Raw genomic sequence first — 56,277 nt, forward strand, 5'->3', positions numbered from 1 at the left:
CAGCATCGTGCGGCGGGAGACCGGCATTCCATTCGAAGGCTATCCGGCCACGCAGACGCTCGTCCTTGGCGATGTGGTGCTCGGCGAGCTCTTGCCAAGACCGGTCATCTCGTCGGTCAATGCGCGTGGCTGCGCCATGATCGCGCCGCTCGGTGACGGGATCCATCACCGCATCGTCCTTCTCGACCCAGACAGAAGCGCGGTCGCGCAGAACGAGCCGCTGACTCTGGGCGAATTGCAGGCATCAACCCGCAAGATTCTGGGAAGCGATTTTGGCGCGGCCGATGCGATCTGGCTTTCCCGCTTCACCGACGAGACGCGACTTGCACGGACCTACCGCAAGGGCAGGGTGCTGCTGGCCGGCGATGCTGCTCACATTCACATGCCCGCAGGCGGCCAGGGCATGAATGTCGGCATCCAGGATGCCATGAATCTGGGCTGGAAGCTTGCGGCCGTCGTGAAGGGTTCGGCGCCCGAAAGCCTGCTCGACAGCTATGAGGGCGAACGGCGCCCGGTCGGCGAACGGCTTTACGCCAATACCCTCTCCCAGACAGCCCTGGTGAGCGCCTTCGGTCCTTCCGGTCAGGCACTGCGCGCCACCATGGAAACGCTGCTCAAGATACCGGCGGTGAACAGGTTCCTTGCCGGAGAGCTTTCCGGCTTCGACGTCGCCTATGATGAGGCTGCCGGATACGGCGGGGCCGACGGTAGGCTGCGTCCCGGGAGCCGCGTTCCCGATATCGACCTGACGACGAAGGAAGGAGAGCTGGCCGGACTGCACAGCTTCTTGACCGACGGCAAGTGGCTGTCCCTGTCGTTGGCAGACGGGGCGGTCGCACCGCGTCCCGACTGGCTGGGCGACCGGGATGTCCGTGGTCTTCGCGCGTCCGCCAAGGATGAGCTGTTCACGGGATACTCGGCCCTGCTGGTCCGTCCCGACGGCTATCTCGCCTCGGCGACCTGAAGCGAGCAGTCCCAAGGGAAGTCTCAAAGGGAAAGGAACCCCCATGCAGCGTCTCAATCCTTCCACCATGGCACCGCCCGTCATGGACCTCTACTCCCAGATCACCGTGTCGCCTGCCGGAGCACGTTTCGCGGCAATCTCCGGCCAGGTTGCGATCGACGGCGAAGGCGCCCTCGTCGGTCAGGGCAGCCATGCAGGGCAGGCGCGCCAGTGTTTCTTCAACATACGCCGCGCATTGGAAGCGATCGGAGCGACGCCTGCGGATATATTGCAGATGCGGATACATGTCGTGGACCACTCGCCGGCACGGATCGAGGACATTTTCGGCGCCGGCCGTGAGATTTTCGGTGAGGACTGGCCGCTCTGTGCGAGTACCTATATCGGGGTGGCGTGTCTTGGTCTGCCCGATTGGCTGGTTGAGATCGATGCCATCGTCGCACTGTCGCAATAGCGTTCTGTCAGGAGGCTGACCCACGCCGGTACCATAGGCATTGACGGCCCCGCCGACCGGCCCAAATTCGATGCGGTTGCACCGGAAGGAGGCCACGATGCTCGACGACAGCCCGAAACCGACTATTGCCCGCATCTGGCGAGGCCGCACCAGGCGCGAGATCGCCGAGGCCTATGAGCCCTATCTCCACGAGGCCGGCATCAGGCCGTTGATGGAGAAGGCGCTCGGCGTCCAGAACTTCCGCGAGGATCGCGCCGATGAGAGCGAGTTCATCACGATTTCCTACTGGGAAAGCGTCGAAGCCATGGCGCGATTCACCGGCGGCGACCCGACACAAATCCATCATCTGCCGCGAGACGCCGAGTTCCTGATCGAGCTCCCGAAGGAGGTCCAGATCCTGCGCATCCTGACCAGTCACGGCCAGACCGGGCAATAGAGCGCCGCGCGTCCATCTGGACGCGCAAGGGACAGTTTATCTCTTTGAATCTGCGCACCGTGCTTTCCGAAGATCGTGCTCGATTTTCGGATCGATGCGGTAGGCGCAGCCCCGGCACACCGCTTGTCAGCCGGTGGCGGACTTCGTACTCTTTGCCGGCCGGACATCGATCCGGCGATCGAATTGCAGGGAGGATCGAATGGATACCCCACGCAATCGTGACGACGCCGAAGCCTTCGCGGCCCATCCCAAGACGACCGGCCGCCTCCAGGGCCTCCCGCCGATGAGCGGGGCGGAGTATCTCGAAGAACTGCGTGACGGCCGCGAAGTCTATATCTATGGCGAGCGGGTCAAGGACGTCACCACGCATCCGGCGTTCCGCAACACGGCGCGCATGGTGGCCAGGCTCTATGACGCGCTTGGCGACGAGAAGGTGAAGGACAAGATCCTGCTGCCGACCGATACCGGCAATGGCGGCATGACCCATGCCTATTTCAAGGCGCCGAAGACGGCAGCGGAGCTGCTGCAGGGGCGCAGCGCCATCGCCGAATGGGCGAAGCTCACCTATGGCTGGCTCGGCCGCGCGCCCGACTACAAGGCCTCGTTCCTCGCCACGCTCGGCGCCAATGCCGAATTCTACGATCCCTATCAGGACAATGCCCGCAACTGGTACCGCTTCTGCCAGGAGCGGGTGCCATATATCAATCACGCCATCATCCATCCGCCCGTCGACCGCGACCGGCCGCCCAACGAGGTGGCCGATGTCTGCGCGCATGTGGAGAACGAGACCGACGCCGGCATCATCGTCTCCGGCGCGAAGGTCGTGGCGACCAACTCGGTGCTTTCCAACTACACCTTCGTGGCCCATCACGGGCTGATCCCGCTGCAGGATAAGGACTACGCGCTGGTCTTCATGGTGCCGACCAATGCGCCGGGGGTGAAATTCATCTGCCGGACCTCGTACGAGATGACATCCACGGTGATGGGCAGCCCGTTCGACTACCCTCTGTCCAGCCGGCTCGACGAGAACGATGCCGTGTTCATCATGGACAAGGTGCTGGTCCCCTGGGAGAACGTCTTCGTTTTCGGCGACATCGAGAAGGCCAACAATTTCTTCCCGAGAACCGGCTTCCTGCCGCGCTTCGTGGTGCATGGCTGCACCCGGCTGGCCGTCAAGCTCGACTTCATCTCCGGCCTGCTGCTCAAGGCGGTCGAGGCGGCCGGCACCAAGGACTATCGCGGCGTCCAGGCCAATGTCGGCGAGGTGATCGCCTGGCGCAATCTGTTCTGGTCGCTCTCGGACGCGATGGTGCGCGATCCCAGACCCTGGATCGGCGACTATATCCTGCCAAACATGGACGCCGGCAACGCCTATCAGGTCATCGCGACGATCGTCTATTCGAAGATAAAGTACATCATCGAGCAGACGGTCGCTTCCGGGCTGATCTATCTCAACAGCCATGCGCTCGATTTCAAGAACCCGGAGCTTCGACCCTATCTCGACCGCTACCTGCGCGGCTCGAACGGCTACAAGGCCGAAGATCGGGTGAAGCTGATGAAGCTCCTGTGGGACACGCTGTCGACGGAATTCGGCGGCCGCCACGAGCTCTACGAGATCAACTACAGCGGCTCGACCGAGGAGATCCGCCGCTATTGCCTCTTCGGGGCCCAGGCGTCTGGCAATGCCGACAGGTTCCGGGGCTTCGCCGAGCAATGCATGGCCGAATACGACCTCGACGGCTGGCGCGTTCCCGATCTCACCGATCCCGGTGAACTGAGCTATCACGTCCGCAAGGGCGCCAAGTGACGATGAGCGTCGAGGGCGACGAACCCCAGCAGGTTCCGGTCCACATCGACCCGCTCGAATTCCGACGGGTCATGGGCCAGTTCGCCACCGGCGTTGCCGTCATATCGACGATCCACGCCGGCGAGATGCGCGGCATGACGGCCAACGCCTTCATGTCCGGCTCGCTCGAGCCGCCGCTCTGTGTCGTCTCCATCGCCAAGCGCGCCCGCATGCATGGGCTCATCAGCGAAACGCGACGCTTCGTGGTCAATGTGCTGGCCCATCACCAGAGCGAGGTGGCCATCCATTTCTCGGGCCGTCCCAGCCCGAGGGCCATCATCGATCTGGGCTGGATCCACGGCCTGCCCATGCTGCGGGACGCGCTGGCGCATATGGCCGCCGATGTGGTGGCCGAGCACGAATGCGGCGATCACACGCTCTTCGTCGGCCAACTCTTCCACATCGACGCCGGCAAGTTCGGCCAGCCCTTGCTTTATCACCAGAGCCGGTTCGCCTCGCTGTTGCACAGCAAGCAGGACCAGGCGATCACGGTGCCGGAGTTTTGGTGAAACCAAGCGATTAGCGAGTAGCCGATAGCGAACAGGGGAAGAGACCGTCAGCTTTGCTGTGCGCCGCTCGTTTCCTCGATCCTCTTCCGCAGGAAGCGTCGTTCCGGTTCCTGGGTCGCGAGCGACAAGGCCCGCTCATAGGCCGTTCGTGCTTCATCATTGCGGCCGAGGCGCCTCAAGAGGTCGGCTCTCGCGGAATGGGCCAGGTGGTACCGATCGAGATCGCCGCGCGCCAGGATGGCGTCGATGAGGGCGATGCCGACCTCTGGCCCGTCGCGCATGGCGACCGCCACGGCACGGTTGAGCTCGACGACCGGCGACGGTTCGGCCTTGAGCAAAAGGTCGTAGAGGCTTGCGATCGCGTGCCAGTCGGTCGCATCTGCATGGATCGCGCTGGCGTGCTTTGCGGCGATCGCCGCCTGGATGCAGTAGGGACCGAAACGTCCCAAGGACAGCGTCCGCTCCGCCAGCCGTGTGCCTTCGGCGATCTGGCCCTTGTTCCAGAGCGAGCGGTCCTGGTCGGCGAAGAGAACGATCTCACCGGACGGCGACGTGCGGGCTGCGCGCCGCGATTCGTGAAGCAGCATCAGGGCGAGCAGTCCGATCGCCTCCGGTTCGGGCAGAACCTCCACGACAAGCCGCCCGAGGCGGATCGCCTCGTCGCTGAGGTCATGGCGGGTCAGGATTTCGCCCGACGACGCCGAATAGCCTTCGTTGAAGACGAGATAGACGACGTGCAGCACGGTCTCCAGCCGGCCTGGCAGCTCGTTGCGATCCGGCACCTCATAGGGAATGCGGGCGTCGCGGATCTTGGTCTTCGCCCGCACGATGCGCTGGGCGATCGCCGGGGGCGTGGCGAGGAACGCCCGGGCGATCTCTTCGGTCGTGAGGCCGCAGATTTCGCGCAGCGTCAGCGCGACCTGGGCGTCCGGCCCGATCGCGGGGTGGCAGCAGGTGAAGATCAGCCTCAGCCGGTCGTCCTCGATGTCTTCCTGCTCGTCCGGAGACGCGGCCATGTCCTGTTCCAGGCGCAGGGCGAGTTCGGTCAGCGAGGCGTCGAAACGGCTGCGCCGGCGCAGGCGGTCGATCGCGCCGAACCTGCCCGCCGAGATCAGCCAGCTGCGCGGATTGCCGGGAAGGCCGTCGCGCGGCCATTGCCTTGCCGCCGCAACGAAGGCGTCATGCAGGGCCTCCTCGGCGAGATCGAAATCGCCGAGGAGACGGATCAAGGTCGCGAGCACGCGCCGTGATTCCGAGCGATACACGGCCTCGATGGTCTCGCGCATCGGTTCGGCGGGGGGCTCCATCGCGCCCTCAGAGATCCATGATTGGCCGTACCTCGATGCTGCCGAGCTTGGCCAGCGGTATTCCGGCGGCGATGTGGATTGCCTGGTCGAGGTCTTTCGCTTCGATCAGGATGAAGCCGCCCAGGATCTCCTTGGTTTCGGCGAAGGGGCCGTCCGTCGTCGACATCCTGCCGTCGCGGACCCGCACCGTGGTCGCCGTGGAGACCGGCTCGAGCGCATGGGCGAGGATGAGGTGGCCGGCCTTGTCGAGTTCCTGGTCATAGGCCAGCGAGTCGCGCGTGAGCGTGGCATCCTCGCTCGGGCTTAGCGCCTGAAGATCCTTCGCTTCGAAATAGACAAGGCAGAGATATTTCATTTCGGCGCTCCTATGGCTACGCGGGATTGTCGACGCTGATGGTCGTGCGTGGAAGCCCGGATTCGACAAGCGCCGGGAAAAAATTCCCGACGAGAGAGCGCGACGAAAATTCCGTCGCCCTGATGTCGATTGCCTGGCTGCCGGATCGACCAAGGCACGAAACAACTCGTCCACGGGAGAGTGCAATGGACATGCTGGTATTGGCGGCTCATCTGAGCGGCAATGGTTTTCGGTTGCAGCAGGCCGGGCAGAGCGCCTCGTTGCTGGTCCTTGCATTGCTGTTGATCGCCTTTGTGGTCGCTGCCCTGGAGGCAGCCTCGGCTTAGGGCGCTCCATCCATTATGAGGCGTCCTGCGATTTTGGGGCGCTCAGGACCTTTGACGAGGATTGCATTTCCCCAGAACCTGCCGAGGCGCAGCCTATCTGCGCGATAGCGGTTCCCCGAGCTACGGTCCGGCGGGGCCATCGGTCGGCGCCGGCCTTCACCAAGGCTTGATTGGATGGGTGAGGCGAGGGCTCTAACTTTCCGGTCTTCAAGTGCGGAAAGGGAACGCCATGCCAATCATCACCCAGGCGATGATCGACGCCTATGACGAATTCACCCATGTGACGCTCGACCGCCGCCGTTTCATGGAAACGCTGACCAAGCTTGCCGGCTCCGCCGCGGCGGCGGCAGCAATCGCGCCGCTGCTCGCCGCAGATCCGGCGCATGCGGCCATGGTGGCGGAGGACGACAATCGTCTCAAAGGCGAAGACGTCACCTATCCCGGTAGTTCCGGCGAGATGAAAGGCTATCTGGTGCGGCAGGCCGATGCGGCCGGAAAGCTGCCCGCCGTCATCGTGGTGCATGAGAATCGCGGCCTCAATCCCCACATTCGCGACGTCGCGCGACGCATGGCGCTGGAAGGGTTCCTCGTGCTCGCGCCCGACTTCATGTCGCCGCTGGGCGGCACGCCCGCCGACGACGACAAGGCGCGCGACCTCTTCAATCAGCTCGATATGGCCCGGGTCGTCGCGGACGGCGTCGCCACCGTCGCTTTCCTGAAGGGCGATGCCGCCTCGAACGGCAAGGTCGGCGCGGTCGGCTTCTGCTGGGGCGGGGGCACGGTCAATGCGCTGGCCGTTGCAGCCCCCGATCTCGATGCTGCCGTCGCCTATTACGGCATGCAGCCGAAAGACGCTGCCGAGATCGCCAGGATCGGCGCGCCTCTTCTCCTGCACTATGCCGGGCTGGACGAGCGCATCAATGCCGGCATACCCGACTTCCGGAAGGAACTGGATGCCGAAGGCAAGGAGTATCAGATCTTCATGTATGAGGGCGTCCAGCACGCCTTCAACAACGAGACATCCGAAGCGCGCTACAATGAAGAGGCGGCCGATCTCGCCTGGAGCCGCACGATCGCCTTCTTCAAGGAGAAGCTGGCATAGATGGCGCCATCGTTGATACGTGTGTTCGAAGCGGACGGCATACCGAACAGCGCGTTGCCGCTTGTGATATGGAAGGACCGCCTGCCCGGCGCGGCGCGCGAAGGGGGGCCGGCATGCGCCCTCTACCGCCGCAACGGCTGGAGCGGCACATGGGTCTATACGGTCTACCCCTTCTGGCATTTCCATACGCACGGCCATGAAGTGCTGGGCTGTGTCGGCGGTCGGGCGCGGATCGGTTTTGGCGGCGATGCAGGGATCGTGATCGACGTCGAGCGGGGCGATGTGGCGGTGGTTCCCGCCGGGGTCGGCCACAGGAAGATCCAGGCCACGGACGATTTCCTGATGGCGGGTGGTTATCCGCCGGGACAGCAGGGCAACATCGTAAGGTCCGGAGAACTGGACGACAAGCGGATCGCCGCCGAGATCGGGAGGGTCGGCCTGCCCGAGAGCGATCCGGTCACCGGCCTCGCGGACGGCGTCGTGACCGTCTGGCGGAGAGCAACAAGCTGAGTCTCGCGACTTGATCATGCCGGCTGCGCCGCGTCTCGCGACGGCCCGTTGCTTCAGCCGGGCGGGTCGGGCGGCGGCCTGTGCAGGGCAACGCCCGAGACCACCAGCGCAATGCCGAGCACGTCGCGCATGTCGGGAAACTGCCGCAGGACAATGATGCCGATCAATGTGGCGCTGAGCGGCAACAGCGCCAGCATCAGCGCAAAACTCGCACGCGGCAGCCGGGCCATGGCCATCTGGTCGCAGATGTAGGGGATGACCGACGAGCAGATGCCGACGCCGATCGCCGCACCGAGCAGGATCGGCGAGGTGAGGGCGGTGGTCGCCTCGCGCAGGCCGAAAGGCAGGACGAACAGCAAGGCGATGGCCATCGCCGCCCCGAGCCCGGCAATGCCGCCGCCCGCGCCCCGGTGGGCAAGGCGGTGGCCGAGCACGACATAACCCACGAACAGCACGCCGTTCAGCAATGCCCAGAACAAGCCGGCCGGATCGCTCGCCCATTGCGGGTCCAACAGGCAGAAGGTGCCGACAACGGCCATGACGAGCGCAAGGACGTTGCGCCCTGTGCGCAGCCCGGCCAAGGCCAGCGCGATCGTGCCGACGAATTCGATCGCCGCGACCAGGGACATCGGCAGGCGTTCGAGGGCGAGATAGAAGGAGCAGTTCATCAGGGCAAGGCAGGCGCCGAAGGCGACGAGCAGCAGTCGCGTCTCAATGTCGGCCACGGCGAATGTCCGCCACGGCCGGGTGAGGGGGGCGAAGGCGGCAGCTGCCGTCGCGATGCGCAGCCAGGCGACGCCCAGCACGCCGATGGACGGGACGAGAAGCACCGCGAAGGCGGGGCCCAGATAGTGGAAGACGGCGCTGATGCCGAACCAGAGCTGCGGCGGAACGGATTGCGCCAGGCGCGAAGCGGTGCCGGTTGCTGCCTGCATGGGAGCCTCCACGAGGCAGTGTCCGCGGCGGAGCGGATTGCCAACTGCCTGCTGTTCGAGAAACGGGCATTCCTGTTGTATTCCTGAACCCAAATATCGCAGGCTGTTTGCTCGAATTATATGGATAATGCTATGGTGACAAACTGATGTTGGCGTCGATACGGAGGTAGAAATGGCAAATCGCCTTCGAAGCGAAAATTCCGGTCACGACGGGGTCGATACGCGTATCCTGCGAATCCTGGCCGACGATGCCCGAACGAGCGTCGCCGAGATCGCGCGGGCCGTGGGCATGTCGGCCCCGAGCGTTTCCGAGCGGATCAGGCGGCTCCAGGACAACGGAACGATCGAGGGCTACACGATCCGGATCGACCCGGCGGCCTTCGGCCTGCCGCTGTCGGCATGGCTTAGGATCCGGCCGGTCCCTGGCGAGTTGGCCCGGGTGAGCGAGATCATCAAGGCCATTCCGCAGGTGGTAAGCTGCGATCGCGTGACCGGCGAGGACTGTTTCGTCGCCCGCGTCCATGTGCGTTCCGTCGGCGATCTGGAAGCGGTGATCGACCGGATCATCCCTTATGCGATGACCAACACGGCCATCGTGCAATCGTCACCCGTCCCGCCGCGCCTGCCAGATATCGGGGAGGACCCCGATCGATGAGATCACGCCCGGCGCCTTCGAATCACATTCCCAGGCGCTTCGATCGGGCGTGCTTGACGACACGGCGCCAGCGCAGGATGTCGATGGGGATCGGTTTCCTGACGGAGACGATACGCGAGATCTCGCCATCGATGTTCTGCAGCGTGTGCCGCAGGTCATCGTCGGTCAGTCGAGGATCCGCGGCCAGCTTCTCGGCGGTCGCATGAATGTCTGTCGTCGTCACGGTTCCTCACCCCGGCGCCCCGATGCCCGCAGTGAACTGATGGTCCGATCTTGTCCCGCGATCGCTGTCACGATCAAGTAGCCGCGTGGCGTGGCCGCTCCACCCTTTGCTTGAGGGCAGATACCCGCAGAGTGTCGCGCGAAGAGGGATTCACGCGAAGGTCGTAGGTCCTGGCTTGGCGCATCTCTTTTTTGCCCGGAACCGCTAAACACTTTCGGGGGACGTGCCTAGGCGGTCCTGCGCTTGATCGCGATCGAGCGGCCGGCCCGTTCCGGCATCGGCAGCCCGGCATGGGCCGCGCGCATCGCCTCGACCCTCTGCCTGACGTCGGCGGGGAAGGGCGCGACATTGGGTCCCGCCATGTCGATGTGCAACGAGAGGGCTTCGGAGGTTGCCGCGAGCCAGCCGTCGACATGGCGGATTTCCTGGTAGGCACGCAGCCTTTTCTCGTCATGGTCGAGCAATTGCCAGGTGACGGTCACCCTGTCGGCCAGATGCAGTTCCTGAACGTAGCAGACATGGATCTCGGCCGTGTAGATGGTCAGCTTGCGGTCCCGCGCATAGTCCGCGCCGAGGCCCATCGCGTCGAAGGCCTCGTCCGAGCAACGGTCGAACAGCACATTGTAATAGGCCATGTTCATATGGCCGTTGTAGTCGATCCAGTCCTTCTCGACCTCCATGACACGGGAAACGAAAGGGGCGGGCTGGGTCATGAAATTCCTCTCGGCATGGTGCAGATGAACTTGAGCGGGCTACAGAGTGCCGCGCGATTCCTGAAGCGCAAAACACGCTCTAGCACACCTGGAGCGCAGCGCGTCCTTTCGGACGCACGAAGGACGCTCCATCAAAATCTGCACATCGCGCTTTCGGAAAATCGAGTACGATCTTCCGGCGGATGCGCTACGCCTCGAACCCGGCGAAAATCGATTCCGATTCCCGGGCCGATGCGGTAACCGGGTCAATACAGCTTCATAAGGACCGCCACTGGTCCAAACGCGGAGGAAACCATGGCTCTCAGCGACCTCAGGGCTGTCGCGCGCAACGAGGAGGGCATTGCGGCCGTGCTCGGTATCCTCAAGCAGCGGCTCGGCGAGCGCTTCCAGACCGGGCAGGCCATGCGCGAGCAGCATGGCCACACGACGACCTACATACCGACGCAGGCGCCTGACGGGGTCGCCTTCGCGCAATCGGCCGGCGAGGTGCAGGAGGTCGTCCGCATCTGCGCCGCCCACCGCGTGCCGGTGATCCCGTTCGGCGTCGGCACCTCGCTCGAAGGACATGTCAACGCACCGGGCGGCGGCATCTCGATCGACTTGTCGGGGCTGAACCGTATCCTGTCGGTCAATGCCGAGGATCTCGACTGCACGGTCGAGGCAGGTGTGACACGCGAGGCGCTGAACCAGCATCTGCGCGACACCGGCCTGTTCTTCCCGATCGATCCCGGCGCGAATGCTACGCTTGGCGGCATGGCGGCCACGCGGGCCTCGGGCACCAATGCGGTACGCTATGGGACGATGCGCGAAAACGTGCTGGCCCTGACCGCTGTTATGGCCGGCGGCAGCGAGATCGCCACGGGCCGGCGTGCCCGCAAATCCTCGGCCGGCTACGATCTGACGCGCCTTCTGGTCGGTTCGGAAGGCACGCTCGGCGTCATCACCACGCTGACCTTGAAGCTCTACGGCATTCCGCAGGCGATCTCCGGCGGCGTCTGTCCCTTTCCCAGCGTCGAGGCCGCCTGCAATGCGGTGATCATGACCATCCAGATGGGCATACCGGTGGCGCGCATCGAACTGGTCAATGCCTTGCAGATGAGGGCGATGAAGACCTATTCCAAGCTCGACTATCCCGAGAGCCCCTGCCTGTTCGTGGAGTTCCACGGCAGCGAGGCCGGGGTGAAGGAGCAGGCCGAGAGTTTCGGCGAGATCGCCGCCGAGCATGGCGGCGGCCCGTTCCTGTGGACGACGGTGGCGGAAGAGAGGGCAAAACTGTGGAAAGCGCGGCACGACGCCTATTGGGCGTCGCAGACATTGCGGCCGGGCGCCAAGGGCCTGTCGACCGATGTCTGCGTTCCGATCTCGCGGCTTGCCGAGTGCATCGCCGAGACGGAAGCCGACATCGCCGCCACGGGCCTGGTCGCCCCGATCGTCGGTCATGTCGGCGACGGCAACTTCCACGTGCTCGTGCTCATGGACGTCAATGATCCGCGCGAGATCGCGCGGGCCGAGGAGTTCGTGGCGCGGCTCAACCTGCGTGCGATCGGCATGGATGGAACCTGCACCGGCGAGCACGGGATCGGCCAGGGCAAGATGGCCTTTCTCGAGCGCGAGCATGGCGCGGCCGTCGAGGTCATGCGCGCCGTCAAGCTGGCCCTCGATCCCGACGGCATCATGAACCCGGGGAAGATCCTGCCCATGCCGGCATAGTGGTGGAAACCCGATGCCTGGTTCGCGCAGCCAGGGTCCGCCCCGTCGCGGGACCGGAGAGGAGAATTTGAAAGGATGCGCTGGCGCGAAACAAGCGCGCAGGGTCACGGTTGACCGCTTTGCGCCTCCCCGCACAGCCACACGCGATACCATCCGATGTGATACAGATGCGCTGCGGAGCTATCTGTTACAGCCAAGCCGGGCTGTATCTGTAGGGCTCCGGCCATCTCACTGCAGTAGGATCGCGCCATGACGACACTCCGATCCCGAACTGCTTCAAGTCGGTCCTGGATCGCTGAAGGGCAGATGTGACATGGTGGATTCCAATCGGATCGACAACCTGATCGCAGCGGTGCCCTCCGCTTTGGCGCTTCGCGCCGGGGTGGACCTTGGCATCTTCACCCGGATCGGCGGCAGCACAGTGACTGCGGACAGCCTTGGGGCCGCGCTCAAAGTCGAGCCCGATCGTCTGTCGCGACTCCTCTACGCGCTCGCCAGCATCGGTCTCCTCGAAGTCAAGGATGGTCAATTTCGCAACGGAGCCGAAGCGTCGGCCTTCCTCGACGCGTCCAAGCCGACCTATCGCGGCGGCGATCATGCGCTCCTGCGCGAGCTCTGGGGAGCCGATCTGCTGACCGCTGAGTCGCTGCGACAGAACCGGCCGGCTGCGCTGCACGACTTTTCCGAGGCGGGGCCCGAGTCCGCGGCGGCCTTCAGCCGCATGCTCGCACCGGGCGGGGTGACTTTCGGCCGACATCTGGCCCGGGAGATAGACCTCTCGGCGATCGGTTCGGTGATCGACATCGGTGGGGGCCCCGGGACCATTCTCGTCGGACTTCGCGAACGGCGGCCGCAGATCGCGGCGACGCTGATGGAACTCCCGGCGGTCGCAGCGGTCGCGCCAGCTATCCTGTCAGAATACGGTGCCGACGACGTGGTTGTCGAAGAGGGGGACATAACTGTCGCGCCATCGATCGGTCGGCACGATCTGGCGATCCTGAAGGCCGTCGTCCAGGTCCTTTCGCCGGATCAGGCGCGCAGGTCGATCTTGAACGCGGCGCGTTGCCTCACACCCGGAGGCGAGATCGCAATTGCGGGATCGGGTGTCGTCGATGACGATCGCCTGGGCCCGCCTGAGGGTGTCTTTCTGAATCTCACCTTCTTGAACCTCTATCGCCACGGCGAGTCGTACACTGAAGGTCAATATCGCGCGTGGATGACCCAGGCTGGATTCCGGGATATCATCAGGTCGCGCCTGGACGGCTGCACGTTGTTTCGTGCACGCCTCACGGGCTGATCGTGGCTGAGTGGTTGGTTTCGGACGAAGGGTTCTCCGAGGCGCCCCGGCCCTGTCCGGGCAGCCTTGCAACCTTCAGCGCCGAGAGCGTTCGCTTGTCCGGTCAACGCGGAGCGAGCCATATCTATGAGCTCGTATCGGCGAGCAACATTCTTTCCCGACGAATGGTTGAGGCGTGCGGTCTTCGATTGGAGCCGACCCTGACATGCCGATTTGCGAACGCGCTGGTCAGCTTTCAAGCCGATCCAACTTGAACGCTGACCATCCGCTTGGCCCAACACTTCATTCGGCGATCGGTAGGGCAGCCACCACGCGTGGCGCTCCATGGTAGTTCCCATGGATGAGACGAAGAGCAGCTTCCCGCCAAATGCAGGAGTCTGACCGTCACCAGGCGCCACGTTTTCACCACTGGCCCGTCGCGGCCCTGGGCCGGGCGCCGCCGCCTTGACCCAGGCTTTTTTTGGCCTGAGAGTCGCGCGCGACTGCCAGGTCGGGTGGGCTGGAGGAGGAAACGACATGGCGATGTCCCGCAAGGAGGAGGCCCGCGCGCTGGATGCGGGAGAGCGAGAGCTGGTCGATAAGTCGCATCAGCCGGCAGTCCAGGCGCTTTCGGACGCCGAACTTGCCGATCTGGTGAAGCTGGTGCGCGAACGGCGCGACAAGGCGCAGTCGGAGGCGCATCGGCGCCGGCGCGAAATGCGCGGCAAGAGCGGGCCGAAGGGCGCGGCGGCTTCCAGGTCGGATGCGGGCTCGCAAGCGAAGCTCTCCGTTCTTGCCATGGCCGTGCGGCGCCTCAACGCAGAGGCCGGGCGGCGGCGCCAGCTCGCCGCGAGCATGGCGCTGGTCGACAATGCGCACAAGGCGCTCGCCGTCAAGGCCAAGGCGCTGCAGCGTGGCCCGGAGTTCAACACCCGTCATGCCCATCGGGGCATGCGGGCGGCCGCCAACGAAAAAGCCGCCAGCCTGATCCGGCCGATGGAGCGGGGTCGGCAACGCAAGGCCGCGCAGGTGGCTCAGGCGAAACGCGACGCCCGCTGATGGCTTAGGCGGTGTCGAATCGTTTCGACCGTAGAGCTGGCGTAGGAGGTGCGGTGCTGCCCCTCACTGTCCTGCCGGACATCTCTCCCCGCACGCGGGGAGAGAGAGGCCGGCCGCTCTGATTTCGCCAATCGGAAAACCTCGGCGATTGGCGAATGTGGCGCTTGAACTCTGCCGCAGACCCGATTGGCTATCTCCCCGCTTACGGAGGTGAGGAGCCGGTTCGCGGAGCGGATTCATCGTTCCTGTGGCACGATCAAAGGCCAGCGAAAGACGGGACGCTGCGAAGCAGCGGGGACCGGGCCCGGCAGGACGGTGAGGGGCGATGCAGTGCGAAGCGGTTGTTTTCCGGTATTTCCCTGGATTGGATAGTCGAGCTGAAGCACCTCGATCGTCTGGAATGCGCGCAATTGCCACTTTATGGACATGGCGAAGCGGATAGAGTGTAGGAACGCGAACGGCATGTTCGTTCCAGGTGGCAAGCGATTGCGAGAGTAGGGTGCTGGCACGGCTTTTTGTGCTCGTCGGTGGATTGATCGTGCTGGCGCTGACAGCGGCGCTGGTGGGGCCGTATCTCATCGACTGGACGTCGTACCGGTCGAGCTTCGAGCGTGAGGCGAGCGCGATCCTCGGCCGCAAGGTAACGGTCGAAGGTGCGGCCAAGGCTCGCCTGCTGCCGTTTCCGTCGGTGACCTTTTCCGATGTGTCGGTAGCCGGGGGGCCCGACGGCACGCCCGCCATGACGGTCGAGACCTTCTCCATGGATGCCGAACTCGCCCCCTTGATGCGCGGCGAGTTCCTGATCTTCGACATGCGCCTGGTGCGGCCAAAGGCCACCATCGGCATCGGCGCCGACGGCGTCGTCGACTGGGCGATGCGGCCGTCCTCGCCCTTCGATCCCGGGCAGATCGCGGTGGAGAAGCTGACTGTCACCGAGGGCGAAGTAACGCTCCGGCATGCGGCCGGCGGCCGCGACCATGTGCTGTCCGACATCAACACCGTCATCTCGGCCCGATCGCTTGCCGGCCCATGGCGGGCCGCAGGCTCGCTGCGGCTCGACGGCATGGAGACGAGAGTTGAGATCTCCACGGGCAAGCTCTATGAGACCAGGGCCATGCGCCTGCGCGTCCGCGCCGATCCGGCCATCTATCCGCTGGCGGTGGAGATGGACGGCGACGTCAGGCTGGAGGATGGCGCGGCTCTTTATGCCGGCGCCTTCAAGGTCGATGCCAAGGTCGATTCACGTGGCGACGCCGCGACGACGCAATTACGCGGCACGGATGGCGCGAGCTTCAAACAGCAGGAGACATCGGGGCGCGAGCCGCCGCCTTACCGGCTGAGCGGCAAATTCGCAGTCGACCATCAGCGGCTGGATGTCGAGCAGTTCCGATTCGAGACCGGCCCGCTGGACAATCCCTATACGGCGGATGGAACCGGTCTGGTCGATCTCGGCACCGCGCCGCATTTCGAGATCGAGGCGCATGGCGCGCAGGTCCGCTTCGACGAAACGGTCGCCGAGCCCGGCAAGGCGAGCGGCGCCACGCTGGCGACGCGACTGGCCGGATTGGAGCGCATGCTGGCGGGCCTGCCGAGGCCGGGCATTCCGGGCACGGTGGACTTGGCGCTGCCGGCGGTCGTGGCGGGCGATACGACAGTCCGCGATGTGAGGATCGCGGCCGAACCGGCTTCCGAGGGCTGGAACATCAAGGCACTGTCGGCCGCGCTTCCGGGCCGCACGACGCTGGAGGCCAGCGGGCTCCTGCGCACGCCGAAGGATTTCGGCTTCCAGGGCTCGCTGCTGCTCGCCGTCGGTCAGCCCTCGGGCTTCGCCGCCTGGCTGTCGCGCGACGTCGACGAGGCGATCCGCCGCCTGCCGGCGGCAGGCTTCAAGGCGAGCGTCGATCTCACCCGCGAACGACAGGCTTTCCACGACCTCGAGCTCATCCTCGGCAAGGCCAGGTTTCGCGGCGAGGTCGACAGCCGGCAGCCTCAGGATGCCGAGCCGTCGATGGCGCTGAAGCTCGAAGGAGACGCGCTCGACATAGACGGCATGACCGCCTTCGCCTCGCTGTTCGTCAGCGGCAGGGGCCTGACCGAACTCGCCGCGCGCAATCTCGACCTGGCGATCAGGGCCGGCCCAGTCTCCGCCGGTGGATTGACGGCAGAGACGGTGGATGCCGCACTGCGCCTGCGCGGCGAGCAGCTCGAGATCGACAGGCTGTCGATCGGCGGGCTGGAGGGTTCCACGGTAAGCGCCACCGGTACGCTGCGGGATATCGCGAGCAATCCTTCCGGCCGGCTCGACGCGTCGATCGTCGCCGTAGACCTCACGCCGCTCTTGAAGCTCGTCTCGGGCCAGTATCCCGGCAATCTCCTGTTCTCCGCTCTGGCCGAGCGCGCGGCCGCCTATCCTGGGCTGTTGGAGGATGCGCAGATCGACCTTGTGGGAACCGCCGCGCCCAATGGCGACGGGACTTCAGGCTTCGCCGTCAGCGCCAACGGAGATGCCGGCGGCAGCACGTTTTCCCTCGCCGCTTCGGGGATGCTCGCCGGCGGCACGGCGCTCGACATCGACCCGGCCGCTCCGCTGTCGATCTCCTTCTCGGCCAGGAACGACAATGCGGAAGCCCTGATGGCGCTCCACGGCCTGCCCGTATTGCCGCTCGGCGCCGTCGGCGGCGGCGATGCCACGTTGACCGCCAAGGGTACGCTGGAGAAAGGACTGGAGACGTCTTTCGATTTCACGGCCACGGATATGACTGCCGCCTTCAACGGCAGTCTGCGCATGGCCGAGGGCCAGATGAAGGGGGAGGGCGACGTCACACTGGAGGCCACCGATATCGAGCCCTGGCTGATGACGAGCGGCATGATGCTGCCCGGCATGGGGCTGGGCCTGCCCGTCGAACTGGCCGCGAAGGCGTCCTTCGGCGACGGCACCTTGCGCATGTCCGGCCTGAGCGGGACGGTAGGCGGCGGCCGGCTTTCCGGCGATGTCGCCGCGGCCGTCAGGGATGGCGTTCCACATCTCACCGGCACTGTGTCCGCCGAGGCGCTCGACCTGTGGCCGGCTGTGGCGACGGTGCTCGGCGAGGCGTCCATCCAGGGCGCCGGCGGCGCCTGGCCCGACGTGGCGTTCCGCAACAAGGTGGCGACGCCCTTCACCGCCGAGCTCGATATCAAGGCCGGGTCGGTCTCGGCCGGAATGTTCGGCACGGCCGCGGATGTATCGGCCACGGCACGGCTCGACATGGAAGGCCTGCATATCTCCAATCTCGACGCCAAGGCCTATGGCGGCGTGCTCAGCGGCCTTGGCGAACTGAAGAACAATGACGGCACCGCCCTGTTTTCGGGGCAGATGAAGCTGACCGGCGCGGATCTCGCCGCGCTGCTCGACGGCAGTGGCCTTGCCGGCAAAGGTGATGTCACAGCCACCTTGTCGGCGAGCGGCAAGTCCGTCGAGGCCATGGTCGCGGCGCTCTCCGGTTCGGGCACCGTGACGTTCGGCGGCACGACCGTTCCGGGCGTCAATCCTAATGCGTTTGCGGCTCTCATCCGCGCGGCCGACGCGGTCGGCCGCGAAATCGGCGCGACCGACATCGCCGCCTTCGCGCCTGATATCGTTGGAGACGGCACCTTCCAGGCGGACGGCGGTGAGATCGCCTTCACCGTGGCCAGCGGTATCCTGCGGGCGCCGCCATTGACGCTCGCCGGGCAGGGCGTGTCCCTCACGGCAGAGCTCAAGGCCGACGCCAATACCGGTACCGTTTCGGCGACGGGGCAGATCGCCTATGCGCCGGGGGATGAGGCCCTGGCGGGATCCGAGCCGGTCGTCGGCTATGCGATCGAAGGGCCCCTCCAGACAGCGCAAGGGCGCCTGGATCTGACCCCCCTCACACAGTTCCTGACGCAGCGCGCGCTGGAGATCGAGCAGGCCCGCGTCGAGGCCATGCAAGCCCAGTTGCTCGAGCGCCAGAGGCTGCGTCGGGAAGTCCGTTACTACGCCGCGCTACAGTCCGAGCGCGACCGTCTCGTCGAGGAAAAGCGGCGAGCGGAGGAAGAGGCACGCAAGCGGGCCGAGGAGGAGGCGCGCCGGAAGGCGGAGGAAGAGGCCCGCCGGAAGGCGGAAGCGGAAGCCAGGGCAAGAGCGGACGCCGAGGCGAAGGCTGCGGCCGAAGCCAAGGCCCGCGCCGATGAAGCCGCGCGCCAGAAGGCCTTCGAGGAAAGGGCCGCGGAGGCCATAAGGATGGCCGAGCAGGAGCGGGCGCAGCACGAGGCCGAGGCGAAAAAGCCGGAGATCGAGCGGGCACCCCTGCCGGCTATCGAGGGCGGCGGGGCCGGTCGTATCAACCCGTCCTCGATCGACGATTTCCTGCGCTCGCTGCAGGGCCCGGAATGATAGGCCCTTCCTGCGATCGATGCGCCGCCCCTGCCATGAAAGTAGCGCCGAAATCTGTTTTGCTTCAGTCGGATAAGGGATTCGGCAACGCCGCGAAATGCCCCTCATCCGACCTCGCTTCGCGAGGCCACCTTCTCCCACAAGGGGAGAAGGCAAGGCTTGCAGGAGCGCTCCGGCCAATCGTCGACGTTGACGATTTGCAGAGCCGACAAAGCCAGGCTCCGACCTTCTCCCCTTGTGGGAGAAGGTGGCCTCGCGAAGCGAGGTCGGATGAGGGGTCACCCGGGTGCAAGGGCCACAAGGCACGGGCAAGCAGGCGACCCGGTGGCCGTAAGCAACGTCTTGGCCCGCAGGGAATATGTGCATGCCGTAGCCGTTTACGGGGAGAAGGTGGCGGTCCACCCTCCGCAGCTGCTGCGGAGGACGGGCAGGCGGATGAGGGGCGGTTCGCGCGTGGCCGAACCCCTTATCCAACTGCAATCAAAAGGCTTTCCGACCGGCGAGGCGGCTGTCGGCGAGTGAGATCACTTCGCGCGTTTCGCCCATTCCAGGACGTGGATGCGCAGCATCGAGGACAGATTGGCGTCGCGGGGGCGGGCGGCGTCGACCTCGGCGACGAGGGCGGCCAGCGTCACGCCCCGTTCGGCGGCGATGGAAACGAGGTCCTCATGGAAGGGCCGTTCGAGCGAATAGCTCGTGCGATGGCCGCGGATCGTCACCGAGCGCTTCTTGACGAGGTTCATGCGGCGTCACTCACCCGTGCGTGTCTTCGTCCTTGCGCGCGAGACGATGACCGTCGAGGAAAGCGGACGATCTCCCGGCTTCCGTTTCGGACCGCAGCTTCTCGGCTTTCGAGCGTCCATGCAGCTGACGGTTCTGTTGCGCGAGCCGTTCCTTCTCGTCGCGCGTCTTCCTCTTGCGCGCCATGCGAAGATTGACGATCTCGGCCATCGGGGCCCGCTACTTCTTCCGGAAAGCGTCGAGCGAGACGACGTCGGCACCCTTGGTCGCCGTGTCAGCCGGCTCTTTTTCGGCCTGCTTGCTGTCGTCTTTCCTGCGCTGCTCGCCCTTCTTCGAGGTCGACGCCGGAGCCTTGGCCGGTTCGGATTTCTTCAGCGCCGCCGGCGGCTCGGTTGGGGCCTCGGCAACGGCCTCCGGCTTGACGTCGAATTCGAGTTCGAAGTTCACGGAAGGATCGTAGAAGCCGCGCACCGCCGAGAAGGGAATCTCCAGCTTCTCCGGAATGTCGGAGAAGGACAGGCCGACTTCGAAGCCCGTGTCGGTGACCTTCAGGTCCCAGTACTGGAACTGGAGCACAATGGTCATCTGCTCTGGGTAGCGTTCGCGCAGGCGCGTCGAGATGCGCACGCCGGGAGCGCCGGTCAGAAAGGTGATGAAGAAATGATGGTTGCCGGGGAGGCCGGTACGCGCCACTTCGGCCAGAACCTTGCGCATGACGCCGCGCAGAGCCTCCTGGGCGAGAATGTCGTAGCGGATGTGGTCTTCGGCCATGGGTGACCCGGTTTCCCTGAATCGAACAGCCTAGGTGTAATCAAGCGCAAGGCCGCCGTAAACCGGATATAGCGTGAGCTTTCTCGGAGGTAAGCCTCCAAGCACGCTTGCATGGCTTCGCCCACGCTTCACATGGCTGGGCTCTTCCCTTGCCGCAGGCTTCTTGTCGGAAAACCGTGGGACAGTTTTCCGAAATCCGCTTGGCTGGCCGAAACAAGCATTGCGCCGTCAGGATCGACCCCGACCGGTTGCCTCACCACACCTGCGACCTTACCGGCTGGGTAGCGGGCAGTTCGTCATTTTCCCGAAAGAGACACGGAGCACACCAGCAGGATTCTGAGCTAATTTCATCCGACTGGTTGGAAGATAGAGTAAGCGCATGCGACAGGCTGGCACATTGTCGACAGCGGGCCCCGACAGGGTGGTGTTCATGTCCTTGTCATCGTCTATCCGACCGAAGCCAAAACTGAAGAAGTCCGGACCAAAGAGTTCAGGAGACCGTGTGCAATGTTGGCGACCATGCCGGGGCTAGCGGGCGGTATTCTGCTGGTCATCGAATTCCTTTGCGGCGCTGCCGCCGGAATCGCGCTGGGCCGTCGGGTCCGCGGCTTCAGCTGGGGCTGGGTGGCCGATGGTGCGATCGGCGGCATTGGCGGCCTGCTCTTTGTGTGGCCTTCCCCGCGCATTCCCGGCGTCGGGCGCCTCATCGGCCACCCTGCAAACGGGTTGACGCCCGCTGTGCTGATCGGAGCCGGAGTGGCCGGATTTTTCGGAGGCCTTTTCCTGATCCTGCTGGCGGGTTTCGTCAAGGCCATCGTGAGAGGCCGATAGCAAACTCCGGGGGCAGGAGTGACGCAATGCCGACCGGCGCATATTTGTTCCTCGCTCTCCTGGTCGTTGTCGCAGCAGCGACGGCATGTACGGTCGTCGTGGATCAGCGTCCGGTTCCTGCGCGTTCGCCGGTCTGCACACGTGAGTTCGCTCCGGTCTGTGCCCGGCGCGGCGGACAGCGGCGGACTTTCACAAATGCCTGCCTGGCCCGGACGTCGGGCTTCGAGGTCGTGTATCGGGGACAGTGCCGTGCAGGCCCGCCGCCGATTGCCGGCCGCCCAGCCGCCTGTCCTCGCGAATTCGCGCCTGTCTGCGCGCGGCGCGCCAACCTTTCGCTCACTTTCGATAATGCGTGCCTGGCGAATGCGAGGGGGTTCCGTCCAATCCATCCAGGGCGCTGCCGCTGACCAACCCACCGGAAGATTGCCGCGACCGCAACGAGGACAGCGAGTCCAACCGGCACGGCACCGTCGACAATGTGGGCCCGCCCGTCCACGCAGACCAGGTCACCACCAGAACCGATAGCGCGGGGACGACCGCCATGGGGGTCAACGTGAGGCGCCTCGCCATGCCAGCCCTATCGACCAAACAGGGACGGCGCCGACACTCCCGACGGAATCTTGCGCTCCGCGACTTCAATTGTGTCGGGACGGCGAAGACCAGCAACAGAACCATGGCACAATTGACGGCGAGTTCTCGCTCGTGCCGGGCATCCGGCATAAGCAATTCGTTCGCAAGCGTCGGCAGCACCAGCGCCGGAAACTGCCAGCATCATTAAGAAATCGCTCATGCGAAGTGTTCGGATTTCAAGCTGTAGCAAGCCGTTCTGTTATTGACTGTAGCGACGCGAGGGCTTGAATATATCTGCCTATATTTTATAGAAACTAAGATGGATGCGGGGGGCGACTCTGTCTTGCGAGGAGCAGATGTCGCTACGTGGGCTGTCGTCGAGCGGCAACGCCGCAGTGAAGGCTGACTCGGCCGGGGCGCTGTTCTCGGCCAAGGTGGACCCTGAGGCCAGGCGGGTAGCAAACCGGGTAACCATGCCGCCGGTTCCCAAGGCGCGTCCGGTGTCCGCCTTCGAATTCACGACACTGGACCTTCCTGCCGAGGAACGGTTCATGGCTTGGCGGGCCAGCTACGCACCTATGATTGATCTTGTTCAACCGGACGGTCTCGACGTCGCCTTTGCCGGGGACCAGTTGCTCTGGGACCTCGGCAGTCTGGCGTTCTCGCGTGTCAGGACTGATGCCTTGGGGTTCGCGAGCTTGGCGCGACGCGAACGTCGTGACCCGATCGATCATTGGGTGATCAGCCTGCTGCTGAAAGGCAGTTCAAGAACGATCACCCCTTTGCGAACATTCGACGGGCATCCCGGATCGCTTCAGATACACCCGCTCGGCAAGGTTTTCGAAGGGCGTATCACCGACAGCGAAATGCTGCAGTTGCTCGTCCCGCGCGATTTCTTCCGCGGCATGACCCACCTGCTGGAAGCGGCCGAGTTCGCGGCACGCGACGACGCGATGGCCCGGCTTCTGGCCGGCTACATGGTCCAAATCGCCCGTTGCCTTCCGTCATTGGATGTTCGGGACGTGCCCAGGCTGATAACCGCGACGAGGGCGATGATCCTCGCCTGCACTGCACCGTCCGCCGATCATCTTGCTGAAGCTGACGACACGATCGCCAACGTGCTTCTCGACCGTGCGCGTCGCTTCGTGCAAGCCAACATGGTCTCTGGCGATCTCGACGTAGCCAGCGTGCAGCGCGAATTGGGCATATCCCGTTCGCGCCTTTATCGCCTGTTCGAACCCTATGGCGGGGTCGTGCACTATATCCAGCGCCGCCGGTTGCTCGACGCCCATGCTGCGCTTGCGGATCCCGGGGACACTCGGCGTATCCTCGATATTGCCGAGGAGCGCGGCTTCACGGACTCTGCAGAATTCAGCCGGGCTTTCAGGCGTGAGTTTGGGTACAGCCCCCGGGACGTGCGGGCGACCGGCAAGAGGAACCCGTCGAACGGATCCGCTTCCGATCTGGAGCGCGTTGCGCCAATCGACCGGCTGGGAGTTCTGTTGCGCCGGCTGCAAGCGTGAAGCTCGCAATGCCGACCCCCATGCGCTTGCTGTAAGCGCAGGTTCGGCACAGGGTGCACAACCTGTGCGGGTCGAGTTGCGGCATGGAAGGCGGTCCAGCGCCCGGCGCCAGAGGCGACTCGACCCCCAAATAGAGACGCAGCGCAAAGCGTCGGGATTCAGTGCTAATTTCTTTTCCCGAGCATCGGCATAAGGTGCCTCGGTGCGGCGGACTAAAACGGCAAGATCAAGCCATACGTCGCGAGGTAAGCTGTTGTCACGGAAGCCTTACTTCGTGGAGCTATGACATGATGACTCAAGCTGGGTCGGCGCGATGACGACCCAAAGCGAGCAGAAACATCTCCGTTTCTCGATGATGGTTGTCGGCTCCATGGCGGGCGCCGGCAAATTTGCACTACCCCATCGTTTCGGCCTCGCGATCGGCCGGTTCCGCTTCGCTATCGCCTGGTGCATCGCCAGCGGCGGCTTCTCCATGCTGAAGCGGGTCTTCCGGTTGCCTGCCGGGAAGCATCGCGACATCCAGCCCAGCATCTTGTCCCAACTGTATTCGTGCCTGGGAAATCCAACATTGGGAGAACCGATCGATGGCCACTGACACAGCCCACGGCTCGCCCGCTGCGACAGCCCAAGGCGGCGAGGACAAGCTGAGCCTTCCGGCGCTGGCCGCGATGGTCGTTGGTTCGATGGTCGGCGCCGGCGTGTTTCAGCTCCCGGCGCGTTTCGCGACCCAGACCGGGGTCTATGGCGCTCTCATCGCGTGGGCGATCGCCGGCACTGGCATGCTGGCACTCGCGTTCGTCTTCCAAACGCTCGCAGTCCGCAAGCCCGATCTCGACAACGGGGTCTACGTCTATGCGCGCGCCGGGTTCGGCATCTATCCGGGCTTCCTCTCCGCCATCGGTTTCTGGGCCTCCGCATGCGCAGGGAACGCCTTCTACTGGGTGCTGATAATGACCACCATTTCGCAGCTGTTTCCCCAGCTCGCGGAGGTGTTCGGAACGGGCGACACCTGGCCGGCTTTCTTCGTTTCCGTGGCTGCGGTCTGGGGGTACTACTTCTTCATCCGCCGCGGCGTCAAGGAAGCCGCGTGGATCAACTACATAGTAACAGTCGCGAAGCTTGTTCCTCTTGCACTCTTCCTCGTGCTCGTGATCTTCTTCTTCAATGGCGAGGTTTTCGTCGGCAACCTCACCGGTGGCTACGACCTGCCCGGCGGAGACTCGCTGTTCTTGCAGGTGCAGGGCACGATGCTCATCACGGTGTTCGTGTTCCTGGGCATCGAGGGCGCGAGCGTCTACTCGCGATACGCCCAGCGGCGCGAGGACGTCGGCACCGCGACTGTGCTGGGGTTCCTGGGGGTGCTCGCTCTTTTTGCGTCCATCTCCATCCTCTCATACGGCATCCTTCCGAAGGCGGAGATCGCGGCGTTGTCCCAGCCGTCCGTCGGCGGGGTCCTCGAGTCCGCGGTTGGGCCATGGGGCGGGGCGTTCATCCGCGTCGGGCTCATCGTGTCGGTGCTCGGCGCCTACCTGGCCTGGCAGCTCCTGGCGGCCGATGTCGTGTACGCAGCGGCGAAGGACGACGACTTGCCCGGCCACTTTGCCAGGCTCAACAACCAGGACGTTCCCGAGCACGCCGTTTTCTGGACGTCGGTCCTGGTTTCCGCGATCCTTTTCGCCGTGCAGTTCGCGGAAAACGCCCTCGACTTCACCCTCGACCTGACCGCCGCGCTTTCGCTCGCGCCGTTCGCGCTTGCCAGTGCTTACGCGGTCAAGATCGCATGGCAGCGGGACGGATACACGAACACGTCGTCGGGCATCCGGACGCGAGAGCTGGCGATCGCAGTCGTCTCAACGGTCTACACGCTGTTCCTCATATGGGCCGCCGGATACACGTTCGTCTTCCTTGCCTGCATCCTGCTGGCGCCGGCGACGGTACTCTACTTCATCGCGAGGCGGGAACAGAAGGCGCAGGTGTTCACCACGGCGGGGCTCGTCACCTTCTTGCTCGTCCTGGCTTTTGCGGTGATCGGGATCGTGTTGCTCGCCACAGGCGTGGTGCAGATCTGATGGCCATCATCGCGGCACTTTCCGTATGCGCCAGGCGATCGATCTGCGTTGTGCCCGGCGAATTGTGAGTTCACACCCGACCTAGGAGGTATCGACGATGGCCACAGAAACCGAATTCGGCGTTCATTCCGAGGTCGGCCAGCTGCGCAAGGTCATGGTCTGCGCGCCGGGCCGCGCACATCAGCGGCTCACGCCGACCAATTGCGACGCGCTTCTGTTCGACGACGTGCTGTGGGTCGATGTCGCCAAGCGCGACCACTTCGACTTCATGACCAAGATGCGCGACCGCGGCGTCGAGGTGGTGGAGATGCACAACCTGTTGGCCCAAACTGTCGCCGTTCCCGAGGCCAAGAAGTGGATCCTCGACAACCAGGTTGTACCGAACCAGGTCGGGTTTGAACTCGTCAACGAAATCCGCAGCTATCTCGAAGGCCTGTCCGACCGCGAGCTTGCCGAGACCCTGCTGGGCGGGCTGTCGACCCATGAATTCCCCGAACATATCGGCGGCGAGATGCTGGAATTGATCCGGGACGCTGCTGGGGTGGCCGAATATCTTCTGCCGCCGCTGCCCAATACGATCTATACGCGTGACACCACTTGCTGGATCTATGGCGGCGTTACGCTCAACCCGCTCTACTGGCCGGCGCGGCACGAGGAGACCATCCTCGCCACCGCCATCTACAAGTTCCATCCCGACTTCGCCGGCAAGGTCAATGTCTGGTGGGGCGATCCCGCAAAGGACTGGGGCCTTGCCACGCTCGAAGGCGGCGACGTCATGCCGATCGGCAAAGGCAATGTGCTGATCGGCATGAGCGAGCGCACGTCGCGGCAGGCGATCAGCCAACTCGCCGCGACCCTCTTCGAGAAAGGCGCGGCGGATCGGGTCATCGTCGCCGCGATGCCGAAGCTGCGCGCGGCGATGCATCTCGACACTGTATTCACCTTCGCGGACCGCGACTGCGTGCTGATCTATCCCGACATCGTCAACAGCATCGAGGCGTTCTCCTACCGGCCGGGTGACAAGCCGGGCTCGATCGAACTGCACAAGGACAGTCGCTCCTTCGTCGAAACGGTGCGCGACGCGCTCGGCCTCAAGGAGATGCGCGTGGTCGAGACCGGCGGCAATGCTTACGTGCGCGAGCGCACGCAATGGGACAGCGGCGCCAACCTCGTCTGCCTCTCACCCGGCGTCGTGCTTGCATATGACCGCAACACCTACACCAACACGTTGCTGCGCAAGGCCGGTATCGAAGTGATTACCATTACCGGAGCGGAACTCGGACGCGGGCGCGGCGGCGGCCACTGCATGACCTGTCCGATCATCCGCGATGCGGTCGACTACTAGGGGCGCGGACCAAGACGATCCGAGGAAGAGGCGCCGCCCATGCCACGAGTTCCCGTCGGGCCAGTGAGTGAGGGTTCCATTGAAGGCGTCGACTACGAGCGTCGGGCACAATCCCTGCATTCGCGGTGGCGACTGTTCCTCTTCCTGGGCATCGTTCTGATCGTGGCAGGGATACTGGCCGTCGCGCTCCCCGCGATCTCGACATTGGCGGCGAGCGTGGTGCTCGGCGCGGTCCTTGCGCTCGCGGGAGTCGTCAAGATGGTCAAGTCCTTGCAGGTCAAGGAATGGAGCGGTTTCGTCTGGCAGGAACTGACCGGCGTGGTCGAGGTCGTCGGCGGCATCCTGATCTTCTTCAACCCTTTGAAAGGCGCGCTCGCCATCACCCTCCTGATCGCCCTGGTGTTTCTGGTGCAGGGCATTCTGCAGATCGCGCTCGCGGTGGTCGTACGCAACCAGGACGGCTGGCACTGGTTCGCCATCTCGGGTCTCGTTGCGCTGGCGGCGAGCGCAGCGCTCGCCCTGAAGCTGCCCCACACCAGCATCTACACGCCAGGCACGATCGCCGGCATTTCGCTCCTTGTCGCCGGCGGCGCCTACGTCGCCATTGCTCTCACCATGCGCAAGGCACGGCCATGAAGACATTGCGCGACAGGCCGCCGCCATATGGCTCTATCGGAGTGCGGCGATGATCAGGCGAGCTTCTCGCATGCGCCTGGCGATGGCCTGCCTCGCAGCTGTCGCGGCCGCTTGCATTGTCTCGATCTCACTCGCCCAGCAACTGGGCGCGGGGCAGGCTGGTCCGCCTCCGGCGGTCATCGTCGAGAAGGTCGAAATGCAGCAGGTCAACAGTCCCGCGCGGTTCACCGGCCGGGTCGAGGCGATCGAGACCGTGGACATCAGGGCGCGCGTCACCGGCTTCTTGCAGAGGGTGGCCTTCCAGGACGGGCAGGAGGTCAAGGCCGGGGACACGCTGTTCGAGATCGAGCCGAACGAACTCGACGCGCTGGTCGCCTCGGCACGGGCGCAAGTGGCGCGCGCCGAGGCCACGCGGAAGTCGGCCGAACGGACCTTGATGCGCAATCGGGATCTGTTCGCCCGCAACACGGTCTCACAGGCAGTGCTCGACGATTCCCAGGCGGCATTCGATGTCGCGGCGGCGGATGTAGAGGTTGCCGAGGCGACGCTGAACACCGCCGAGCTCAACCTGTCATATGCCCGCATCGCAGCGCCGATCTCCGGCAGCATCGGTCGCGCGACCTTCACCGTGGGCAACCTGGTCCGACCGGATTCCGGTTCGCTGGCACGCATCGTCAGCCTCGACCCGATCCGCGTCGCCTTCGCCATGACCGAGGGTCTGCTCGTGACGGTTCGGCAAGAGGAGGCCGGCGGCACCACTTTCGATCCGGACGTGCTCAAGCTTTCGCTGCGGCTTGCGAATGGGACGGACTACGATCAGCCCGGCCGCATCGAATTCGTCGAACACGAGGTCGATCCACAGACGGGAACCGTCGCGGCCCGGGCCGTATTCCCCAACCCCAATCGCATCCTCATCCCGGGACAATTCGTCACCCTGTTCGTCGGGGAGAAGGATGCGCCCAGCATGCCCGTTGTGCCGCAGACGGCGGTGCTGCAGGATCGCGACGGGCGTTTCGTCTATCTGCTGACCAAGGACAACACCGTTTCGCAACAGCGCATTGCCACGGGAGCGCGCGTCGGCAACGGCTGGGCGGTCACCACAGGCCTCGACGGCGGCGAGCAGGTGGTCGTCCAGGGAATTCAGCGCTTGGCCGACGGCATGACGGTGCAGCCCAGCGAGGGCCAGCCCGTCGGCGGCGGCACATGATCTCCGATCTCTTCATTACCCGCACCCGGCTGGCGATCGTCGTGTCGATTGTCATCTCGATCGCCGGCGCGATCGCCATCTTCGGTCTGCCGGTACAGCAGTACCCGCAGATCACCCCGCCGACCGTCACGGTCTCGGCCACCTATCCCGGCGCAAGCGCGGATGTGATTGCCGACGTCGTCGGCGGGCCCCTGGAGACGGCAATCAACGGCGTCGACAATATGATGTACATGTCGTCGACCAGCTCGAACGCCGGGCAATACTCGCTGTCCGTGACCTTCGAGGTGGGCACGGATCCGGACATTGCGCAGGTCAGCGTGCAGAACAGGGCGCAACTGGCGATCGCGCAGTTGCCGGCTGCGGTCACCCAGCAAGGCGTATCGGTGCGATCGCGGTCGCCCGATTTCGTGCTCGGCATCGCCTTCTACTCCCCCGACGACAAGCGCGACGCGCTCGAGATCACCAACTTCACCGCCACGACAATCGTCGATGCCCTCTCGCGCGTTGCCGGCGTCGGCCAGGCGTCGGTGGTGGGGGCGTCCGAGTATTCCATGCGCGTCTGGCTTGATCCGACACGCATGGATGCACTGGGCATCACGGCAGACGACATAGCGAGCGCCATCCAGCAACAGAACATACAGGCATCGCTCGGCCAGGCCGGCGCACCGCCGGCACAGGAAGGCACCAAACTGCAATTCACGCTCGTGGCTCAGGGCAGGCTCCTAACCGCGGAGCAATTCGGCGACATCGTCATCCGCACAGGCGAGGCTGGCGCGATCGTGCGGCTGCGCAACGTCGGCCGCATCGAGCTTGGCGCGCGGAACTATGCCTCCAGCGCGCGCTTCGGCGGACACGATGCTGCGATGCTGCAGATAAACCAGGCACCAGGGGCCAATGCCATCCAGACCGCGAATGCGGTGCAGGCAGAACTGCAGCGCCTGTCGGCCAGATTCCCGCCCGGCCTCCAATACCAGGTCGTCTACGACGCGACGCGTTTCGTGCGGGCGAGCCTCGGGCTGATCGTCCGCATCCTCGTCGAGGCCTTCCTCATCGTGCTCGCCATCACCTTCCTGTTCCTGCAGGACTGGCGATCCATGCTGGTTTCGGCGCTGGCCATGCCGGTCTCGATGCTCGGCACGATGGCGGTCCTGCTGGTGTTCGGCTACTCGATCAACACGATCTCGCTGCTGGCGCTGGTGCTGGCGATCGGATTGGTGGTCGACGACGCGATCCTCGTCGTAGAGAACGTCAGGCACGTGATCGAGGACAATCCCGGGATCGACACGGCGACCGCCACGCGCAGGGCAATGGGGCAGATCACGGGTCCGATCGTTTCGACGACGCTGGTGCTGCTGGCCGTCGTGACGCCGACGGCGTTCCTGCCCGGTATAAACGGCCAACTCTATCGCCAGTTCGCGGTCACGCTCTCGGCAGCGCTGGTCCTCTCGTCCATCGTCGCACTGACGCTCAGTCCGGCGCTTAGCGCGATCCTGCTGAAGCCAGGACTGGGCGGGTACCGGCGCGGTCCGCTCGCCTGGTTCACGCGCGCTCTCAATGCGACGCGCGACGGCTACGGCCGCGTGGTCGCGTTCCTTGTGCGAGTGTGGTACATACCTCTCGCTGCGCTCGCTGCCTGCTTCCTCGGCGCCTTCCTGCTGTTCGCGCGCCTGCCGTCTACCTTTCTCCCCGACGAAGACCAAGGCGCGCTGTTCCTCGACATCCAGCTTCCCGACGCCGCCTCGCTCGATCGCACGCGGGCGATCGTCAACGAGGTCGAGCATGCGCTGTCGGAGACGGAGGGAGTCGAGAACGTCATCTCCATCGCCGGTTTCAGCATCCTGCAGGGAACCTCCACTCCAAACGGCGCGATGGTGGTAGCGGCGCTGGATCCCTGGGACCAGCGCGCGACTCCCGAGTTGCAGCTCAACGCCATCCTTGCAAAGCTGAGGGCGCAGTTCTCCACCATCCCGGGCGCCAATGTCTCGGTCTTTGCGCCGCCGGCCATTTCCGGCATCGGCGCGGTGGGTGGACTCGACCTGCGGCTGCAGGCGCTGCAGGGGCAACGGCCCGAAGAGATCGCGCAGGTGGTGCGCGCCTTCGTCTCGGAGGTGAACCAGCAGCCGGAGATCGGCGGCGTGGCGACGACCTTCAGCGCCGATGTGCCGCAGATCTATGTCGATGTCGACCGCACGCGCGCCGAGGCGCTTGGGGTAAGCGTCGCCGACATCTATTCGACGATCGGCGCCAGCTTCGGCTCCCGCTACGTCAACGATTTCACGCTGCAGGGCAGGGTCTTCCAGGTCAACCTTCAAGCCGACGCCGAGCATCGCGCCGATGCGGAGGACATCCTCAATCTGCATGTACGCAGCCGCACGGGCGCGATGGTGCCCCTGAGGACCGTCCTGTCGACGAGCGTCGTTCTCGCCCCCTTCATCATCTCCCGCTACAACCTATCGGTCGCCGCCCAGATCAACGGGCAGGCCGCGCCGGGCGGCAGCTCGGGAGCGGCCATGGACGCGATAGAGCGCGTGGCCGCAGAGGCGCTGCCGACCGGCTTCGGCTACGAATGGTCCGGCCTGTCGTTCCAGGAACGGCGCGGCAGGGGGCAGGAGCCGATCATCTTCGGACTGGCCTTTCTGTTCGCCTATCTGTTCCTGGTGGCGCTATACGAAAGCTGGACGCTGCCCATCGCTGTCATCCTGTCACTCGGCGCCGCCCTGTTGGGCGCGACGGCGGCACTCATGCTCTTCGGACTGCAGAGCAGCCTCTATGCCCAGATCGCCATTGTGCTGCTGATCGGGCTCGCCTCGAAGAACGCCATCCTGATCGTAGAATTCGCCAAGGAACGCCACCAGGAGGGGCGATCGATCGCCGAGGCCGCACGGCTCGGCGCCGAACAGCGCTTCCGCGCCGTGATGATGACGGCGGTGTCCTTCATCTTCGGCATCTTGCCGCTTGCCGTGGCGACCGGCGCCGGAGCCGGCGCCGGGCGGTCGGTGGGCGTCGCCATCTTCGGCGGCATGGTTGGGGCCACCACGATCGGTCTGTTCATCATCCCGACCTTGTTCGCCGTCATCGAGCGCGTCGTGGAATGGGCGACGCGACGATCGCAAGCCGAACTGGAGCCGCCGATGACGTAACCGCCACGCCTTGGCGGCCGGAGCAAGATCCAGATTTCAACCGCGAGGAGCAAGACATGACCACCTACGATTCCGGAACGTCCGCGGCTCTCCACGAGCCGCCCACCTGGCTCCGCGTACTGCTCGGGATCGTTCTGCTCCTGGGGGGCATAGTCGTGCTCGGCGACATCGCGTTCGCGACGCTGGTCAGCACGCTGTTCATCGGATTCACGGCGATCGTCGTCGGCGCATTCGAAATCGTCCATGCGTTCTGGACGAAGGGGTGGGGCGGTTTCATTTGGCAGCTCGTGCTAGGAGTTCTCTACGTCATCTTCGGGTGGATGGTGGTGAGACAGCCCATATCGGGTGCCTTGATCCTCACCTTTGCCCTCGGGCTGGTGTTCCTGGCGTCGGGCATCGTGCGGATAGTCGTCGCCTTCAGGCACTGGAGCGAGGGCGGCTGGCTGATGCTCGTTTCAGGAATGTTCGGCATTCTGGCCGGCATCATCGTCGTCACAGGATGGCCGGCGACCAGCGTCTGGGTGCTCGGGCTCCTGCTCGGGGTCGATCTTGTTTCCCACGGGTTGGCCTGGCTGATCCACGCCTGGTCGCCTTCCACGCAAACCGCGTAGCGTTCGGCCCGGTCAGGGGGCAGGCAAATCGGTGCTGCCGTCGGTCTTCAAGGCGGCGCCTGCGGACAGCCGCGCCGCCAGCCGAAGGCTCCCGTGCGCAGTAGACCATGAAGGCAATGAGGATCGGCACGCCGATGAAGCCGCCCGCCAAACGCTAGAGACAGTTCCAGAAGTCCACGGCGAGGATGGCGGCGAAAGCGAGATCTTCAGCGACGCGCCGGCCAGCAACGGCAAGATACAGCTGCTGGTGATGGACTGGATGAGGTGGAGGCTGACGAAACCATCACGCTATTTGCCACAATTCGAACTGGGCCCTGGCGAGCATTGTCGGAACGATGGTCGCGATCTGCAACGCGACGAGGGGATGCTCGTGACGTGAAGACTTCCCAGCCGAGTCTTCATCTTCAGGTAGGCTGCTCGTAGCTCATCTTGAGCCGAGAGCCGGCCTGGCTCCCGTCGGCGCGGGCTTGCGGCCGAAGGCGCGCAGAAAAGTGGTCACGGCATTCGTGGCGGCCTTGAGGTGTTCTTCGTCGGTCGGCGCGATGCCGAGCATCATAGACATCTGCAGGTCGGCATGGCCAAGCGCCAGGAACTGGCGCGCCGCGAGATCAGGGTCGTCGATGTCGAGATGGCCGGTGAGCGCGAGGCGGGCAAAACGCGCGGCGAGTGCCGCCTGCAGCTTGGCAGGGCCGTTCTCGCGCCATGTCGTGAAGAGTTCGGGGTGACCGGCGGCTTCGCCTTGCAACAGCTTGCGAAGGAACTTGCCGTCGTCGTTGCAGAGGCAGTTCTTGTTGATGCGAACGGCGAAGGCCGTCAGTTCGGCATGCAGGTCCGAGGGGTGGTCCGGAAACGTCGACAAGGTCTCGAAGAAGCCCGCATTGGCCCGCTCCGTGATCTCGCGCACCACCGCGACGAAGAGTTTTTCCTTGTCGCCATGATGGTTGTAGACGGTCTGGCGCGACACGCCGGCTTCGGCCGCGATGAGGTCGATGTTGGATCCGCTGAAGCCCTCCTGACAGAAGACGCGGGCGGCCGCCTCGATGATCGACAAGCGTTTCGCGGAATGGCTGCGGGGCGTGGAGATGTCAGGAGCGATGGCAGCTGTCATGAAAATTTATATAGCTGTGATTGACGATTTGGACAAGGCTGTCTAAAAATATTGACGACGTTCTACCAATTCGTCCGGCCGGAGGAACGGGCGGGTTCGCGGAGCGTCGCTTCAGCGGGCGGTACATCCCGCCGAAGCCTCACCTGGCTATTCGATCCGAAAGAAACAAGTCATGTCACCCAGATTCCTCCGCCTGGCGGTCGTGCTCGGCCTTTTGTCCGCGATCGGACCCTTTGCCATCGACATGTATCTCCCGGCCCTCCCGTCCATCGGCCAGGATCTCGGCGCCAGCACCAGCGCGGTGCAACTGAGCCTTCTCGCCTTCTTCCTGTCGATGGGAGCGGCACAGATCCTGGTCGGGCCGCTCTCCGACATGCTCGGTCGCAAGGCGCCGCTCTATTTCAGCCTCGTGCTCTTCGCCGTGGGCGGCATCGGCTCGGCGTTCGCGCCGACCATCGAATGGCTGATCGCCGCGCGTTTCGTCCAGGGTCTGGGGGCGGCCGCGGGCATGGTCGTCCCGCGCGCCATCGTGCGCGACCTGCACACCGGCAACGAAGCGGCGAGGCTGATGTCGCTGCTGATGCTGGTGTTCAGCGTGTCGCCGATCCTGGCGCCGCTCGGCGGCAGCCTGGTCATCGAGGCCTTCGGCTGGCGCGCCGTCTTCTGGTTCGTGACGGGCGCCGCGCTGGTCGCGATCGTCATGCTCGCCACCACGCTCCAGGAGACGCGCCCGGCCGAAGCCCGTGTCGAAAGCAGCATCGGCGGCGCGCTCGCCGGCTACCGCTTCCTCATGACGGACCGCAACTTCCTCGGTCTCACCTTCATCGGCGCCTTCGGCATCGCCAGTTTCTTCGTCTATCTGGCAAGCTCGTCCTTCATCCTGATCGAGCGCTACGGCCTGACGCCGTCGGAGTACAGCGTCGCCTTCTCGATCAACGCGGTGGCCTTCATCGGCATGTCGCAGCTGACCGGCATGCTCGCCGATCGCTTCGGGCTGCGGCGCGTGGTGCGTGTAGCAGTCTGCGGATACACGATCGTGATGCTGACCTTGCTCGGTCTGACCGTCTCCGGCATCGACCGTCTCGACGTCATGGCCGTTATGCTGTTCGTGGGTTACGGCTTCCTCGGCCTGGTGATCCCGACAACCGCCGTGCTGGCGCTCGAAGAGCATGGCGCGATCGCCGGCACGGCTTCCGCCCTGATGGGCACGCTGCAGTTCGCCACCGGCGCCGTGGCGATGGCGATCGTCGGACTGTTCTTCGATGGAACGTCGCTGCCGATGATTGTCGGCATCGCGGCCTGCGCATCAATCGCCTTCGGCCTGACCCAGGCGACGCTGGGGCGCGGCCGTGCCGTGGCCGCCGCGCCGGCCGAGTGATCATCCGGCAGACCGCGCAGCGTCCCGGCGCCGCGTAGGGGAAACGTCCGGCACCAGACAAGAAGCGCCGCGTGTCCATCCGGATACGCGGCGCTTCTGGAGCAAGACGTCGATCGGTCGGCCAGCCCAAGACCGGAAGCGGGCTTCACGTGGCGGTGCCAGTGCAGCCCTTGGTTCAGAGGTCGTATTTCAGAACGACCTCGCCATCGATGAGATCGCCGGCCGCTGCCGATGGGTCCGGTTCCGCCGCAGCCATGATGAAACGCACCCGTTCCTCGACGGATAGGCGAGGCACCTCGACCAGTTCGTAGCCGCAAGCGGCATAGGCGCCGGCGACGGCATGGAAAGTCCGTTCGGCTTCGTCGAGCGTCTGCTTGCGCTCGCGGTCCTGGACGAAGATCTCGGGCCAGGGCGGAAAGACAAAGACCTTGCGGTTGTAGCGGAAGGTTTCCGCAGCGCGCGCGACATGGGCCGGCACCGGCAGGCCGCACAGCCTGAGATAGCCGATGATGTCGGGGATGCCTCGGTCGAAGAATGTGATGCCCGGCCCGGCCTCGGCCATGTGATAGGAACGCATTTCCCAGGACAGCATCAGTTCGGAGAACAGGGCTGGATCGTTCCAGGGGAGGGCCGGACCGTCGATGGTCGCCTGGTCCTGGATGACGCCGCGCCCGGCCTCGACCGAACCGGAATGGCCGGCTGCGACGAGACCTGCGAGCGACGTGCTCTTCCCGGAACCGGGTCCGCCGGTCAGCACAAAAAAGCGATTGAAATGGGCAGTCATGCCTCGGACACCTCGCATGAATGGGGATAGCCATACGGACACGCCATAGGTGCGCGCGAGCGGTATCTTCGGCTCCAGCGTGTCGCGTCAAAAAAGGTTCACGCGACACGTCGGAGGTTCTTGATTTGTCGCATGTCTTTTCCGCGAAACCGCTCAACACTTTCGGGAGACATGCTTTCGCGCGTGCGGAGCGATGTCGGAAAAAAGGGATGTCGGAAAGGGGGGAAGTGGAGGCTTCTGTTGCCAGGTGCCTCCGGACCCCGCCTGAAGGTGCTAACCCGCAGGGCTTGATTCGAGACTATCGCGCCGCATTAAGCAGCGAGACGTGCCTCAGCATAGTTGTCGTTGGCAACTATAAGATTAGCCCGATAACGGTGGTACAATGCCGGGCAAAAGTCCGATCTTTACACCCTCGTCGATCCTGTTTCGCCCCCAGCAAAAGCCGCCCTTCCATAGGGATCGGCGGTTTTTGGTGGAGGCGCCGGGTACCGCCCCCGGGTCCGAATGGCTTATTTCATCGGCCGTTTATCGCCATAGTCAGTCAAGCTGACAGATCGAATATAGGAAGGACGGGCGGAAATTGAAAGCCCGGAAATGGTTCGATTCACCGATGACGACAAGGCGCGGCCGATGCCAAGGCGATTGTAACGAAGGCGCCGCCACAGCCGCCGGTTCGGCCTCGCCCTCGGACCTTGCCTCCGGTAAGATTGATAGAGTTCCCCGAGTCGATCGAAAGCCCATGCGCCAATATCTTGACCTCCTGAGGCATGTCCTCGACGATGGAGTCGACCGAAGCGACCGCACCGGCACAGGTACACGTTCGGTGTTCGGTTACCAGATGCGCTTCGACATCGGGCGCGGATTCCCGGTGACGACCACCAAGAAGCTGCATCTGAAGTCGATCATCCATGAACTGCTATGGTTCCTGGCGGGCGACACCAACATCAAATATCTCAACGACAACGGCGTCACCATCTGGGACGAATGGGCCGACGAGAACGGCGATCTCGGACCCGTCTACGGCGCCCAGTGGCGGTCATGGCCCGCACCCGACGGCCGCGCCATCGATCAGATGGCGAACCTGATCAATCAGATACGCCGGAATCCGGATTCACGGCGTCTCATCGTCTCGGCCTGGAATCCCGCCGAGGTCGACGCGATGGCTCTGCCGCCGTGCCATTGCCTGTTTCAGTTCTATGTCGCCGACGGCAGGCTCTCCTGCCAACTGTACCAGCGCTCGGCCGACATTTTCCTCGGCGTGCCGTTCAACATCGCCTCTTATGCCCTGCTCACGATGATGGTGGCGCAGGTGACAGGGCTGAAGGCGGGAGACTTCGTCCATACGCTGGGTGATGCCCATATCTACCACAATCATTTCGACCAGGCTCGGGAGCAACTGAGACGTGAACCCAAGTCGCTGCCGACGATGTGGATCAATCCGGAAGTGACCGACCTCTTTGCGTTCCGGTTCGAGGATTTCCGGCTGGACGACTACATCGCCGATGCCACTATCCGAGCGCCGATCGCGGTGTGACGCAGCCGGCGGGCATCGGCGTGGACGACGTGTTCCGTTCAAGGATACGGTCATCCAGATCCATCCGAGCCGGCCGCAAATCGCCGCTTCGGGCAAACTCGCCTCTATCAGCGCTGGATCGACTGGACGTATCCGGTAAGCTCATGAATTCGTTCGGTTGTCAGGATCTCTCCACCGCTCGGACCGTACATCTTGACATCCTGCTCGAGAAATTGCCGACCCCAGACCGGCATTTCTCGATTGCCGTGACCGGGAACGGTGTATCGGCCGTCAATCACGGCAAAGACACGATTGTAAGGAAAATCCCCGCCGTTGCGATCGCTCAGGCGGGTGAGATCGGCAGGCTGCCTCACCAGTTCGGGCGCGAGCGGTCCGTGCCCCTTGCCGTCTTCGCCGTGGCACACGGCGCAGGAGGCCAGAAACTCCGTCTCGCCATAGCTCATCTCCTGCGCCAGAACACGGTTCTGCGCGAGAGAAAGCACAGCAATCGTAGCCAGAACACGTCGCATCTTCATGGGTAACCTCCTCGCTCGATAACTTCGAACCAGAACAGGGGACGCTCCGGCCGCCTGCTTCGACGGGTCAATCGGCTTGCGGCGAATTTCCTACTCACCCGTCGCCTCGTCTTTCGCCCTACGCCCCGAGAGATGGGTGACCCGGATGCGAAAGAAGATCTCGGGAAAGCCCGAAGCAGACGGGATGGGTTTCAGGGCGCCGGATTCCCACCAGTCTGCATGTTGGCTCAAGAGTGACCACGCATAGTCGCGCTCCCTCTTGTGGCCGATCCGATCCGGCAATTCCTCGAAGCGGCCATCAGCGATCACGCACTGCCACTCACGCCCGCGGCCTCTCTCTTCCACCAGTATCGAGACCTGCGGATTGGCTCGCATGATTTCCATCTTCTTGCCCGGCGCGGAGAATGCATAGATGTGGTCATCGGCGTAGGCGTAGTAGAGCGGAACGACATACGGCAAGTCGTCCTTTGCACATGCGATATGAGCAAATCGATTTGCGGCCAGCAGGCAGATGCATTCAGGCGTGCTGAGAGAGCGAATCCACACCGACCTGTCCTTTCCCGACCTTGGAACAGTCTGCGCTTTTCCGAGGCGGTACGAATTGATCGTCATCAAACTCATGACGCATGGCGCGCATCGCGCCGAAGAAAGAGGTGGCCGCAGGAATCTTCGGGTGGTGCCGGCGCCCTTTTTGATTCAGCGCAAGGAGATCGCCGGGCCCAGCTGCGACAAGTCCAGGAAGCTTCCGTCAATCGGTCAGAGGCAAGTGTCATGACTTTCAAGGTCATCCTGAGTGTTACAGGCGTCAACCATGGCGAGGCCGACCTCATCGTCGCCGCCGAACTGTGCCGGCAGGTCGATGCCCATCTCTCATTTCTGGTCATCGGTCTCGCAGCTCCGCCGCCAATTGGCGAATACGCAGCGATGGTGTCCGACGCCTGGCTCGAGGAGCGCCGGGCCGACATGGTCCGGCTCGACGAGCGCCTCTCGGCGGTGCGAAGCTTTCGCGCCGACAATGTCCCCTCGGCGGACATGGAGAGCAAATATTCGGAAGTCACCTTTGCCGATGAGGCGATCGGAAGGAGCGCCCGCTCCGCGGATCTGGTCGTTGCGGGGCCGGAGCTGCTTGCCGGAGACCTGCTCAAGTCAAAGGTGATCGAGGGTGTCTTGTTTTCGTCCGGGCGCCCGTTGCTCCTGGCGCCCTCGGGGTCCCGCCCCACGCTTCGGCCGAAACGGGTCGTCGTGGCCTGGAATTCCAGCCTCGAGGCGTCTCGTGCCGTTCATGAGGCGATCGGAATTCTCGAGGGCGCGCAGCAGGTCCATGTCGTCATGGTCGATCCCGTGACAGAGGAACGTGGCGGAGGAGAGCCGGGAGGTGACATCGCGGCATTCCTGATCCGCCACGGAGTGAAGGTCGTCGTGGACCGTATTCCAAGCATGGGGCAGAAGGTTGAAGAGGTGCTGCGTCGACACGCGGTCGACACCTCTGCCGAACTCCTGGTCATGGGTGGCTACGGCCATTCGCGTCTTCGGGAGCGTGTGTTCGGAGGCGTGACCAGATCGATGCTTCAGGATACGCCCATGCCGATCCTGATGGCGCGGTAGTCCTCGAACGCCGTGCGTTCATTCGCAAAGGGCGCGCTACATCCCCCCTTGTCTACGCGCTTCCGAGATCGGGTACGAGGGGCCGATAGGATGGCCGCACCCTTGGGGCCTCCATCGGCTCGTTCACCTGGACAGCGATGCCTCAAGCGAAGGAAAGAGAATGATGAGTTTCTTCAAGGCATTGGTGCTCACAGTCTTTGCAGCGGGTTCGGCCGCGGCTGCGGAGCAGGAAAGCATCGCCTATGGCAAGGCTCTGGTCGAAGCCAATTGCGCCCGATGCCATGCCGTCGGCACGGCCGATGCCAGCCGGCATGCGGCCGCTCCGGCTTTTCGCACCTTGTCCGAGCGCTATCCGCTCGGAGCGCTGGAAGAAGCACTGGGGGAAGGCATATCGACCGGACATCCGGATATGCCGGAGTTCATCGCCACACCAGCGCAAATCGAGGCCATCATCGCCTATATCGGGAGCCTTCAGACCCGATGAGCGCGTCTCCGTCAGGCCGGCTCGAATTCGGATTGCGCCACATGCCCGGATGAAGGCGGTGTCGCATGCTTCGTCGTCTTCATCTCGCCGCTGTCCCGGCGCCCGCCTCGCAGGACGACGTAGATCGCCGGGATGACCAGCACGGTCAGCGCGGTCGAGGAGGCAAGCCCGAACAGCAGTGAAATGGCCAGCCCCTGGAAGATCGGGTCCGTGAGGATCACGGCTGCACCGATCATGGCGGCAATCGCGGTGAGAAGGATGGGCTTGAACCTGATTGCTCCCGCTTCGAGCAGGACGTCGATCAGCGGCTGGTCCGGGCGCGCCGCGTGCCGGATGAAATCGACGAGCAGGATCGAATTGCGCACGATGATGCCGGCGAGTGCGATGAAGCCGATCATCGAGGTGGCGGTGAACGGCGCGCCGAACAGCCAGTGCCCGAGCATGATTCCGATGAATGTGAGCGGGATCGGTGTCAGGATGACGAGCGGCAGCCTGAAGGAGCGGAACTGCGCCACGACCAGCACATAGATGCCGAGGATGGCGACCATGAAAGCGGCTCCCATGTCGCGGAACGTCACCCAGGTGACTTCCCATTCGCCGTCCCACAGCAGCGTCGGCTGCGACTCGTCCTCGGGCTGCCCGTGCAGCGCGATCGCCGGCTTCGGCACAGCCCCCCAATCCGCTTTGTCGATCGCGTCGGTCACCGCAAGCATGCCGTAGATCGGGGCCTCGAACGCGCCTGCAAGCTCGGCCATTACCATCTCGGCCGGACGGCCGTTATGCCGGAAGATGGGAAAGGAGGCCGGTTCGCGCGAGACGTTGACCACGTCGCCGAGCTCGACCACGTCGCGTCCTCCGGGCAGGGCATTGGCGGGAACGGGTGTCGCAAGCGTCCGCTCGTCCACGACCTTCTCGCTTTTGCCGAGCGCGATGCGGATCGGGATCGGCTGGCGGCCGCCGCCGCGGTGCGAGTAGCCCACCCTGACGCCGCCATAGAGTGCGCCGAGCGTGTCGTAGAGATCGGACTGCTCGACGCGGTAATATTCCAGATTGTCCTGGTCGATGGCCAGGCGCACGCGCTCGGCCGGACTACCGAACGTGTCGTCGACATCGACGATGAAGGGTACGCTCTCGAACGTCTTGCGCACCTCTGCCGCCACCGCCCGGCGGGTCTCCGGATCGGGCCCGTAGACCTCGGCGAGCAGCGTTCCCAGGACAGGCGGCCCGGGTGGCGGTTCGACCACCTTGAGCGCAGTTCCAACCGGAAGGTCGAGGCCCTTCAACCGCGCGCGGATATCGAGTGCAATGTCGTGGCTGTTGCGGTCGCGCCCGCCTTTCGGCAACAGGTTAACCTGCACGTCGCCGACGTCAGGCGAATTGCGCAGATAATAGTGACGGACCAGGCCGTTGAAGTTGAACGGCGAGGCCGTGCCTGCGTAGGTCTGGAACGAGACGACTTCCGGAACCGGCGCAAGCCGGTCGACTATCGACTGCAGGGCGCGATCGGTTGCCTCGACGGACGATCCCTCCGGCAGATCCACGACGACCTGAAGCTCTGCCTTGTTGTCGAAGGGCAGCAGCTTGACCGTCACGTCCTTGGTGTAGAAAAGCGCCAGTGAAGCGATCGTCGCCACGCCGACGATCAGCAGGAAGCCCCAGGCCCTTGCTTTCGATTTGAGGATCGGGCGGGCGACGGCGACGTAGGCGCGTCCGAGCCAGCCGCCGCGCGCATCGCCATGGCCGTGCGCCGAAGCTTCCCGTCGGCCGAACTTCATCATTAGCCACGGCGTAAGAATGACGGCGACGAAGAAGGAAAACAGCATCGCCGCGGAGGCATTCGCCGGGATCGGGCTCATATACGGGCCCATCATGCCCGAGACGAACAGCATCGGAAGAAGGGCGGCCACGACCGTCAGCGTTGCCACGATCGTCGGATTGCCGACCTCTGCAACTGCTTCGACGGCCGCGCTCGCCCGCGAACGGCCGTCACGCATCGCCCAATGGCGGGCGATGTTCTCGATTACGACGATTGCATCGTCGACGAGGATGCCGATCGAGAAGATCAGGGCGAACAGGCTCACGCGATTGAGCGTGTAGCCCATGACGCGCGCGGCAAAGAGCGTGAGCAGGATGGTCGTCGGGATGACGACCGCAACGACCAGCGCCTCGCGCCAGCCGATGGCGAAGGCGACCAGGACGACGATCGAGACGGTTGCAAGGCCGAGGTGGAAAAGCAGCTCGTTCGCCTTCTCGTTGGCGGTCTCGCCGTAGTCGCGCGTTACCGACATCTCGACGTCCTCGGGAAAGATCTGCCCGCGCACCTGCTCGATGCGGTGGATGATGCTCTCGGCTATGACGACGGCGTTGGTCCCGGGTCGCTTGGCGATCGCCAGCGAGACGGCGGGAACGCGTTCAAGTGCCTCCCCGGTCCTGCGGACTTCCGTGACGCGGGTTTCGATCGGCTCCGTGGCGAGGATCACCTTCGCCACATCGCGCACATAGACGGGCCGCCCGTCCCTTGCGGTCAGGAGGAGGTTGCCGATTTCGGTCAGCGTCTGCAGTGTCTGCCCTGCGACGGCCGTCCGCTGCTCGGCATTTTCCCGGACCAGACCGATCTGGAACGACCTGTTGGCGCCCTCGATCTTCGAAGACAGTTGCTGAAGCGTGATGCCATAGAGCGAAAGCCGCTCCGGATCGGGCTCGACCCGGATCTCCTCCGGCTGCTCGCCGACGATGTAGGTCAGGCCGATATCAGGCAGCTTGGACACCTCGACCTGAAGCTCGCGCGCGAGCCTTGTCAGGTCGTTGGCCGTCCACCGCGCAGCGGCGCCCGGAGCCGGCGACAGCGTCAGCACCACGATCGCGACATCGTCAATGCCGCGGCCGACGATCAGCGGCTCGGGAACGCCGACGGGGATGCGGTCCATGTTGGCGCGCACCTTGTCGTGGACCCTCAGGATCGCGGCGTCCGCGCTCGTCCCGACCTCGAAGCGCGCCGTGACAACGGCGCCGTCGTCCTGCGTCTGCGAATAGACATGCTCGACGCCGTCGATGCTCTTGATGATCGTCTCGAGCGGCTCGGTGACGAGCTTGACCGCATCCTCGGCCTTGAGACCATCGGCGCTGACGTGGATGTCGACCATCGGAACCGAGATTTGGGGCTCCTCTTCGCGCGGCAGCGTAAGCAGAGCCACGAGGCCCAGGGCGAGCGCGGCGAGCAGGAAGAGCGGCGTAAGCGGCGATGCGATGAAGGTGCGCGTCAGTGCGCCGGCCATTCCGAGCTTCATGGCAGGATGACCTTGTCGCCGTCACGCAGGCCGCTCAGGATCTCCACCATGGTCCCGTCGGAAGCGAAGGTTTCGCCGAGCACGACGGCGACATCCATCTCACCACCCGCCGTTGCAATGCGGACATAGTCGACGCCATGCACCGTCCTTACCGCCTGCGGCGGCACGGCCAGCACGGAGCGCTTGCCGACCGGGATCGAGACGAGCGTGCGCTCGTTGACGAAATAGCTGCCGATGCCGGCCACCTCGACATCGGCAATCACGCGGCCGCTGGCGATCTCGGGATAGACTTTCGCGACCCTGCCCGGGCGTGCCGCCGCAGGCGCATCGGCGGCCTTTGCCACGCTGCGCTCGCTGACGAGGACCGTATCGCCCTCGACGATTTCCGCGGCATGGCGCTCGGGCAGCGACAGGCGCAAGTAGTAGGGGCCGGTCGCGATCCGCGCGATCTCCTCGCCTGCCAGGATCACGGACCCTGGCGTGACGGGCACGGTGAGCACACGGCCCGAGGCTGGCGCGAGGGTTTCGCCTTCGCGGGCGCGCTGCTCGATCACCGCCCTGGTCGCCTCCGCGGCCGCAACCTGGTTCGTCACGACCTCCATCTGCATCTGCACCGCGTCGCGGCTGCTTTGCGTGGCAATGCCCTGGGAGACCAGTCTCTCGACACGGGAGACTTCGGTCTTCGCGTTCTGAAGCTGGGATTGCAACGCCTTGATCTGAGCTTCGGCAGCCTGCAGTTCCAGCGCGATCTTGTCGTCGACCACGACGGCGATGACATCGCCTTCTCTGACCTCGTCGCCCTCACTGACCCGGATCTCCCGGATGGTGCCGCCGATGCGCGCACGCGCCGGCACGACCGTTCTGCTCTCGACCTGACCGAAGACGGCTTTCATCTCCGTGACCGTCGTCGTCCTGACGACGAATTCCGCAGCCGAAGCCGGCGCAAGGCCGATGCTGGCGGCGGCCAGTATTGCTGCTGAAATCAATGATCTCGACTGCGACATGAATGCTGCTCGTGAGGGGCCGCGCCGGGCCGACGTCGGCCCGGTCGTTTCGTTTAGGGTCAGTGTTGGTTGGTGCCGGTCATTCGAATGCGACGCCGGACTTGCAGCCGAGTTTCTTGAACACCAGGGCTGCGGGGCAGAAGCCCGTCATCGATGCCTGGATCATGTTCAGCCCGGCAAAGGCTGTCAGCAGGAACCAGTACGGGGAAACGTAGTATCCGAGCGCCAGCGAGACCAGGACGACAAGGCCCGCAAACATCAGTACGGCACGATCGATTGTCATTGTTGTACTCCTTTCGAGACGTTTTGCCGGCTATTCGGCCGGTTCCGGGTGGATGTCCTTGAGTTTCCTGATGCCGAGCACATCCAGCATCAGCCTTTCATAGAAGGTCTCGGCCTTGCCTTGCCGGACCTTGTGGAGGAAGTACCTTTCGAAGCCGACCTTGGCGGCGTGCACCCACTTGCCGCGCGACGACCAGTTGACGTTGCGGGGAGGGATCTGCGGCTGCGCGACGAAGGCAATTCCCTCGTCGCCGAAATCCGCCAGGCAAACGGCGTTCCAGGTCGCGACCGCGTTCGGCTCGGCTCCCCTGAGAAGTGCGCCGATGTTCGCCGCCACCGCTGTCACCATGGATTCGATCATGAGGCCGGTCTTCGGCACGCCGACCGGCAATGGCGTCTTGCCGACCGGCGGGATGGCAACACAGACGCCGATCGCGAACACGTTCGGGAAGGCGGGATTGCGCTGATGCTTGTCGATTGCGATGAAGCCGCGCGGATTGGTCAGACCCTCGATCCCGGCAACGGCAGGAACCCCGCGGAATGCCGGCAGCATCATGGAATAGGCGAAGGGCAACTCGTGGCTGGTCTTGAGCGAGCCGTCATCGCCGACCTCCTCGGCGAACATCTTGCCGGCTTCGACCCTGGTGACCCTGGCGTTGGTGATCCACTTGATGTGCCGCTCGCGCATGGCGCTCTCGAGCAGGCCTTTGGTGTCGCCCACTCCGTCCAGTCCCAGGTGCCCGATATAGGGCTCCGGCGTGACGAAGGTCATTGGCACCTGGTCGCGCTTCCTGGCGCGGCGAAGCGCCGTATCGAGGATGAAGGCGAACTCATAGGCGGGGCCGAAGCACGAGGCGCCCTGGATCGCGCCGACGACGATGGGACCGGGCTTTTGGACCAGCGCGTCGAAACTCGCTTTCGCTGCGATGGCGTGGTCGATCTGACAGATGGACTGGGTGAAGCCATCAGGCCCAAGGCCGGGGACTTCGTCGAAGGCAAGATCGGGTCCGGTGGCAATGACGAGGTAATCGTAGTCGAGGAAGGAGCCGTCGTTCAGCTCGATGCGGTTCTCCTTCGGATGGACGCGCCGCGCGCCTTCGGGTCTGAACCCGATGCCGCGGCCGGCGAGTATCGCGCTGAGATCGACCGTGACGTTCTCGCGTTCTCGCCATCCGACGGCCACCCAAGGGTTGGACGGGACGAACGAATAGACCGTCCCGAGATTGACGACCGTCAGTTGGTCCTCGCGGCGCAACTTCTCTTTCATTTCGAAGGCCATGATCGTGCCGCCAAGGCCGGCACCAAGAACGACGACATGCGACATGGGCGTTTCCTCCTTTGGCATTGCGGATAGAGTGCCTGTCCGGCGGCTCTTCGGCTTTGATCTGGCGCAACCAGCGGCCGGTCGGCCGCCATCTCGCCCTTGCATCTAACATTCAAAGATTATAAATTCAAGAACATGAATGTAAAAGAAATGATCCCGGCTTCAGGAAAGGCTGCCGAACTGTTGCGCAGCCTCTCGCATCCGCAGCGGCTGCTGGTGCTTTGTGCTCTCGGCCGGGAAGAGAAATCGGTCGGCGAGCTGCGTCAGGAACTGGACATCGAGCAGGTGCCGATGTCGCAGCAATTGATGCGCTTGCGCGCCGACGGGCTGGTCGAGGCGCGGCGGGAGGGTACGGCCGTCTTCTATCGCATCACCCGGCCGGAGGTGCTGACCGTCGTCGAAGCGCTGCATTCTGCCTTCTGCCCGCCCAAGCCAGGGCGAGATCGATGATGGCGCAAGACGGCCGCGGCGCCGGCGTTGCCGATCCTCCCCGTCCGGCCTGGTCAGCGCTCGGGCGGCGCCGGTTCCCGCTGCGATATCTGCCGGGAATAGACTACGGCACCAGCGGCTTCCCTTCAAGGTCGCGCGGCGGCTTCGCGTCCTCAACATCGCAACATGGATGGCCGCGACCCTGATGGCCGGCTTCGCGGCGGGCGAATTTCTCGTTGCATCGGCGGGAACGTGGAAGGTCGGCATTGCCTATGCGATCGCGGCGGCCTTGTTGGCCCTGATACCGCTGTTGCATCGCTTTGGCCCGCTCGTCGGGCCGTTGGCCTTTGCGGTCGTCGGCTACGCAATCATCTTCACGATCTGCAGCATGGTCGGCACCGATACCGGGATGCCGATGCAATATCTGGTCGCGGCGGCGATCATGGTCCTGATCCTGGGCCTCGATCATCTGGCGATCAGCGCAGCGCTGACGGTGCTGGCGGCCGTGCTCATCATTGTTCTCGAATTGTTTGTGCCGGCCGACCCCGGAATTCGTTCGACAGAGCATACATCGATCAGCCTTGTGGCCAACGTCGTCGGCAGCTCGGCGATCCTGTTTGCGATAGTCCTCTACGCGATCCGCGACGCGGCTCGCGCCGAGGCGGCAGCCGAGCGCGAATACGAGCGCAGCGAATCCCTGCTCACCAGCGTCCTTCCGGAGTCCGTCGCAGAGCGGCTGAAGCTCGCACCCGGTGCCATTCTCGTCGACAGATATGATGAGGCGTCGGTCCTGTTTGCCGATATGGCAGGTTTCACCGCGCGAGCGAGCGAGGTTTCGCCCGAGCATCTCGCCGCGTGTCTCGGCCGCGTGTTCGGTGAATTCGACCGGCTTGTTGCCTCCCATGGCCTCGAGAAGGTCAAGACCAGCGGCGACGCCTACATGGTCGTAAGCGGGGTTCCGCGATCGCGTCCGGATCATGCCGAAGTGCTGGCGGATTTCGCGATGGCGATGCGCGACATGGCCATGACGCTGCCCGACTCGCAAGGTCAGCCGGTGGCCATCCGCATTGGAATGGCATCAGGCCCTGTAGTGGCTGGCGTGATCGGAACGAGCAGGATGTTCTACGACTTGTGGGGTGACGCGGTGAACGTGGCCTCCCGCATGGAAACGACCGCGCCGCAGGGCCAGATCCAGGTGTCGCGAGAAAGCTACGAACTGCTCAAGGACAAGTTCGTTCTGGACCAGGTCGGTCCCCTCGACATCAAGGGCAAGGGAGCGATGGTGACCTGGCTGCTGCGCGGGCGCCGAATGCAGGGCTGAACCGCATGCCGGCCGCGGCAGGAACTGCAGGCGATCCCAATCGGCCTCGCGTGAGACCTCAATTCGCGTGACCCCGCCTTGGCACGGCTTGATTTCGATCAAGCGGCAATCCTCCTAGTTGAGGATAATGGCATCTGATAAAGTCTGCTCACCTTTGTATTCGAGAGGTCTCGTGCTGAAGCGCATCCTGGTCCTACTTGGCGAAACGAGCGCATCGGCTGCCGCGCGGCAATATGCGTTCCGCCTGGCGCGCGCGGAACATGCGGAGCTGGCGGGGATCGCGGGTATCGATCTGGCGTTCATCGAGGCGCCGATGATCGGACGTATCGGCGCGACGGCCTACAGAATGCAGATGGAAGAGACGTTGAAAGCGCAGGCGAAGGACACCTGTGCCCGGCTGCGCGACGTCTACGAGAAGGAGTGCAAGGCCAACGACCTGCCTTTCGAATGGCTGGACTTCCATGGCGATCCGCTCGGCGCGCTTCAGATCGCCGCGGAAAGCAGCGATCTGCTGGTGACAGGCCATGATACGGCATTTCGAGGCAGCATACGTGAGCGTCTGCCTGACATGCTCGCCAAGCTGAGCTGGATGACGCCGCGTCCGCTGATCGCCTGTGGCGACGAGGACCGCGGCGATGGCGACATCATGATCGCCTACGACGGGAGCCTGCCCGCGATGCGTGCGGTGCAGCTCTTCATGCTGCTCGGCCTCTGGTCGCAGCATCGTGTGCACCTCGTTACCATCGGTGCCGACAAGGCGGCGGCAGAGCGAATTCCCGTCGGCGCGGAGCGCTACCTGCGTGGCCGTGGCTGCAGCGTCGAACTTGTCTCGATCGCCACACGTGCGCATCCAGCCGAAGTGCTGAGAATCGAGGCGGCCGACCGCAAGGTCGGCACGTTGGTGATGGGCGTTCACGGGCACCGCGGCCTGCGCGAGCGTCTGTTCGGTTCGACCAGCACACAATTGCTGCAGGAGCCACCCTGCGCCCTGTTCGTCTATCACTGACGGTCGCTCGGGCGACGGCAGCGCCAATGGATCGGCGCCGCCGCACCGATACTTTGGCTCAGTGTCCCAGCAGATAGATAGCGTATGAGCTGAACAGATAGACGATGAGCAGCGACAGGCTGACCCAGCCGATCGTTCCACCAAGGCGCGTCTCCGGCCTGAAGAGCATGGCGACGATGAAGATGCCGGACATGATCGTTGCGGCAAATGCGGTGATGGCGTGCGCGGGCGAGACAGCGCGAAGCAACGGACCTTTGCCATAGGCGATATCATCGATCGCCAGGATGAGGATGTCGAACAAATTGCTGCCGAGCAGGCTACCGATGGCCATGTCGACGGCGCCGAGCCTCAGCGCGCTCACCGTCACAACGAGTTCCGGCACCGAGGTCGCTCCTGCAATCAGCAGTGTGCCGACGAAGGTCGTCCTCCAGCCCATCACCTCGGCAATTTCTCTCCCGACGAAGGGGAGCCAGGTGCCGGCGACGACGATCACGCTCGCGGCAGCCAAGTAGCCCAATGCCGCAGTGCGCAGGGAAATGCTGCCTTCGGCCTTGGCGAGCGCCGATGGAGACCGGGTGCGGCGCTCATAGACGAAGGCCGCGCGCACCGCGACGAGATAGATCACGATGATGAACGGGGTATAGCCGCTGACGTGCAGGAACTGGAAACTCAGCGCATTCTGGCTGAGCAGCAGGAAGGCGCCGGCCGCGCCGATCAATATCACCCCGAAGCCGGCCGTCAGGATGTGGCCCTGGTCGATGCGGCGATACATCGGCTCCTCGCGGCTCAGAACGTCGAGGAGCACCAGCATCATGAGGTTGAAGACGCAACTGCCGAGCGCGTCGCCGACGGCGATGTTGGGTGCATCCACGGCAATGACGGCGCTCACCCCTGTGATCAGTTCGGGCAAGGACGTTGCGGTCGCGATCAGCACAAGGCCGATCCATGATCGAGACAGGCCGGTCAGCCGCGCGATGACGTCTCCGTTGCGTATGAGCGCCGGGCCGGCAAGGCCGATCAGGACTACGCACACGGCAAACTTCAGCCAAGGCAGAAAAGTCGCAGTCATCGCTGCCTCTTATGACGGCGGCCGATGACAGCCATGGTTGCCTGCGCCACGACCAGCGGCGCCAGACTGCATGCCAGAACGACAGACCACATGTCGGCGGTGAGCGGGGCAAGATGCAGCAGCTGCGCGGCAGGGGGCAGATAGGGCGGCGTCGCGAGCAGCCCCGCGCAGAGCGCGAGCGCGCCCCATAGCCAGCCGTTGCGCGTGACTTCGTTGACGATGAGCCCCGATCGCATGTGGCGCATGTTCAGCGCGTGCCAGAGCTGTGCGAAGGCGAGGGTGAGGAAGGTGACCGTCACCGACTGCGACGCGTCGAGGTCAAGCAGGCGCGCCGCGGCCAGCGCCCCGAATGTGCCAACGGTCAGTGTGACGCCATGCAGGATGATCGTGAGCCACTGCCGACGCCCGAGGATGGGTTCTTTCGGATCGCGCGGCGAACGCTCCAGGATGCCGGCTTCGCCTTCGCCCATCGCCAGCGCGAAGGCCGGGAACACGTCGGTAACGAGATTGAGATAGAGAATCTGCAGCGGCAGGAGCGGCAGCGGGAGCGCCCACAGCACAGCCAAGCCGACGACCATCACCTCGCTGAGATTGCAGGACAAGAGGTAGACCACAAAACGGCGGATATTGCCGAAGATCAGGCGGCCTTCGCGGATCGCCCTGACAATGGTGGGAAATGCGTCGTCGAGCAGGATCATGGCGGCTGCTTCGCGCGCCACATCGGTGCCGCGCAGGCCCATTGCCACGCCGATGTCGGCCTGCCGCAAGGCCGGTGCGTCGTTGACCCCGTCCCCGGTCATGGCGACGATTTCGCCTGCGGCCTGATAGGCCCTGACGAGCGCGAGCTTCTCGGCCGGGCTCACCCGGGCGAAGATACCGACATCGCGCAGCGCGGGCTGTCCGGCCTCGACGAGATGCGCGATCTTCTCGCCCTCCACGACATTCGCAGCGTTGTCTCCCAGTCCGACGGCGCGACCGATGCTCCGCGCCGTCACCGGATGGTCGCCGGTGACCATCACGACGCGGATTCCCGCCCGGCGGCAATCCCGGATCGCGCGTGGCACGTCGGCACGCGCCGGATCCTCCAGGCCGATGAGGCCGATCAGGACCAGCCCTTCGTATGGCGCGCTGTTTGCCTGCGTGTCCAACCTCATTGCGCAGGCGAGCACGCGCAGGCCATGATGGCCGAAGTGCTCGGCGCGGGCGAGCCACTCGGCTCGCATGGCGTCATCGAGCGCCACCGCGCCGTGCTCGACCATCACCCGCGTCGCGGCTGCAAGCACTGCTTCCGGCGCTCCCTTCACCGCGATCAGGAAGCCGTCCCCGCTCTCATGCACCGTGGCCATCATCTTGGTCGCGGGGTCAAAGGCATGCTTGAGCGTGATGCGATGCTCGTGGAGCAGCGCTGTCCGTCTCAAGCCCGCGTGCAGCCCGGCGCGCAAGAGCGCGATTTCCATCGGGTCGCCACTGCCATCTTCGTCCGCGCGGTCGAGATGGGCGTCGCTGCACAGGACGGCGATGCGCAGCAACACGACCGCCTGCCGGTCGTCTGCGAGCCGCGGATGCTCGCCGGCCTTCGGCGACCTTGTCTCCACTTCGATCTCGCCGGAGGCAGTGCAGAGCCGCCGTACAGTCATCCGGTTTTCGGTCAGCGTGCCGGTCTTGTCGGTGAGAATCACGGTGGTGGCCCCGAGCGTCTCGACTGCGGACAAGCGCTCGATCAGCGCATTCTGCCGCGCCATGCGCCACATCCCGCGGGCGAGCGCCAGCGTCGCAACGATCGGGAGCCCCTCGGGGATCGCTGCCACGGCGAGTGCAATAGCCGCCTCGACCATGAGGAAAGGGTCTTGACCACCCACGAGACCGATAGTGCCGATCACGGCCGCGACGACGAGCGTCACCCAGACGAGCTGCGCCGACAGGCGGGCGAGCTTGCGTTCGAGCGGCGAGCTGCCCGGATCGGCTTCAAGGACGAGCCGCGTGACCTGGCCAAGTTCCGTCGCGAGGCCGGTCGCCACGACGACGCCGATGCCGCTGCCGCGCGTGACGGAAGTGCCCTTGAACAGCATCGACGCGCGATCGCTGAGACGGGCGTCCGCGCTGACCGGGTGCGTCTGTTTGTCGACGGTGACCGACTCGCCGGTCAGCGTCGACTCGTCCGCCGAAAGACGCGAGGACTCGATCAGGCGCATGTCGGCCGACACCGCGTCGCCCGCGTCCAAAATGGCGATGTCGCCTGGAACCAGGTCCTCGGCCGGCACGAGACGAACGCGCCCCTCCCGTCGGACGCGGGCGGTGCGCGCGCCGAGCGCACGCAAAGCCTCAATGGACCGTGCCGCCTTCAATTCGGTCACGAAGCCGATCAGGGCGTTGATGGCGAGTACCACGACGATGGCGCCGCCTTCTTCCAATTCGCCGAAATAGAAGGCGAGCCCCGCCGCGCCACCCAGGAGATAGACGACCGGACTCGTGAACTGGTGCAGCAGCAGGCGCATCACACTGGCGGCGCGCCGCGAGGAGATCGTGTTCGATCCAAAACGCCTACGCCGCTTGCAGATCTCGTCGTCCGACAGTCCATCGGCGCTGGACACAAGCAGCCGCCGAAGCAACTCGGCCGCCGGCAAGGCGTGCGGGGTTTCCGGCAACATCATGCGCGCGGTGCCTTCTGCAGGAATCTGTTGGTCCGATTACATGCCGCACCCACAGTAACCGGGGCGGACCTCACCCAGGTCAACGCAATCGAACTGCATCGATGAGTGCGCCGCCCTATCTTCAGTTCCCGGTTGCGTGGCATTCCGCCGGCGCGCGGACGCCTTTGGACCGTAGCCCGATGTGTCAGCATCGCAGCATTCTCCGGCTCAGCGCCCGGCAGGGTCAGTTCCTGTGAAACTCCTTCCGGATCAGGACGAGCGTCGGGTCGTCGGGGTAATATTCAGCGACAAATCCCTGCTCGCGCTCAAGCTCGATGGCCTCATGGTTCTCGCGGCTCTCAATAGCTTCAAGTGCCTTGAGGCCTCGGGCCTCCGCATAACGGGCGAGATGGCGGAGCAACTCCCATGCGACACCCTTGTGCTTGTAGTCGGAGCGGACCGAGATCGCGACCTCGCCCTTCTCGAAAGTAGGCTCGCAGGCCAGCATCGCGGTCGCAACGATGGTCTCTCCGCCATCGACGCATGCGAGGAAATTCTCCGTCAGCCGGTGATCGACGTCGGTCATGGCGACGAGACGCTCGTGGCTGACCTCCCTCACGCCGCCAAGGAAACGAAAGCGCAGGTCCCGGGGCGTCACATGCGTGAAGAAATCCGAAAGCGCCTCTTCGTCGTCGGCGCGAACCGGGCGAACGTGAAGAACAAGCCCGGAGCGGGTCACCAGATCGCAGCTCCATTTGTCGGCTGCCACGGTACTGTCCGGCTTCCCGGTTGTGGCCTGTCCGACTGATCGCGTGGCGTGGCCATTCGCGGCTGGAGTCTCGATGATGACCTTCAGGGCGTGAGTGCTCGCTGCGCTCCCGAACGTTTCATAGGCGTCGACGATCCGATCGAGCGCGAACCGGTGCGTGATCAGCTTTTTCGGATCGATCTTCCCGGACTGTACGGTCTTCAGCAACATCGGCGTACTGACGGTATCGACCAGACGCGTGGTGATCCCGAGATTGTGCGACCAGAGCTTCTCCAAATGGAGATCGGCCTTCACGCCGTGGACGCCGACATTGGCAATGACGCCGCCCGGGGCGACAATGTCTTCGCAGAGTTCGAAAGTCGCCGGAATGCCGACGGCTTCGATGGCGGTATCGACGCCGCGCCCGCCGGTCAACGCCAGCACCTGGTCCGCTGCGTCGTCTCCGCTGCCATTGACCGTCGCCGTTGCGCCGAAACGGCGCGCCACTTCGAGGCGGTTCTGATCGAGATCGATCATGATGATCTGGGAGGGAGAATAGAACTGTGCCGTCAGAAGCGCCGCGAGACCGATCGGTCCGGAGCCGACGACAGCCACCGTGCTGCCAGGCTGTACCCGGCCATTGAGCACCCCGCACTCGAAGCCGGTCGGCAGGATGTCGCTCAGCATGACCAGTGCTTCTTCGTCGGCGCCGTCCGGGATGTGGTAGAGACTGGTGTCGGCATGCGGGATGCGGACGAATTCCGCCTGGGTTCCATCGATCGTGTTGCCGAGAATCCAGCCGCCGGTCGAGCAATGCGAATACATGCCCTTGCGGCAATGCTCGCATTTGCCGCAGGACGATATGCAGGAGATCAGCACACGATCGCCCTTCTTGAACTCGGTCACGCCGGCGCCTGTCTCCTCCACGACGCCCACGCCTTCGTGGCCCAGGATGCGACCCGGCGTGCAGCTCGGCACATCGCCCTTCAGGATGTGGAGATCGGTGCCGCAGATGGTGGTCCTCGTCACCTTCACGAGGGCATCGGTCGGAGCGACGATCTCAGGGACGGGACGCTCTTCGAGAGACTTCTTGCCCGGGCCTCCATAGACGAGAGCTTTCATCGCATATCTCCTTGCTGGTGCGGATCGCGATCATCATGCGCTCCCGCCGCCAGCCCCGCTTTGACGCTGGTCAATGATCGCGACGAAGCTTCGCTGCAGAGATCAAGACGCCACTGCTCTCTGTCGGGCAAAACGACATGTCTTGATGCAGATCAAAGTACATGAACGCCGCGCCGTTAGAGTTTTGAGGTCGCTTTCGCGCCGTCGAAGAAAGGAACAGCCATGCCTTCGAAATCCGACCAGTCGCCTTTTCCCGTTGCGGCACTGCCTTTCGTCACGACCGGGCAGAGATTCTATCAGGCGGCTGTGCGCCTGCAGCTTCATGGCCTCAAGGCGGCAATGCAGTATCAGATCGAGGCTCTCACTTTCCTCAAGCGCCGCTATGAGGAGGACGTGAAACTCCTGGCTGACCTTGCCGGAAGCGCGAAGTCCGAGGACTCGGTCGACATCGTCGCTGCTTTCATGCAGAACGCCAGCTCTGACTATGCTGCCGAAGCTGGAAGGATCGCGTCGATCGGCGCGAAGCTTGCCACGGAAACGGCCAAGGATGTGAGCAAGGAAGCCGAGCGTGCTGCGGAAGACAGAGCCGCGGCGACGGTTGCTGCCTGAAACTCCGGGCGAACCTGCGGGCGGGGGCCGCGAAGGTCGGTTTTGATCTTGAGGATCGGACCATAACAGCGGTCGATGAGATCGACCGTTGGAGGCGCGGCTGCGTCGCTCGTGCCCTTTGGCGCCAAGCGGCGTGGTGCGGCGCGCCGGTGATTGAGTTCACGTGGATGCGTCAGCCTGATCAAGACAGGGTCAACGATTTGTTCCGCCCGAGCCACGGCCGCTCGCTGGCCGCGCGCCCAAGGTTCGGGCCAACAAGCATCAAAGCGGCCGTGATCGAGCGACCTCGACAGGCCGATGAGGGTGCGCCTTGGCTGGGGGGCACACCACCCGGAAGCCGACGCTGCTGCAATCCCCGAGCGGACCCAACTGGTCACCTGCCATCGGACGGCGACGACCATACGCCGACCGAGGCCGAAGCGTGAGAAGTGGAGCCCGGGCGCCTCAGGAGGGGGTTGGTGCGGCCTCGCAACCAGTTCTTCATCGCCTGAAGCAGTTCGCTCTCGTCGGCCAGGCCGTTCGCGTAGAGCTTGATCGCATGCCGGGCGATCCTGGCAGCTTCGCCGGAATCCACTTCAATGCCTTGGTCTCCGCAAAGCGAGTTGCAGACACGACGCAGCATCTCGACGCCTTCCGGCATGATAACGCAAGCGGGGTACAACATTCGTATCCTGGTCGGCATGACGTGGTTCCCGACGGTGCCTGCAGTACGTTCCTGCGAGGCACTCAGATGTTTCCTGCTTCCTCCAGAGCCCACAGCGCCCGCCACGCTGCAAGAAGTGCGATCATAGCCCCTGAAAGGACTGCGCTCCAGTTGGCGACATCAGCGGCTGCGAACTCCAGGACCCCATGGTGATGCGATGAGCCATGCGCCAAGCATGACGTTCGCCACTTCCGCCCAACCTGAAACGATGCCGACGCCGCAAGGCTCAGTGTGACAGCGGCCGCTCCGCCGAGCAGAAAATTCCACGTTATCGCGTTCGCCGAAGCGCCATGCGGCACGGCTGCCCCGAGCAGCCAGCTTGATGAGATCGACCACAACCCCGCGACGAGGATTATTCGATCCTGCCAGCGCTGATCGTGCATCTTCGATCACTCCTCTCGTGGACAGGTTCTCGTAGAAAGTAATCGTGTCCGATGATGCTTTTCTTGCTTTGATCTGCGTCAATGTGAGCGCCGAAGACGCACTGAATACTCGTTAAGCCTATGGCGCGGGATGCATCCTGGGGCGGGCCTTGGATGCCATTGCGGTCCATGGCACTGGCCGAGACATCGGCTTGTGGGGCACAGTCGTCACCCTCGGTGTCTACTCCGCGGGGTGGCTGGCTGTCTGGTCTTCGTCCGCAGGGGGAAGGCCTGGCGCCTTGCAGGTCGCTCCAGCCTGCAGGGCGCGCCTCGACCATGCGGCGTCGAAGCCGCGCCGGGAGGTCGTCAAAGCGATTTGGAAGCCTCAGGCAGCGAATACCAGCGGGAAATCTCCAAGCCTCGTTGCGTCCCATGGTCGCCGACATGATCCCGCTCTCCGACAATTTGACCGGCATCAAGGAAACCGGTTGCTCGGTTGCGCTAGGAGCCTCTTGACCGAGGAGGCTCATGCCATGGCTCACAAACAGGTCTTGTTCCGTTCCGAGGCTCGCGAGAAGATCCTGCGGGGCACGACGCAGCTTGCCGACGCAGTTCGCGTGACGCTAGGTCCGCGTTCGAAATCGGTGCTCATCGAAAAGAAGTGGGGAGCGCCGATCGTCTGCAACGACGGTGTCACCATCGCCAAGGAGTTCGACCTCAAGGATCCGGAGGAGAACCTTGGAGCCCGCATGCTGA

At 64.3% G+C, this 56,277-nt stretch carries 54 protein-coding genes and 1 other RNA gene (2 of these 55 running past the window's edge); 33 read left to right on the top strand and 22 right to left on the bottom strand.

Going from position 1 to position 56,277, the window contains the following annotated elements; genetic code table 11:
• From JN302_RS19515 to JN302_RS19535, 5 genes are all read left to right on the top strand, one after another.
• Window positions 1–964: the 3' portion of an FAD-dependent oxidoreductase gene (locus JN302_RS19515; RefSeq protein WP_202334129.1), read on the top strand. 479 nt of this gene lie to the left of the window's left edge; 964 of the gene's 1,443 nt are visible here — the last part of the coding sequence; its start codon lies beyond the left edge, outside the window; the stop codon is at window positions 962–964.
• 43 nt (window positions 965–1,007) lie between these two features.
• The gene (locus JN302_RS19520) at window positions 1,008–1,415 is read left to right on the top strand and encodes a RidA family protein (RefSeq protein ID WP_202334130.1); all 408 of its coding nucleotides are present in this window, start codon (window positions 1,008–1,010) and stop codon (window positions 1,413–1,415) included.
• A gap of 97 nt (window positions 1,416–1,512) precedes the next feature.
• A complete protein-coding gene (locus JN302_RS19525) occupies window positions 1,513–1,851 on the top strand; it encodes an antibiotic biosynthesis monooxygenase family protein (protein WP_202334131.1) in 339 nt (112 codons plus the stop codon).
• Between the two features lie 199 nt (window positions 1,852–2,050).
• Window positions 2,051–3,658 (top strand): 4-hydroxyphenylacetate 3-hydroxylase N-terminal domain-containing protein, encoded by a 1,608-nt coding sequence (locus tag JN302_RS19530; protein WP_244846537.1) that lies wholly within the window; start codon window positions 2,051–2,053, stop codon window positions 3,656–3,658.
• A 2-nt stretch (window positions 3,659–3,660) separates the two neighbouring features.
• Window positions 3,661–4,206: a flavin reductase family protein gene (locus tag JN302_RS19535; RefSeq protein ID WP_202314321.1), complete on the top strand. Its 546-nt coding sequence runs from the start codon at window positions 3,661–3,663 to the stop codon at window positions 4,204–4,206.
• Between the two features lie 47 nt (window positions 4,207–4,253).
• Here the strand turns inward: JN302_RS19535 and JN302_RS19540 are convergent, their stop codons facing one another.
• Window positions 4,254–5,492: an RNA polymerase sigma factor gene (locus tag JN302_RS19540; RefSeq protein ID WP_202334354.1), complete on the bottom strand. Its 1,239-nt coding sequence runs from the start codon at window positions 5,490–5,492 to the stop codon at window positions 4,254–4,256.
• A 28-nt stretch (window positions 5,493–5,520) separates the two neighbouring features.
• Entirely contained in the window at window positions 5,521–5,868 is a 348-nt protein-coding gene (locus tag JN302_RS19545) for a YciI family protein (protein WP_202314323.1), read from the bottom strand.
• Between the two features lie 26 nt (window positions 5,869–5,894).
• On the opposite strand from JN302_RS19545, the gene JN302_RS19550 reads away from it, so the two are divergent.
• The 3 genes from JN302_RS19550 to JN302_RS19560 all read left to right on the top strand — a co-directional run bounded on the left by JN302_RS19550 (window position 5,895) and on the right by JN302_RS19560 (window position 7,806).
• Window positions 5,895–6,194 carry a hypothetical protein gene (locus JN302_RS19550; RefSeq protein ID WP_202328639.1) on the top strand — a complete coding sequence of 100 codons (300 nt, stop codon included), beginning with the start codon at window positions 5,895–5,897 and terminating at the stop codon, window positions 6,192–6,194.
• Window positions 6,195–6,423: 229 nt separating this feature from the next.
• On the top strand, window positions 6,424–7,296 hold the full coding sequence (locus JN302_RS19555; protein ID WP_244845771.1) for a dienelactone hydrolase family protein: 873 nt from the start codon (window positions 6,424–6,426) through the stop codon (window positions 7,294–7,296).
• Entirely contained in the window at window positions 7,297–7,806 is a 510-nt protein-coding gene (locus JN302_RS19560; protein ID WP_202328641.1) for a hypothetical protein, read from the top strand. It abuts the gene before it with no gap.
• Between the two features lie 53 nt (window positions 7,807–7,859).
• On the opposite strand, the gene JN302_RS19565 is transcribed toward JN302_RS19560, so the two are convergent.
• A complete protein-coding gene (locus JN302_RS19565; RefSeq protein WP_202328642.1) occupies window positions 7,860–8,741 on the bottom strand; it encodes an EamA family transporter in 882 nt (293 codons plus the stop codon).
• A gap of 172 nt (window positions 8,742–8,913) precedes the next feature.
• Here JN302_RS19565 and JN302_RS19570 point away from each other — a divergent pair, with 172 nt between their 5' ends.
• Entirely contained in the window at window positions 8,914–9,396 is a 483-nt protein-coding gene (locus JN302_RS19570) for an Lrp/AsnC family transcriptional regulator (RefSeq protein WP_202328643.1), read from the top strand.
• Between the two features lie 22 nt (window positions 9,397–9,418).
• Here JN302_RS19570 and JN302_RS19575 read toward each other — a convergent pair whose 3' ends face one another.
• Both JN302_RS19575 and JN302_RS19580 read right to left on the bottom strand, forming a co-directional pair.
• Window positions 9,419–9,619, bottom strand: coding sequence for a hypothetical protein (locus JN302_RS19575; RefSeq protein ID WP_202314328.1), 201 nt, complete (start codon window positions 9,617–9,619; stop codon window positions 9,419–9,421).
• Window positions 9,620–9,846: 227 nt separating this feature from the next.
• Complete coding sequence (locus JN302_RS19580; RefSeq protein WP_202328644.1) at window positions 9,847–10,332, bottom strand: thioesterase family protein; 486 nt, start codon at window positions 10,330–10,332, stop codon at window positions 9,847–9,849.
• 294 nt (window positions 10,333–10,626) lie between these two features.
• Between JN302_RS19580 and JN302_RS19585 the strand changes: the two genes are divergently transcribed.
• The 4 genes from JN302_RS19585 (at window position 10,627) to JN302_RS19600 (ending at window position 18,773) form a co-directional block, all read left to right on the top strand.
• Entirely contained in the window at window positions 10,627–12,042 is a 1,416-nt protein-coding gene (locus JN302_RS19585) for an FAD-binding oxidoreductase (protein ID WP_202314331.1), read from the top strand.
• Window positions 12,043–12,406: 364 nt separating this feature from the next.
• Entirely contained in the window at window positions 12,407–13,339 is a 933-nt protein-coding gene (locus JN302_RS19590) for an acetylserotonin O-methyltransferase (protein ID WP_244845773.1), read from the top strand.
• 516 nt (window positions 13,340–13,855) lie between these two features.
• Window positions 13,856–14,377 carry a hypothetical protein gene (locus JN302_RS19595; protein ID WP_202328646.1) on the top strand — a complete coding sequence of 174 codons (522 nt, stop codon included), beginning with the start codon at window positions 13,856–13,858 and terminating at the stop codon, window positions 14,375–14,377.
• A 499-nt stretch (window positions 14,378–14,876) separates the two neighbouring features.
• Entirely contained in the window at window positions 14,877–18,773 is a 3,897-nt protein-coding gene (locus JN302_RS19600) for an AsmA family protein (RefSeq protein ID WP_202328647.1), read from the top strand.
• A 524-nt stretch (window positions 18,774–19,297) separates the two neighbouring features.
• On the opposite strand, the gene JN302_RS19605 is transcribed toward JN302_RS19600, so the two are convergent.
• From JN302_RS19605 to JN302_RS19615, 3 genes are read right to left on the bottom strand one after another with little or no spacing between them, the layout of a single operon-like run.
• A complete protein-coding gene (locus JN302_RS19605; protein WP_202328648.1) occupies window positions 19,298–19,516 on the bottom strand; it encodes a ribbon-helix-helix domain-containing protein in 219 nt (72 codons plus the stop codon).
• 10 nt (window positions 19,517–19,526) lie between these two features.
• The gene (locus JN302_RS19610; protein ID WP_202314336.1) at window positions 19,527–19,724 is read right to left on the bottom strand and encodes a DUF4169 family protein; all 198 of its coding nucleotides are present in this window, start codon (window positions 19,722–19,724) and stop codon (window positions 19,527–19,529) included.
• 9 nt (window positions 19,725–19,733) lie between these two features.
• Entirely contained in the window at window positions 19,734–20,285 is a 552-nt protein-coding gene (locus JN302_RS19615) for an SspB family protein (protein WP_202328649.1), read from the bottom strand.
• A gap of 507 nt (window positions 20,286–20,792) precedes the next feature.
• Here JN302_RS19615 and JN302_RS19620 point away from each other — a divergent pair.
• From JN302_RS19620 to JN302_RS19665, 11 genes are all read left to right on the top strand, one after another.
• Window positions 20,793–21,116 carry a hypothetical protein gene (locus tag JN302_RS19620; RefSeq protein WP_202314338.1) on the top strand — a complete coding sequence of 108 codons (324 nt, stop codon included), beginning with the start codon at window positions 20,793–20,795 and terminating at the stop codon, window positions 21,114–21,116.
• Between the two features lie 26 nt (window positions 21,117–21,142).
• Entirely contained in the window at window positions 21,143–21,523 is a 381-nt protein-coding gene (locus JN302_RS39980) for a Kazal-type serine protease inhibitor domain-containing protein (protein WP_446720664.1), read from the top strand.
• Window positions 21,524–22,042: 519 nt separating this feature from the next.
• A complete protein-coding gene (locus JN302_RS19625; protein ID WP_244845775.1) occupies window positions 22,043–23,209 on the top strand; it encodes a helix-turn-helix domain-containing protein in 1,167 nt (388 codons plus the stop codon).
• Between the two features lie 352 nt (window positions 23,210–23,561).
• The gene (locus tag JN302_RS19630) at window positions 23,562–23,804 is read left to right on the top strand and encodes a hypothetical protein (RefSeq protein WP_202328651.1); all 243 of its coding nucleotides are present in this window, start codon (window positions 23,562–23,564) and stop codon (window positions 23,802–23,804) included.
• Window positions 23,794–25,278 (top strand): basic amino acid/polyamine antiporter, encoded by a 1,485-nt coding sequence (locus JN302_RS19635; protein ID WP_202328653.1) that lies wholly within the window; start codon window positions 23,794–23,796, stop codon window positions 25,276–25,278. Before JN302_RS19630 ends, JN302_RS19635 begins: the two co-directional genes overlap by 11 nt.
• Before the next feature lie 97 nt (window positions 25,279–25,375).
• Window positions 25,376–26,623 carry an arginine deiminase gene (gene arcA, locus JN302_RS19640; protein WP_202328655.1) on the top strand — a complete coding sequence of 416 codons (1,248 nt, stop codon included), beginning with the start codon at window positions 25,376–25,378 and terminating at the stop codon, window positions 26,621–26,623.
• A 39-nt stretch (window positions 26,624–26,662) separates the two neighbouring features.
• Complete coding sequence (locus JN302_RS19645) at window positions 26,663–27,259, top strand: HdeD family acid-resistance protein (protein WP_202328657.1); 597 nt, start codon at window positions 26,663–26,665, stop codon at window positions 27,257–27,259.
• Window positions 27,260–27,329: 70 nt separating this feature from the next.
• Window positions 27,330–28,466, top strand: a complete 1,137-nt coding sequence (locus JN302_RS19650) for an efflux RND transporter periplasmic adaptor subunit (RefSeq protein ID WP_244845777.1) — start codon at window positions 27,330–27,332, stop codon at window positions 28,464–28,466.
• Window positions 28,463–31,606, top strand: a complete 3,144-nt coding sequence (locus JN302_RS19655) for an efflux RND transporter permease subunit (RefSeq protein WP_202328659.1) — start codon at window positions 28,463–28,465, stop codon at window positions 31,604–31,606. Before JN302_RS19650 ends, JN302_RS19655 begins: the two co-directional genes overlap by 4 nt.
• Window positions 31,607–31,662: 56 nt before the next feature.
• Entirely contained in the window at window positions 31,663–32,217 is a 555-nt protein-coding gene (locus JN302_RS19660) for an HdeD family acid-resistance protein (protein ID WP_202314350.1), read from the top strand.
• A gap of 31 nt (window positions 32,218–32,248) precedes the next feature.
• The gene (locus tag JN302_RS19665; protein WP_202314351.1) at window positions 32,249–32,596 is read left to right on the top strand and encodes a hypothetical protein; all 348 of its coding nucleotides are present in this window, start codon (window positions 32,249–32,251) and stop codon (window positions 32,594–32,596) included.
• Between the two features lie 45 nt (window positions 32,597–32,641).
• Here the strand turns inward: JN302_RS19665 and JN302_RS19670 are convergent, their stop codons facing one another.
• The gene (locus JN302_RS19670; RefSeq protein WP_202328660.1) at window positions 32,642–33,325 is read right to left on the bottom strand and encodes a TetR/AcrR family transcriptional regulator; all 684 of its coding nucleotides are present in this window, start codon (window positions 33,323–33,325) and stop codon (window positions 32,642–32,644) included.
• A 172-nt stretch (window positions 33,326–33,497) separates the two neighbouring features.
• Here JN302_RS19670 and JN302_RS19675 point away from each other — a divergent pair, with 172 nt between their 5' ends.
• A complete protein-coding gene (locus JN302_RS19675) occupies window positions 33,498–34,703 on the top strand; it encodes a multidrug effflux MFS transporter (protein WP_202314353.1) in 1,206 nt (401 codons plus the stop codon).
• 175 nt (window positions 34,704–34,878) lie between these two features.
• On the opposite strand, the gene JN302_RS19680 is transcribed toward JN302_RS19675, so the two are convergent.
• Together JN302_RS19680 and ssrA are read right to left on the bottom strand one after the other, a co-directional pair.
• Window positions 34,879–35,487, bottom strand: coding sequence for an AAA family ATPase (locus JN302_RS19680; protein ID WP_202314354.1), 609 nt, complete (start codon window positions 35,485–35,487; stop codon window positions 34,879–34,881).
• A 226-nt stretch (window positions 35,488–35,713) separates the two neighbouring features.
• Window positions 35,714–36,077: a transfer-messenger RNA gene (gene ssrA, locus JN302_RS19685) on the bottom strand.
• Between the two features lie 149 nt (window positions 36,078–36,226).
• Between ssrA and JN302_RS19690 the strand changes: the two genes are divergently transcribed.
• On the top strand, window positions 36,227–37,021 hold the full coding sequence (locus tag JN302_RS19690) for a thymidylate synthase (RefSeq protein ID WP_202314355.1): 795 nt from the start codon (window positions 36,227–36,229) through the stop codon (window positions 37,019–37,021).
• A gap of 107 nt (window positions 37,022–37,128) precedes the next feature.
• Here the strand turns inward: JN302_RS19690 and JN302_RS19695 are convergent, their stop codons facing one another.
• Both JN302_RS19695 and JN302_RS19700 read right to left on the bottom strand, forming a co-directional pair.
• Window positions 37,129–37,536: a c-type cytochrome gene (locus tag JN302_RS19695; RefSeq protein ID WP_342215843.1), complete on the bottom strand. Its 408-nt coding sequence runs from the start codon at window positions 37,534–37,536 to the stop codon at window positions 37,129–37,131.
• Between the two features lie 90 nt (window positions 37,537–37,626).
• Window positions 37,627–38,082 carry a pyridoxamine 5'-phosphate oxidase family protein gene (locus JN302_RS19700; RefSeq protein WP_202334357.1) on the bottom strand — a complete coding sequence of 152 codons (456 nt, stop codon included), beginning with the start codon at window positions 38,080–38,082 and terminating at the stop codon, window positions 37,627–37,629.
• Between the two features lie 225 nt (window positions 38,083–38,307).
• Here JN302_RS19700 and JN302_RS19705 point away from each other — a divergent pair, with 225 nt between their 5' ends.
• Together JN302_RS19705 and JN302_RS19710 are read left to right on the top strand one after the other, a co-directional pair.
• The gene (locus JN302_RS19705) at window positions 38,308–39,141 is read left to right on the top strand and encodes a universal stress protein (protein ID WP_202328661.1); all 834 of its coding nucleotides are present in this window, start codon (window positions 38,308–38,310) and stop codon (window positions 39,139–39,141) included.
• 160 nt (window positions 39,142–39,301) lie between these two features.
• Window positions 39,302–39,625 (top strand): c-type cytochrome, encoded by a 324-nt coding sequence (locus JN302_RS19710; RefSeq protein WP_202328662.1) that lies wholly within the window; start codon window positions 39,302–39,304, stop codon window positions 39,623–39,625.
• A gap of 11 nt (window positions 39,626–39,636) precedes the next feature.
• Here the strand turns inward: JN302_RS19710 and JN302_RS19715 are convergent, their stop codons facing one another.
• From JN302_RS19715 to JN302_RS19730, 4 genes are all read right to left on the bottom strand, one after another.
• Entirely contained in the window at window positions 39,637–42,912 is a 3,276-nt protein-coding gene (locus JN302_RS19715; protein WP_202328663.1) for an efflux RND transporter permease subunit, read from the bottom strand.
• Entirely contained in the window at window positions 42,909–43,916 is a 1,008-nt protein-coding gene (locus JN302_RS19720; RefSeq protein WP_202328664.1) for an efflux RND transporter periplasmic adaptor subunit, read from the bottom strand. The genes JN302_RS19715 and JN302_RS19720 overlap by 4 nt, the downstream gene beginning before the upstream one ends.
• Before the next feature lie 79 nt (window positions 43,917–43,995).
• Entirely contained in the window at window positions 43,996–44,199 is a 204-nt protein-coding gene (locus JN302_RS19725) for a YgaP family membrane protein (protein WP_202328665.1), read from the bottom strand.
• Window positions 44,200–44,229: 30 nt separating this feature from the next.
• Entirely contained in the window at window positions 44,230–45,522 is a 1,293-nt protein-coding gene (locus tag JN302_RS19730; protein WP_202328667.1) for an NAD(P)/FAD-dependent oxidoreductase, read from the bottom strand.
• 99 nt (window positions 45,523–45,621) lie between these two features.
• Between JN302_RS19730 and JN302_RS19735 the strand changes: the two genes are divergently transcribed.
• The 3 genes from JN302_RS19735 (at window position 45,622) to JN302_RS19745 (ending at window position 48,278) form a co-directional block, all read left to right on the top strand.
• Window positions 45,622–45,972 carry an ArsR/SmtB family transcription factor gene (locus tag JN302_RS19735; RefSeq protein WP_244743433.1) on the top strand — a complete coding sequence of 117 codons (351 nt, stop codon included), beginning with the start codon at window positions 45,622–45,624 and terminating at the stop codon, window positions 45,970–45,972.
• A gap of 85 nt (window positions 45,973–46,057) precedes the next feature.
• Window positions 46,058–47,272 carry an adenylate/guanylate cyclase domain-containing protein gene (locus JN302_RS19740; RefSeq protein WP_446720762.1) on the top strand — a complete coding sequence of 405 codons (1,215 nt, stop codon included), beginning with the start codon at window positions 46,058–46,060 and terminating at the stop codon, window positions 47,270–47,272.
• A gap of 172 nt (window positions 47,273–47,444) precedes the next feature.
• Window positions 47,445–48,278, top strand: coding sequence for a universal stress protein (locus JN302_RS19745; RefSeq protein ID WP_244845781.1), 834 nt, complete (start codon window positions 47,445–47,447; stop codon window positions 48,276–48,278).
• 58 nt (window positions 48,279–48,336) lie between these two features.
• On the opposite strand, the gene JN302_RS19750 is transcribed toward JN302_RS19745, so the two are convergent.
• The 3 genes from JN302_RS19750 to JN302_RS39985 form a co-directional block, all read right to left on the bottom strand.
• Window positions 48,337–49,347 carry a sodium:calcium antiporter gene (locus tag JN302_RS19750; protein WP_202328672.1) on the bottom strand — a complete coding sequence of 337 codons (1,011 nt, stop codon included), beginning with the start codon at window positions 49,345–49,347 and terminating at the stop codon, window positions 48,337–48,339.
• Window positions 49,344–51,998, bottom strand: coding sequence for a cation-translocating P-type ATPase (locus tag JN302_RS19755; RefSeq protein ID WP_202328674.1), 2,655 nt, complete (start codon window positions 51,996–51,998; stop codon window positions 49,344–49,346). Before JN302_RS19755 ends, JN302_RS19750 begins: the two co-directional genes overlap by 4 nt.
• Window positions 51,999–52,221: 223 nt before the next feature.
• Window positions 52,222–53,847, bottom strand: a complete 1,626-nt coding sequence (locus JN302_RS39985; RefSeq protein ID WP_446720665.1) for a GNAT family N-acetyltransferase — start codon at window positions 53,845–53,847, stop codon at window positions 52,222–52,224.
• A gap of 222 nt (window positions 53,848–54,069) precedes the next feature.
• Here JN302_RS39985 and JN302_RS19770 point away from each other — a divergent pair, with 222 nt between their 5' ends.
• A complete protein-coding gene (locus tag JN302_RS19770; RefSeq protein ID WP_202328676.1) occupies window positions 54,070–54,456 on the top strand; it encodes a phasin family protein in 387 nt (128 codons plus the stop codon).
• Window positions 54,457–54,829: 373 nt separating this feature from the next.
• Here JN302_RS19770 and JN302_RS19775 read toward each other — a convergent pair whose 3' ends face one another.
• Window positions 54,830–55,120, bottom strand: a complete 291-nt coding sequence (locus JN302_RS19775; RefSeq protein WP_202328678.1) for a hypothetical protein — start codon at window positions 55,118–55,120, stop codon at window positions 54,830–54,832.
• Between the two features lie 62 nt (window positions 55,121–55,182).
• Window positions 55,183–55,542, bottom strand: coding sequence for an SPW repeat domain-containing protein (locus tag JN302_RS19780; protein ID WP_446720666.1), 360 nt, complete (start codon window positions 55,540–55,542; stop codon window positions 55,183–55,185).
• Between the two features lie 512 nt (window positions 55,543–56,054).
• Here JN302_RS19780 and groL point away from each other — a divergent pair.
• On the top strand, window positions 56,055–56,277 hold the 5' portion of the coding sequence (gene groL / locus JN302_RS19785) for a chaperonin GroEL (protein ID WP_202328681.1). 1,400 nt of this gene lie beyond the right edge of the window; the window shows 223 of its 1,623 coding nt (coding positions 1–223); the start codon lies at window positions 56,055–56,057; the stop codon falls past the right edge of the window.

It is taken from the genome of Mesorhizobium sp. L-8-3 (assembly GCF_016756615.1).
Classification (GTDB): domain Bacteria; phylum Pseudomonadota; class Alphaproteobacteria; order Rhizobiales; family Rhizobiaceae.

What these genes read in the sequence shown, in the direction of transcription:
- JN302_RS19705 (WP_202328661.1), top strand. Translation starts at nt 38,308, where the DNA reads ATGACTTTCAAGGTCATCCTGAGTGTTACAGGCGTCAACCATGGCGAG.
- JN302_RS19670 (WP_202328660.1), bottom strand. Translation starts at nt 33,325, where the DNA reads ATGACAGCTGCCATCGCTCCTGACATCTCCACGCCCCGCAGCCATTCC.
- JN302_RS19775 (WP_202328678.1), bottom strand. Translation starts at nt 55,120, where the DNA reads ATGTTGTACCCCGCTTGCGTTATCATGCCGGAAGGCGTCGAGATGCTG.
- JN302_RS19695 (WP_342215843.1), bottom strand. Translation starts at nt 37,536, where the DNA reads ATGAAGATGCGACGTGTTCTGGCTACGATTGCTGTGCTTTCTCTCGCG.
- JN302_RS19605 (WP_202328648.1), bottom strand. Translation starts at nt 19,516, where the DNA reads ATGAACCTCGTCAAGAAGCGCTCGGTGACGATCCGCGGCCATCGCACG.
- JN302_RS19725 (WP_202328665.1), bottom strand. Translation starts at nt 44,199, where the DNA reads ATGACAATCGATCGTGCCGTACTGATGTTTGCGGGCCTTGTCGTCCTG.
- JN302_RS19610 (WP_202314336.1), bottom strand. Translation starts at nt 19,724, where the DNA reads ATGGCCGAGATCGTCAATCTTCGCATGGCGCGCAAGAGGAAGACGCGC.
- JN302_RS19660 (WP_202314350.1), top strand. Translation starts at nt 31,663, where the DNA reads ATGACCACCTACGATTCCGGAACGTCCGCGGCTCTCCACGAGCCGCCC.
- JN302_RS19570 (WP_202328643.1), top strand. Translation starts at nt 8,914, where the DNA reads ATGGCAAATCGCCTTCGAAGCGAAAATTCCGGTCACGACGGGGTCGAT.
- JN302_RS19525 (WP_202334131.1), top strand. Translation starts at nt 1,513, where the DNA reads ATGCTCGACGACAGCCCGAAACCGACTATTGCCCGCATCTGGCGAGGC.
- JN302_RS19540 (WP_202334354.1), bottom strand. Translation starts at nt 5,492, where the DNA reads ATGCGCGAGACCATCGAGGCCGTGTATCGCTCGGAATCACGGCGCGTG.
- JN302_RS39985 (WP_446720665.1), bottom strand. Translation starts at nt 53,847, where the DNA reads ATGAAAGCTCTCGTCTATGGAGGCCCGGGCAAGAAGTCTCTCGAAGAG.
- JN302_RS19715 (WP_202328663.1), bottom strand. Translation starts at nt 42,912, where the DNA reads ATGAAGCTCGGAATGGCCGGCGCACTGACGCGCACCTTCATCGCATCG.
- arcA (WP_202328655.1), top strand. Translation starts at nt 25,376, where the DNA reads ATGGCCACAGAAACCGAATTCGGCGTTCATTCCGAGGTCGGCCAGCTG.
- JN302_RS19690 (WP_202314355.1), top strand. Translation starts at nt 36,227, where the DNA reads ATGCGCCAATATCTTGACCTCCTGAGGCATGTCCTCGACGATGGAGTC.
- JN302_RS19565 (WP_202328642.1), bottom strand. Translation starts at nt 8,741, where the DNA reads ATGCAGGCAGCAACCGGCACCGCTTCGCGCCTGGCGCAATCCGTTCCG.
- JN302_RS19755 (WP_202328674.1), bottom strand. Translation starts at nt 51,998, where the DNA reads ATGATGTTGCCGGAAACCCCGCACGCCTTGCCGGCGGCCGAGTTGCTT.
- JN302_RS19675 (WP_202314353.1), top strand. Translation starts at nt 33,498, where the DNA reads ATGTCACCCAGATTCCTCCGCCTGGCGGTCGTGCTCGGCCTTTTGTCC.
- JN302_RS19720 (WP_202328664.1), bottom strand. Translation starts at nt 43,916, where the DNA reads ATGTCGCAGTCGAGATCATTGATTTCAGCAGCAATACTGGCCGCCGCC.
- JN302_RS19520 (WP_202334130.1), top strand. Translation starts at nt 1,008, where the DNA reads ATGCAGCGTCTCAATCCTTCCACCATGGCACCGCCCGTCATGGACCTC.
- JN302_RS19630 (WP_202328651.1), top strand. Translation starts at nt 23,562, where the DNA reads ATGATGGTTGTCGGCTCCATGGCGGGCGCCGGCAAATTTGCACTACCC.
- JN302_RS19655 (WP_202328659.1), top strand. Translation starts at nt 28,463, where the DNA reads ATGATCTCCGATCTCTTCATTACCCGCACCCGGCTGGCGATCGTCGTG.
- JN302_RS19560 (WP_202328641.1), top strand. Translation starts at nt 7,297, where the DNA reads ATGGCGCCATCGTTGATACGTGTGTTCGAAGCGGACGGCATACCGAAC.
- JN302_RS19585 (WP_202314331.1), top strand. Translation starts at nt 10,627, where the DNA reads ATGGCTCTCAGCGACCTCAGGGCTGTCGCGCGCAACGAGGAGGGCATT.
- JN302_RS19580 (WP_202328644.1), bottom strand. Translation starts at nt 10,332, where the DNA reads ATGACCCAGCCCGCCCCTTTCGTTTCCCGTGTCATGGAGGTCGAGAAG.
- JN302_RS19595 (WP_202328646.1), top strand. Translation starts at nt 13,856, where the DNA reads ATGGCGATGTCCCGCAAGGAGGAGGCCCGCGCGCTGGATGCGGGAGAG.
- JN302_RS19635 (WP_202328653.1), top strand. Translation starts at nt 23,794, where the DNA reads ATGGCCACTGACACAGCCCACGGCTCGCCCGCTGCGACAGCCCAAGGC.
- JN302_RS19530 (WP_244846537.1), top strand. Translation starts at nt 2,051, where the DNA reads ATGGATACCCCACGCAATCGTGACGACGCCGAAGCCTTCGCGGCCCAT.
- JN302_RS19625 (WP_244845775.1), top strand. Translation starts at nt 22,043, where the DNA reads ATGTCGCTACGTGGGCTGTCGTCGAGCGGCAACGCCGCAGTGAAGGCT.
- JN302_RS19770 (WP_202328676.1), top strand. Translation starts at nt 54,070, where the DNA reads ATGCCTTCGAAATCCGACCAGTCGCCTTTTCCCGTTGCGGCACTGCCT.
- JN302_RS19535 (WP_202314321.1), top strand. Translation starts at nt 3,661, where the DNA reads ATGAGCGTCGAGGGCGACGAACCCCAGCAGGTTCCGGTCCACATCGAC.
- JN302_RS19645 (WP_202328657.1), top strand. Translation starts at nt 26,663, where the DNA reads ATGCCACGAGTTCCCGTCGGGCCAGTGAGTGAGGGTTCCATTGAAGGC.
- JN302_RS19780 (WP_446720666.1), bottom strand. Translation starts at nt 55,542, where the DNA reads ATGCACGATCAGCGCTGGCAGGATCGAATAATCCTCGTCGCGGGGTTG.
- JN302_RS39980 (WP_446720664.1), top strand. Translation starts at nt 21,143, where the DNA reads ATGCCGACCGGCGCATATTTGTTCCTCGCTCTCCTGGTCGTTGTCGCA.
- JN302_RS19615 (WP_202328649.1), bottom strand. Translation starts at nt 20,285, where the DNA reads ATGGCCGAAGACCACATCCGCTACGACATTCTCGCCCAGGAGGCTCTG.
- JN302_RS19730 (WP_202328667.1), bottom strand. Translation starts at nt 45,522, where the DNA reads ATGTCGCATGTCGTCGTTCTTGGTGCCGGCCTTGGCGGCACGATCATG.
- JN302_RS19650 (WP_244845777.1), top strand. Translation starts at nt 27,330, where the DNA reads ATGCGCCTGGCGATGGCCTGCCTCGCAGCTGTCGCGGCCGCTTGCATT.
- JN302_RS19710 (WP_202328662.1), top strand. Translation starts at nt 39,302, where the DNA reads ATGATGAGTTTCTTCAAGGCATTGGTGCTCACAGTCTTTGCAGCGGGT.
- JN302_RS19545 (WP_202314323.1), bottom strand. Translation starts at nt 5,868, where the DNA reads ATGAAATATCTCTGCCTTGTCTATTTCGAAGCGAAGGATCTTCAGGCG.
- JN302_RS19750 (WP_202328672.1), bottom strand. Translation starts at nt 49,347, where the DNA reads ATGACTGCGACTTTTCTGCCTTGGCTGAAGTTTGCCGTGTGCGTAGTC.
- JN302_RS19620 (WP_202314338.1), top strand. Translation starts at nt 20,793, where the DNA reads ATGTTGGCGACCATGCCGGGGCTAGCGGGCGGTATTCTGCTGGTCATC.
- JN302_RS19680 (WP_202314354.1), bottom strand. Translation starts at nt 35,487, where the DNA reads ATGACTGCCCATTTCAATCGCTTTTTTGTGCTGACCGGCGGACCCGGT.
- JN302_RS19555 (WP_244845771.1), top strand. Translation starts at nt 6,424, where the DNA reads ATGCCAATCATCACCCAGGCGATGATCGACGCCTATGACGAATTCACC.